51 protein-coding genes and 4 pseudogenes (2 of these 55 cut by a window edge) are annotated in these 56,976 nt (G+C 73.7%); 26 read left to right on the forward strand and 29 right to left on the reverse strand.

Going from position 1 to position 56,976, the window contains the following annotated elements; translation table 11 throughout:
• The 3 genes in view from GA0070617_RS17065 to GA0070617_RS17075 are tightly spaced (at most 17 nt apart) and all read right to left on the reverse strand, a layout consistent with a single transcriptional unit that may run on beyond the window.
• Positions 1–1,068 carry the 5' portion of a sulfatase-like hydrolase/transferase gene (locus GA0070617_RS17065; protein WP_091439010.1) on the reverse strand. 1,008 nt of this gene lie to the left of the window's left edge, so 1,068 of the gene's 2,076 nt are visible here — the first part of the coding sequence; the start codon lies at positions 1,066–1,068; the stop codon falls past the left edge of the window.
• Positions 1,061–2,485 carry a methyltransferase domain-containing protein gene (locus tag GA0070617_RS17070; RefSeq protein WP_091439013.1) on the reverse strand — a complete coding sequence of 475 codons (1,425 nt, stop codon included), beginning with the start codon at positions 2,483–2,485 and terminating at the stop codon, positions 1,061–1,063. The genes GA0070617_RS17065 and GA0070617_RS17070 overlap by 8 nt, the downstream gene beginning before the upstream one ends.
• 17 nt (positions 2,486–2,502) lie before the next feature.
• Complete coding sequence (locus GA0070617_RS17075) at positions 2,503–2,739, reverse strand: hypothetical protein (protein WP_139135688.1); 237 nt, start codon at positions 2,737–2,739, stop codon at positions 2,503–2,505.
• Positions 2,740–2,851: 112 nt separating this feature from the next.
• Between GA0070617_RS17075 and GA0070617_RS17080 the strand changes: the two genes are divergently transcribed.
• Positions 2,852–3,241: a VOC family protein gene (locus GA0070617_RS17080; RefSeq protein WP_091439018.1), complete on the forward strand. Its 390-nt coding sequence runs from the start codon at positions 2,852–2,854 to the stop codon at positions 3,239–3,241.
• Between the two features lie 66 nt (positions 3,242–3,307).
• Here the strand turns inward: GA0070617_RS17080 and GA0070617_RS17085 are convergent.
• The 3 genes and pseudogenes from GA0070617_RS17085 to GA0070617_RS17100 form a co-directional block, all read right to left on the reverse strand.
• Positions 3,308–3,589, reverse strand: a pseudogene (locus GA0070617_RS17085) (helix-turn-helix domain-containing protein); the annotation flags it as partial.
• Between the two features lie 52 nt (positions 3,590–3,641).
• Positions 3,642–5,030 (reverse strand): sensor histidine kinase, encoded by a 1,389-nt coding sequence (locus GA0070617_RS17090; protein ID WP_091446560.1) that lies wholly within the window; start codon positions 5,028–5,030, stop codon positions 3,642–3,644.
• A gap of 184 nt (positions 5,031–5,214) precedes the next feature.
• A complete protein-coding gene (locus GA0070617_RS17100; protein ID WP_091439021.1) occupies positions 5,215–5,961 on the reverse strand; it encodes a response regulator transcription factor in 747 nt (248 codons plus the stop codon).
• 163 nt (positions 5,962–6,124) lie between these two features.
• On the opposite strand from GA0070617_RS17100, the gene GA0070617_RS17105 reads away from it, so the two are divergent.
• The 3 genes from GA0070617_RS17105 to GA0070617_RS17115 all read left to right on the forward strand — a co-directional run bounded on the left by GA0070617_RS17105 (position 6,125) and on the right by GA0070617_RS17115 (position 8,716).
• Positions 6,125–7,060 (forward strand): serine/threonine-protein kinase, encoded by a 936-nt coding sequence (locus tag GA0070617_RS17105; RefSeq protein WP_091439024.1) that lies wholly within the window; start codon positions 6,125–6,127, stop codon positions 7,058–7,060.
• Between the two features lie 70 nt (positions 7,061–7,130).
• Entirely contained in the window at positions 7,131–7,556 is a 426-nt protein-coding gene (locus GA0070617_RS17110) for an OsmC family protein (RefSeq protein WP_091439027.1), read from the forward strand.
• Positions 7,557–7,831: 275 nt separating this feature from the next.
• Positions 7,832–8,716 carry a hypothetical protein gene (locus tag GA0070617_RS17115; RefSeq protein ID WP_229688645.1) on the forward strand — a complete coding sequence of 295 codons (885 nt, stop codon included), beginning with the start codon at positions 7,832–7,834 and terminating at the stop codon, positions 8,714–8,716.
• Positions 8,717–8,729: 13 nt separating this feature from the next.
• On the opposite strand, the gene GA0070617_RS17120 is transcribed toward GA0070617_RS17115, so the two are convergent.
• The 5 genes from GA0070617_RS17120 to GA0070617_RS17140 all read right to left on the reverse strand — a co-directional run bounded on the left by GA0070617_RS17120 (position 8,730) and on the right by GA0070617_RS17140 (position 13,148).
• Entirely contained in the window at positions 8,730–9,251 is a 522-nt protein-coding gene (locus tag GA0070617_RS17120) for an ATPase (protein ID WP_091439030.1), read from the reverse strand.
• A gap of 137 nt (positions 9,252–9,388) precedes the next feature.
• A complete protein-coding gene (locus GA0070617_RS17125) occupies positions 9,389–9,835 on the reverse strand; it encodes a response regulator (protein ID WP_091439033.1) in 447 nt (148 codons plus the stop codon).
• 69 nt (positions 9,836–9,904) lie between these two features.
• Positions 9,905–10,252, reverse strand: a complete 348-nt coding sequence (locus GA0070617_RS17130) for an STAS domain-containing protein (RefSeq protein ID WP_091446564.1) — start codon at positions 10,250–10,252, stop codon at positions 9,905–9,907.
• 86 nt (positions 10,253–10,338) lie between these two features.
• Entirely contained in the window at positions 10,339–11,388 is a 1,050-nt protein-coding gene (locus tag GA0070617_RS17135; RefSeq protein WP_091439036.1) for a cobalamin B12-binding domain-containing protein, read from the reverse strand.
• A gap of 2 nt (positions 11,389–11,390) precedes the next feature.
• Complete coding sequence (locus GA0070617_RS17140; RefSeq protein ID WP_091446566.1) at positions 11,391–13,148, reverse strand: PP2C family protein-serine/threonine phosphatase; 1,758 nt, start codon at positions 13,146–13,148, stop codon at positions 11,391–11,393.
• Positions 13,149–13,329: 181 nt separating this feature from the next.
• Between GA0070617_RS17140 and GA0070617_RS17145 the strand changes: the two genes are divergently transcribed.
• The 3 genes from GA0070617_RS17145 to GA0070617_RS17155 are packed head-to-tail and all read left to right on the forward strand — an operon-like array spanning position 13,330 to position 15,356.
• Positions 13,330–13,746, forward strand: a complete 417-nt coding sequence (locus GA0070617_RS17145) for an STAS domain-containing protein (RefSeq protein WP_091439039.1) — start codon at positions 13,330–13,332, stop codon at positions 13,744–13,746.
• Positions 13,747–13,794: 48 nt separating this feature from the next.
• Positions 13,795–14,157, forward strand: coding sequence for an STAS domain-containing protein (locus tag GA0070617_RS17150; RefSeq protein WP_091439042.1), 363 nt, complete (start codon positions 13,795–13,797; stop codon positions 14,155–14,157).
• Positions 14,158–14,210: 53 nt separating this feature from the next.
• Positions 14,211–15,356: an AI-2E family transporter gene (locus GA0070617_RS17155; protein ID WP_091439045.1), complete on the forward strand. Its 1,146-nt coding sequence runs from the start codon at positions 14,211–14,213 to the stop codon at positions 15,354–15,356.
• On the opposite strand, the gene GA0070617_RS17160 is transcribed toward GA0070617_RS17155, so the two are convergent.
• The 6 genes from GA0070617_RS17160 to GA0070617_RS17185 form a co-directional block, all read right to left on the reverse strand.
• Positions 15,327–16,628: an NAD(P)/FAD-dependent oxidoreductase gene (locus GA0070617_RS17160; RefSeq protein ID WP_091439048.1), complete on the reverse strand. Its 1,302-nt coding sequence runs from the start codon at positions 16,626–16,628 to the stop codon at positions 15,327–15,329. The genes GA0070617_RS17155 and GA0070617_RS17160 overlap by 30 nt on opposite strands.
• 140 nt (positions 16,629–16,768) lie before the next feature.
• Positions 16,769–17,788: a TerC/Alx family metal homeostasis membrane protein gene (locus GA0070617_RS17165; RefSeq protein ID WP_091439051.1), complete on the reverse strand. Its 1,020-nt coding sequence runs from the start codon at positions 17,786–17,788 to the stop codon at positions 16,769–16,771.
• A gap of 285 nt (positions 17,789–18,073) precedes the next feature.
• Positions 18,074–18,484: a DUF2267 domain-containing protein gene (locus GA0070617_RS17170; RefSeq protein WP_091439053.1), complete on the reverse strand. Its 411-nt coding sequence runs from the start codon at positions 18,482–18,484 to the stop codon at positions 18,074–18,076.
• Positions 18,485–18,860: 376 nt separating this feature from the next.
• Positions 18,861–19,835 (reverse strand): pirin family protein, encoded by a 975-nt coding sequence (locus GA0070617_RS17175; protein ID WP_091439056.1) that lies wholly within the window; start codon positions 19,833–19,835, stop codon positions 18,861–18,863.
• A gap of 16 nt (positions 19,836–19,851) precedes the next feature.
• The gene (locus GA0070617_RS31575) at positions 19,852–21,414 is read right to left on the reverse strand and encodes a hypothetical protein (RefSeq protein WP_229688644.1); all 1,563 of its coding nucleotides are present in this window, start codon (positions 21,412–21,414) and stop codon (positions 19,852–19,854) included.
• A gap of 187 nt (positions 21,415–21,601) precedes the next feature.
• Positions 21,602–22,192: a hypothetical protein gene (locus tag GA0070617_RS17185; RefSeq protein WP_091439060.1), complete on the reverse strand. Its 591-nt coding sequence runs from the start codon at positions 22,190–22,192 to the stop codon at positions 21,602–21,604.
• Between the two features lie 735 nt (positions 22,193–22,927).
• On the opposite strand from GA0070617_RS17185, the gene GA0070617_RS17190 reads away from it, so the two are divergent.
• Complete coding sequence (locus tag GA0070617_RS17190; protein WP_091435527.1) at positions 22,928–24,190, forward strand: IS256 family transposase; 1,263 nt, start codon at positions 22,928–22,930, stop codon at positions 24,188–24,190.
• A gap of 74 nt (positions 24,191–24,264) precedes the next feature.
• On the opposite strand, the gene GA0070617_RS17195 is transcribed toward GA0070617_RS17190, so the two are convergent.
• From GA0070617_RS17195 to GA0070617_RS17210, 4 genes are all read right to left on the reverse strand, one after another.
• Complete coding sequence (locus GA0070617_RS17195) at positions 24,265–24,972, reverse strand: hypothetical protein (protein ID WP_091439064.1); 708 nt, start codon at positions 24,970–24,972, stop codon at positions 24,265–24,267.
• Positions 24,973–25,406: 434 nt separating this feature from the next.
• Entirely contained in the window at positions 25,407–26,036 is a 630-nt protein-coding gene (locus tag GA0070617_RS17200) for an MBL fold metallo-hydrolase (RefSeq protein ID WP_091439067.1), read from the reverse strand.
• Positions 26,036–27,121, reverse strand: a complete 1,086-nt coding sequence (locus tag GA0070617_RS17205) for an S-(hydroxymethyl)mycothiol dehydrogenase (RefSeq protein WP_091439071.1) — start codon at positions 27,119–27,121, stop codon at positions 26,036–26,038. The genes GA0070617_RS17200 and GA0070617_RS17205 overlap by 1 nt, the downstream gene beginning before the upstream one ends.
• Before the next feature lie 73 nt (positions 27,122–27,194).
• Positions 27,195–28,547 carry an MFS transporter gene (locus GA0070617_RS17210; RefSeq protein ID WP_229688588.1) on the reverse strand — a complete coding sequence of 451 codons (1,353 nt, stop codon included), beginning with the start codon at positions 28,545–28,547 and terminating at the stop codon, positions 27,195–27,197.
• 95 nt (positions 28,548–28,642) lie between these two features.
• Between GA0070617_RS17210 and GA0070617_RS17215 the strand changes: the two genes are divergently transcribed.
• Positions 28,643–30,091: a cryptochrome/photolyase family protein gene (locus tag GA0070617_RS17215; protein ID WP_091439073.1), complete on the forward strand. Its 1,449-nt coding sequence runs from the start codon at positions 28,643–28,645 to the stop codon at positions 30,089–30,091.
• A 49-nt stretch (positions 30,092–30,140) separates the two neighbouring features.
• On the opposite strand, the gene GA0070617_RS30630 is transcribed toward GA0070617_RS17215, so the two are convergent.
• The gene (locus GA0070617_RS30630; protein ID WP_175440779.1) at positions 30,141–31,049 is read right to left on the reverse strand and encodes an SDR family NAD(P)-dependent oxidoreductase; all 909 of its coding nucleotides are present in this window, start codon (positions 31,047–31,049) and stop codon (positions 30,141–30,143) included.
• 6 nt (positions 31,050–31,055) lie between these two features.
• Positions 31,056–32,534, reverse strand: a pseudogene (locus GA0070617_RS30635) (flavin-containing monooxygenase); the annotation flags it as partial.
• A 183-nt stretch (positions 32,535–32,717) separates the two neighbouring features.
• Between GA0070617_RS30635 and GA0070617_RS30640 the strand changes: the two are divergent.
• From GA0070617_RS30640 to GA0070617_RS17245, 5 genes are all read left to right on the forward strand, one after another.
• Positions 32,718–33,347, forward strand: coding sequence for an ATP-binding cassette domain-containing protein (locus GA0070617_RS30640; protein ID WP_175440566.1), 630 nt, complete (start codon positions 32,718–32,720; stop codon positions 33,345–33,347).
• Positions 33,344–34,648 (forward strand): extracellular solute-binding protein, encoded by a 1,305-nt coding sequence (locus tag GA0070617_RS17230; RefSeq protein ID WP_091439083.1) that lies wholly within the window; start codon positions 33,344–33,346, stop codon positions 34,646–34,648. Before GA0070617_RS30640 ends, GA0070617_RS17230 begins: the two co-directional genes overlap by 4 nt.
• 38 nt (positions 34,649–34,686) lie before the next feature.
• Positions 34,687–36,438 carry an ABC transporter permease gene (locus GA0070617_RS17235; protein WP_091439086.1) on the forward strand — a complete coding sequence of 584 codons (1,752 nt, stop codon included), beginning with the start codon at positions 34,687–34,689 and terminating at the stop codon, positions 36,436–36,438.
• Complete coding sequence (locus tag GA0070617_RS17240) at positions 36,435–38,792, forward strand: tetratricopeptide repeat protein (protein ID WP_091439092.1); 2,358 nt, start codon at positions 36,435–36,437, stop codon at positions 38,790–38,792. The genes GA0070617_RS17235 and GA0070617_RS17240 overlap by 4 nt, the downstream gene beginning before the upstream one ends.
• A 98-nt stretch (positions 38,793–38,890) precedes the next feature.
• Positions 38,891–39,727 carry a pentapeptide repeat-containing protein gene (locus GA0070617_RS17245; protein ID WP_091439096.1) on the forward strand — a complete coding sequence of 279 codons (837 nt, stop codon included), beginning with the start codon at positions 38,891–38,893 and terminating at the stop codon, positions 39,725–39,727.
• 175 nt (positions 39,728–39,902) lie between these two features.
• Here GA0070617_RS17245 and GA0070617_RS17255 read toward each other — a convergent pair whose 3' ends face one another.
• Positions 39,903–40,130, reverse strand: coding sequence for a ferredoxin (locus GA0070617_RS17255; RefSeq protein ID WP_229688587.1), 228 nt, complete (start codon positions 40,128–40,130; stop codon positions 39,903–39,905).
• On the reverse strand, positions 40,127–41,353 hold the full coding sequence (locus GA0070617_RS17260; protein WP_091439102.1) for a cytochrome P450: 1,227 nt from the start codon (positions 41,351–41,353) through the stop codon (positions 40,127–40,129). Before GA0070617_RS17260 ends, GA0070617_RS17255 begins: the two co-directional genes overlap by 4 nt.
• A 307-nt stretch (positions 41,354–41,660) precedes the next feature.
• On the opposite strand from GA0070617_RS17260, the gene GA0070617_RS17265 reads away from it, so the two are divergent.
• The 3 genes from GA0070617_RS17265 to GA0070617_RS17275 are packed head-to-tail and all read left to right on the forward strand — an operon-like array spanning position 41,661 to position 43,731.
• Entirely contained in the window at positions 41,661–42,488 is an 828-nt protein-coding gene (locus GA0070617_RS17265) for a hypothetical protein (RefSeq protein ID WP_229688592.1), read from the forward strand.
• The gene (locus tag GA0070617_RS17270) at positions 42,485–43,141 is read left to right on the forward strand and encodes a hypothetical protein (protein ID WP_091439106.1); all 657 of its coding nucleotides are present in this window, start codon (positions 42,485–42,487) and stop codon (positions 43,139–43,141) included. Before GA0070617_RS17265 ends, GA0070617_RS17270 begins: the two co-directional genes overlap by 4 nt.
• A complete protein-coding gene (locus GA0070617_RS17275) occupies positions 43,078–43,731 on the forward strand; it encodes a TetR/AcrR family transcriptional regulator (protein WP_091439109.1) in 654 nt (217 codons plus the stop codon). The genes GA0070617_RS17270 and GA0070617_RS17275 overlap by 64 nt, the downstream gene beginning before the upstream one ends.
• A gap of 164 nt (positions 43,732–43,895) precedes the next feature.
• Here GA0070617_RS17275 and GA0070617_RS17280 read toward each other — a convergent pair.
• Positions 43,896–45,069, reverse strand: a pseudogene (locus tag GA0070617_RS17280) (lycopene cyclase family protein); the annotation flags it as partial.
• 211 nt (positions 45,070–45,280) lie between these two features.
• Between GA0070617_RS17280 and GA0070617_RS17285 the strand changes: the two are divergent.
• From GA0070617_RS17285 to GA0070617_RS17325, 9 genes are all read left to right on the forward strand, one after another.
• Positions 45,281–45,763 (forward strand): hypothetical protein, encoded by a 483-nt coding sequence (locus tag GA0070617_RS17285; RefSeq protein ID WP_091439114.1) that lies wholly within the window; start codon positions 45,281–45,283, stop codon positions 45,761–45,763.
• 217 nt (positions 45,764–45,980) lie between these two features.
• The gene (locus GA0070617_RS17290) at positions 45,981–46,583 is read left to right on the forward strand and encodes a class F sortase (RefSeq protein ID WP_091446578.1); all 603 of its coding nucleotides are present in this window, start codon (positions 45,981–45,983) and stop codon (positions 46,581–46,583) included.
• A 156-nt stretch (positions 46,584–46,739) separates the two neighbouring features.
• The gene (locus GA0070617_RS17295; protein ID WP_229688585.1) at positions 46,740–47,159 is read left to right on the forward strand and encodes a YchJ family protein; all 420 of its coding nucleotides are present in this window, start codon (positions 46,740–46,742) and stop codon (positions 47,157–47,159) included.
• Positions 47,160–47,395: 236 nt separating this feature from the next.
• Positions 47,396–50,014 carry a class III lanthionine synthetase LanKC gene (gene lanKC, locus GA0070617_RS17300; RefSeq protein WP_091439117.1) on the forward strand — a complete coding sequence of 873 codons (2,619 nt, stop codon included), beginning with the start codon at positions 47,396–47,398 and terminating at the stop codon, positions 50,012–50,014.
• Positions 50,015–50,020: 6 nt separating this feature from the next.
• The gene (locus tag GA0070617_RS17305) at positions 50,021–50,140 is read left to right on the forward strand and encodes a SapB/AmfS family lanthipeptide (protein ID WP_091439120.1); all 120 of its coding nucleotides are present in this window, start codon (positions 50,021–50,023) and stop codon (positions 50,138–50,140) included.
• A 50-nt stretch (positions 50,141–50,190) separates the two neighbouring features.
• On the forward strand, positions 50,191–50,310 hold the full coding sequence (locus GA0070617_RS17310) for a SapB/AmfS family lanthipeptide (RefSeq protein WP_091439122.1): 120 nt from the start codon (positions 50,191–50,193) through the stop codon (positions 50,308–50,310).
• Positions 50,311–50,366: 56 nt separating this feature from the next.
• The gene (locus GA0070617_RS17315) at positions 50,367–50,486 is read left to right on the forward strand and encodes a SapB/AmfS family lanthipeptide (protein WP_091439122.1); all 120 of its coding nucleotides are present in this window, start codon (positions 50,367–50,369) and stop codon (positions 50,484–50,486) included.
• 69 nt (positions 50,487–50,555) lie between these two features.
• A complete protein-coding gene (locus tag GA0070617_RS17320) occupies positions 50,556–52,406 on the forward strand; it encodes an ABC transporter ATP-binding protein (RefSeq protein ID WP_091439126.1) in 1,851 nt (616 codons plus the stop codon).
• Complete coding sequence (locus GA0070617_RS17325) at positions 52,403–54,277, forward strand: ATP-binding cassette domain-containing protein (protein WP_229688584.1); 1,875 nt, start codon at positions 52,403–52,405, stop codon at positions 54,275–54,277. The genes GA0070617_RS17320 and GA0070617_RS17325 overlap by 4 nt, the downstream gene beginning before the upstream one ends.
• A 17-nt stretch (positions 54,278–54,294) precedes the next feature.
• On the opposite strand, the gene GA0070617_RS17330 is transcribed toward GA0070617_RS17325, so the two are convergent.
• From GA0070617_RS17330 to GA0070617_RS32190, 3 genes and pseudogenes are all read right to left on the reverse strand, one after another.
• Positions 54,295–54,879, reverse strand: coding sequence for a response regulator transcription factor (locus GA0070617_RS17330; RefSeq protein ID WP_091446584.1), 585 nt, complete (start codon positions 54,877–54,879; stop codon positions 54,295–54,297).
• A 148-nt stretch (positions 54,880–55,027) separates the two neighbouring features.
• The gene (locus GA0070617_RS17335; protein ID WP_091439130.1) at positions 55,028–55,639 is read right to left on the reverse strand and encodes a response regulator transcription factor; all 612 of its coding nucleotides are present in this window, start codon (positions 55,637–55,639) and stop codon (positions 55,028–55,030) included.
• An 860-nt stretch (positions 55,640–56,499) separates the two neighbouring features.
• Positions 56,500–56,976: pseudogene (locus GA0070617_RS32190) on the reverse strand (membrane protein) (its annotated part continues 288 nt past the right edge of the window); the annotation flags it as partial.

Genomic DNA, 56,976 nt, shown 5'->3' on the forward strand with positions numbered 1-56,976 from the left:
CGCCGGCACCGCCTCGGCCGCGTCCAGGTCGACCGCGGCCCGGGTCGGCTCCCGGTACGAGTCCTCCGGGTCGACCCGGCTCTCCACCGGGGAGGCGATCCGGCCGAGCAGCCCGACGCTCTCCCGGACCAGCACCCCGAGCCCCTGCTCCGGACGGACCGGCTGCTCACACCGGCTGGGCGGGCAGAGCCGGGTGATGCTCTCCTGGGCGCGGATGTCGTAGAAGTCGCCGAGGGCGGTGAAGAGGTTGTCCGGGTACTGCGAGTAGTGCGGCGCGACCGGCTCGGCCGGGTACCGCCCGGTGAGCATCGCCGGCAGCGCGTACGGCGTCCAGCCGCTGACCCCGCTGGCCGCGCGGTACCAGGTCGAGCCCTGGGCCAGCTCGGCGAAGTGCGGATACCGGGCGGCGTCGATCCGCCCGTCCGGGCCGAGCAGCGACACCAGCGGGAACTCGTCCAGGACCAGCAGCACCACCGGTGGCCGGGGTCCGGTGCCGTGACCCACCCCGGCCGCCCCGCCGGGGCCGCGCGGCAGCAGCACCGCCGAGGTGGGCGAGACGAGCGCGAAGAGCGTGACGAAGACCAGCGGCCCGACCGCGGCCACCCGCAGCACCCGACCCGGTGCGGCGAAGCGGCGGTGGACGTACCCGCAAAGGATGCCCACGCCGACCGCGGCGGCCAGCAGCGGTACGCCCCGCAGCCCGGTGAGGTGCCGGCCGACCTGGACGGCCAGCGCGGCCACCAGCAGGGCGACCAGCAGGGTGTGCACCGCCGCGCGGACCCGCCGGCCGGCCAGCCGGCTCACCCCGCCCAGCACTGCCACCGCGACGGTCGGCAGCAGGGCGATCAGGGCCACCAGGGCCGCCACGTCGGCGGCGGTGGCCCCGTGGAAGAGGAAGAAGTCCGGGCTGCGCCCCAGCACGTCCAGCAGCGGCTGGGTGACCACCAGCCCGACCAGGGCCACCACCTCCAGCAGGCGACGCAGCTCGGCCCGCCACCGGGCCGGTGCGGGCGCCGACGCGGGTGCGTCGACCGCTGACGGCTCAGCCGCGACGACCGGCTCAGCCACCCACGGCCACCTGGTACAGGGTCCGGGTGCCCGAGGGCAGGTCGAGCTGCCGTTCGAGGCGGAAACGGCTGGTCAGCAGCGCCTCGAAGGTTTCCCGTCGGTAGTCGGGGAAGAGCCCGTCGGGTTTGTTGGCAAGCAACCGACGGGCCATCGGGTCACCGGGGTGGACGAACTCCACCACCAGCCGACCACCCGGGGCGCAACAGTCGGCGAGCCAGTCGAGCACCGCCGGCAGCGGGACGTTGCGCCCGAGCGCCAGGTGGTGCACCACGGCCAGGGCGAGCACGACGTTCGCGGCGGCCCGCGCGGCGAAGCCGGCCCGTTCCACGCCCCGCCAGCCGCCGCCGGGCGAGGGGTCGGCCAGGTCCATCACCAGCGGCAGGATCCGCCGCTCGTCGTCGGCGCGCAGCGCCCGGTAGAGGGTGTCGACGACCTCGGGGTCCTGCTCGACGGCGACCACGTAGTCGGCGTGCCGGGCGGCGACCCGGGCGTACCGGCCGTCGTTGGCGCCCAGGTCGAGCACCAGCCGGGGCCGGCCGGCGGCGGTCAGCGCCGTCTCGACGAAGCGTTCCTTGCCGGCCCGGTCGGCGTCGGTGTAGCCGCAGGTGCGCTGGTAGTGCGCCCAGTGGCTGGCCGTCGGCGGGCGGTCGAGCCGGCGGACCAGTCGCTGCAGGCCGCGCACGGTGGCCAGCGCCAGGTCCCGGGAGTAGCCGGCGGCGCGCAGCTGGGCCCGGACGTCGCTGGTGCTCGACGCGGCGTTGCGGGCCTGCATCGCGCCGTGCAGGTGCACGTGGGTCGGCACGCCCGGCAGCAGCCGACGGGTGCCGGTGAACAGCCGACGCATCTGCTCCGGCTCGACGCCGTCGACCTGGGCGCGCAGCAGGGGCCGGAAGTCCCACCCGAGGTGGGCGGTGAGCAGCAGCGGGTAGAGCAGGGTCTGGCAGAACTGCCGGTACCCGGCCCAGGGCTCACCGTCGCGGACCGGCTCGAAGGAGCCGACGTCGATGAAGACCGGCCCGGCCCCCTGGAACTGGAGGTTGTAGGCCGAGCCGTCCTTGGTGGTGAAACCCGCCGGCAGCGCGCGTAGCAGGATCTCCAGGTGCAGCAGCGCGGCGTCGCGCAGCATGGCCGACGACCACTCGTACGGGTGGGAGACGAACGGGATGCGCTCGTGCCTCAGCACCGCCGCCCACCGGTGGCCGTCCGGCACCCGGGTCGGGTCGACGGCCTCGGTGCCGCAGACCTTGCCCTCGGCCAGCAGGGTCGGGAAGAAGTCGGTGGCGGCCAGCGCGTGCCAGTGCCGCGCCGACTGGGCGTCCAGCCCACGCAGCACCTGAGCGCCGGCGTGGAAGACCTGGTTGCCGGGGTCACGGAAGGACGCGGGCTCTATGCGGGCCAGGGGTTCGGAGATCGCCATCGGCGGTGCCGCCCGGCTCAGTTCTGGTCGGTGCGCTGCCGGCGGAACCGGGCGACCAGTCGTCGCCAGTAGAGCTTGGTCGCCACCGCCACACCGGCGGCCCCACCAACCACCGCCTGCACGATCAGGCTGCCGGAACCCGCATCCAGGTAGGCCAGGTCGATCACCGGCCGCTCCCTTCCCTCGCCGTTGCGTCGCGCCGACGCCCGCCACTCCACCAACGTGAGCAAATTTTCCGTTTTGGTGAAGGTCATGTCTCTTTGACACCGTACGCGAAGGTTCGGCCGCCGGGGGCGACACCGCTGACCTGACCCCGGTCCGTTTCGTTCAAGACCACCGGCGACCCGGGCACCTAGCCTCGAAGCCATGACGCCTCGACTCGACCTGGTCGGCACGGTGGCCACCGACATGGCCCGCACTCTGGACTTCTACCGGCGCCTCGGCCTGGACATCCCGGCCGGCGCGGAGACCGAACCGCACGTGGAGGTCACCCTGGCCAACGGCCTGCGACTGGCCTGGGACACGCCGGAGGTAATCCGGTCGTTCGATCCCGACTGGTCCCCGGGCGGCGGGGCCAGCCTGGCCTTCCGCTGCGACAGCCCGGCCGAGGTGGACCGGTGGTACGCCGAGCTGACCGCCGCCGGCTACGACGGGCACCTGCCGCCCTGGGACGCCCACTGGGGCCAGCGCTACGCCGTCCTGCGCGACCCCACCGGCACCCCGGTCGACCTCTTCGCTGCCCTGCCCACCCCCTGACCTCCACCCGACTCTGGGGAGATCTGTGGTCGCCAGGACGACAACAGATCTCCCCACACCGCGCTGTCAGGTGTTGAGCAGGGCCTGGGGTGGCAGGCCGGCAAGGTCGCGCACGTCGCGGGTCAGGTGGGCCTGGTCGGCGTACCCGCTGCGGGCCGCCACCTCGGCCAACGGGGTGCCGCACCGGGCCAGGGCCAGGGCCCGGCGCATCCGCAGGATCCGGGCGAGGGTCTTCGGGCCGTACCCGAACCACGCCTGACACCGGCGGCGCAGGAGTCGCGGACCGAGCCCCACCTCGGCGGCGGTCGCGGTCACGCTGGCACCCCTGGCCAGCCGGGCGGACCCCGCTGAGCCACGGACCACCCTCGGCACACGCGCTGCCGGTCCGGCCGCACCGCCGCTACGCGGTGGCGGTGGGCTCGGGCAGACGTACCCGGAACTCGGTGTGACCCGGCCGGCTGGTCACCTCGACCGTGCCGTGGTGGGCCTCCACCACCGCGGCCACGATAGCCAGGCCGAGGCCGGTGCTGCCATGGGCCCGGGAGCGGGAGCTGTCGCCCCGGGCGAACCGCTCGAAGACCTCGGGCTGCAGCTCCGGCGGGACACCCGGCCCGTCGTCGGTGACGCTGAGCCACACCGCACCGGGCGCCGGGTGGAGCCGGGTGACGACCGTGGTGCCGGGCGGGGTGTGCACCCGGGCGTTGGCGAGCAGGTTCGCCACCACCTGGTGCAGCCGGGCGGCGTCGCCGCGCACCGTCACCGCCTCGTCGGGCAGGTCGAGCTGCCAGCGGTGCCCGCCGCCGGCGACGTGCGCGTCGCTGACCGCGTCGACGACCAGGGCGCTCAGGTCGACCGGCTCGGTCGCCAGCGGGCGGCCGGAGTCGAGCCGGGCCAGCAGCAGCAGGTCGTCGACGAGACGGGTCATCCGGGTGCTTTCCGACTCGACCCGGCGCAGCGCGTGCGCCACGTCGGGCGGCACCTGGTCCCGGCCCCGTCGGGCCAGTTCCGCGTACCCGCGGATCGCCGCGAGGGGGGTACGCAGCTCGTGGCTGGCGTCGGCGACGAACTGGCGTACCCGGGTCTCGCTGGCCTGCCGGGCGGCGAGCGCGGCGGCGACGTGTCCGAGCATCCGGTTGAGCGCGGCACCTACCTGGCCGACCTCGGTGCGCGCATCGGTGTCGGCCGCCGGTACCCGCACCGACAGCGCCACCTCCCCCCGGTCCAACGGCAGCTCGGTGACGCGGCTCGCGGTGGCCGCCACCCGGCGCAGCGGACGCAGGGTGGCCCGCACGATCAACGCCCCGACGCTGCCGGCGATCAACAGCCCCAGGCAGACCAGCCCGACCTGGGCGACCACGATCGACCTGACGGTCTCCTGCATCCCGGCCAGGGGCACCCCGAAGGCGCGTACGTCGCCGTCGGGCAGCGGGCGGGCGACCACCCGGTAGTCACCCAGCTCGCCCAGGTGCCGGCTGCGGGGGCGCCCGTCGGTCGGCAGGTCGACCAGAGCGGACAGCTCGGCGACCGGCACCGCCTGCTCGGTACGGTCCCGGTCGAGCGTGGCCGCCCCCACCACCCGGTCGGCCGAGACGTGGACCACCACGGTGCCGGGCGGGAATCCGGGCGGGATCCGCAGCTGGTCCCACCGCCAGCCGGGCGGCTGGGGTTCCCGACCGGCCGGCCACCGCCCTTCCGGCGCCAGTTGTTCGTCGATCTGAGCGATCAGCACCTGCCGCAGCGCCACCGTGGTGATCGCCCCGATACCGACGCTCACCAGCGCCAGCAGCATCACCACGGTGGCCACCAACCGAGCCCGCAACGACACCGTGGAAAGGAAGGGCCCCCTGTTAACGCCTTTGGTAGAGAGGGGTACCCCGCTCACCGGCGGATCCGCTGGGGGCCCCACCGAGGGCTCGGTGGGGGGCCCAGCCGAGGGCTCGGTGGGGGGCCCAGCCGGCGGATCGGTGGGGGGCTCAGTCGGCGGGCTTGAGGACATACCCGGCGCCGCGCAACGTGTGGATCATCGGTTTGCGGCCCGCGTCGATCTTCTTGCGCAGGTACGAGATGTAGAGCTCGACCACGTTGGCCTGGCCGCCGAAGTCGTAGTTCCACACCCGGTCGAGGATCTGCGCCTTGCTCAGCACCCGGCGCGGGTTGCGCATCAGGTAGCGCAGCAGCTCGAACTCGGTGGCGGTGAGGGTGACCAACTGGCCGCTGCGGCGTACCTCGTGGCTGTCCTCGTCCAGGCTGAGGTCGCCGACGGTCAGCACCGCGTCGGGCCGGGCGGCGACGGCGAGGCCGGAGCGGCGCAGCAACGCCCGGAGCCGGGCGATCACCTCCTCCAGACTGAACGGCTTGGTGACGTAGTCGTCGCCTCCGACGGTCAGCCCGGCGATGCGTTCCTCCACCGCGTCGCGGGCGGTCAGGAAGAGCACCGGCACCGTCGGGGTCTGTGCCCGCAGCCGGCGCAGCACCTGGAAGCCGTCCAGGTCGGGCAGCATCACGTCGAGCACCACCACGTCGGGCTGGAACTGGCGGGCGGCGCTCAACGCCGTCGTGCCGTCACCCGCGCTGCGCACCTGCCAGCCCTCGTAGCGCAACGCCATCGACAGCAGGTCGGTCAGGGTCGACTCGTCGTCGACCACCAACACCCGCACCGGCGTACCGTCCGGGCGGCTCAACTCGATCCGGCCCTGCTCGACCTGCCAGTTCATGACCATGTGCCTCATCGTGGGCGAAGTGACTGTGTCGGACCTCTGCTCTTCCTGTGTACCAGCTGTGCGGTACCGGCTGGGGGCGGTTTGCCCTGCTGGCGGCCCGGGTACCGCGTCCGGTGGTACCGGGTCGCCCCTCGACGCGGTAACGGGACGAGGAGGAACGTCGATGAGGACGCTGGACGGGCGGTACCGCCTCGATCAGCGCATCGGCATCGGTGGCATGTCGGAGGTGTGGCAGGCCCACGACACCGTGCTGGACCGACCGGTCGCGGTGAAGCTGATGTCGCCGGCCAGGGCCGACGACGGCCGGCAGGTGGAGCAGATCCGCACCGAGGCGCGCTCGGCGGCCCGGTTGGTCCACCCCAACGTGGCCAGCGTGCACGACTTCGGGATGTCCTCGACGCTGGGCGGGCGCACCGTGCCGTACATCGTCATGGAACTGGCCGAGGGTGAGACGCTCGCCGCGCACCTGCGTGCCGGGCCGCTGGACTGGCGGATCGCGGTACGGGTCTGCGCCGAGGTGTGCGCGGCGCTGGCCGCCGCGCACGCGCACGGCATCGTGCACCGCGACGTCAAGCCGGCCAACGTGATGCTCACCCCGGCCGGGGTGAAGGTGCTCGACTTCGGCATCGCCACCGCCGTCGGCAAACCCGACGCCAGCCCGGAGGGGATGGTCGTGGGCACTCCGGCCTACCTCGCCCCGGAGCAGTTCGACAGGTGCCCGGTCACCCCGGCCGCCGACATGTACGGCGTGGGGGTGCTGCTCTACTACAGCCTCACCGGACGGCTGCCGTACGCTGCCGCCACCGCCACCCAGTTGATCGGCGAGCGCCGCCGGCACCCACCGGAGCCGCTGCCGGAGATCGCCGGGCTGCCGCCGGAGGTGGCCGCGCTGTGCCAGGACTGCCTGGCCGACGATCCGGCCACCCGACCGACCAGCCTGATGGCCGCGTTGCTGCTGGCCGAGGCGGTCGACGCCCGGGTGTACGTGCCGATGCTGCAGCTGACACCACCGGCGCCGCGGATGTCGCCGTGGACCGAACGGGCCGCCACCGAGGCCACCCAGGCGGCCGTGCTCACCGACCCGACGCACCAGCACTGACCAGCCCCTCCTGCGGAGTTTCAGCAGGTGGGGGGCGGGTAGCCGGCGCGGGAGGGACGGGAGGAGCGCGATGCCGGAGCCGAGTTCCTGGTTGCACACCGCCACCGCCACCGCCGAGGGCGGGCACGTACGCACCGACGACGGCGAACTGTCGACCGCGCTGGCGTCCCCGTTGGCGCCGCACTGCACCGGGCTGACCCCGGAGCAACTACTGGCCGCCGCCTTCGCCTCCTGCCTGCACCACGCGGCGGTGGAGGCGGCCGGCGGGATCACCGACGAGGCCCACACCGTCCAGGTACGGGCCGAGGCGCGGCTCGGCCGCGACGACGACGGCCGGTACCGGGCCGACGTGCACGCCACCATCGCCTCGACCGGGTTGAGCCCGCAGCAGCTGGCCGAATTGGTGGAACACGCCGACCGGCTCTGGCCGTTCTCCAGTGCCGACGGCAGCCGGCACCGGCTCAGGGTTTCCCGGGCCGAGAACGGACGCCGCTGAGCCGCTCCCGACCGACGGGCTCCTGGGGGCCCGTCCGGACCGGTCGTCCTCCTCCGAACGGTGGAGTCCGCCGGACACCCGTGGACCCGCCACCCCCTACCGGCCTTTCGCGGCGTTGATCCCTCCAATTCGGGTTTATCCGACATAGGTGACATCGGATTGAGATCCGTTTTGCGGCTATCTGCCGGCAATCGAGCACGAGATCCGGCCAAATTGTGGCGCATGCCACCAACCTGGCCGATGGCAATCGGTGCCAGGCTTTCTAGCCTCGGCGGGTGCACCCCATTGATCCCTTCGAGCAGAACCAGGCCGGGTCGCGGTCCAGTGACCATTCGACCGAAAGCTTATTAACCGAAAGGACGATCGGCCGGCATCGTACGCCGGCACGCCGCTGGCGCGGTGCCGCGCTGGTCACCTCGGCCCCGTTCCGGGTCGCCCTCGCCACCGGTGTGTGCTGCTGCCTCGGCGTCACCGCCTTCGCGGTCAGCCGGCCCGACGCCGAGGGCACCGACCGGGCGGTCCGCGAGGCGCTCGTCGACCGGGCCGCCGAGGTTGACCGACGCGCCTCGCGGGACCTGGAACGCAGCGCCCTGCCCGACCCGCTCTCACCCAGCCCGACCCTCTCCCCCAGCCCGACCGTCTCCACGGTGCCGAGCCCGACGAAACCGGCCGCGAAGCCGAAGCCCAAGGCGACCCCGAAGCCGAAGCCGACCACGCCGCCGCGTCCCCGCCCGGTCGCCGGACTGTCCCAGCGGCAGATGGACAACGCCAAGGTGATCGTCGACGTCGGCGCCGACCTGAAGATGCCGCGCCGGGCGATGGTCGTGGCGGTGGCCACCGCCATGCAGGAGAGCAATCTGCACAACCTGGCCAGCGACGTACTCCCCGAGTCACACAGCTACACCAACCAGGGCAGCGGCTCGGACCACGACTCGGTGGGCCTCTTCCAGCAGCGGCCCAGCAGCGGCTGGGGCACCGTCCGCGAGCTGATGCAGCCGGCGCACGCCGCCCGGCTGTTCTACGAGGCGCTGCGCGAGGTTCCCGGCTGGGAGAACCTGAGCATCACCGGGGCGGCCCAGGCCGTCCAGATCTCGGCCTACCCGGACGCCTACGCCCAGCACGAGCAGCGGGCCACCACGGTGGTCAGCGCGCTTACCTGACCCGGCCGGCCGGTCACCGCACCCGGGCGTCCTGTGGTCCGGGCGGCGGTTCCACCGCGCCTGCGGCGGCCCGGGTGGCCGGCACGCCACCGGTCGCAGCGGTGGGCGGGTCGACCGGCACCGCCTCCACCGTCACGTCGCTGAGGAGTTCGTCCACCTGGTCGGCACGTCGACGCCGGGCCTGTAGGGCCGCCTCGAACTCGCGGCGGGCCCGTACCGCCTCGGCGTACGCCCGTTCCCGTAGCTGGCGGGCCTCCTCGCGGGCCGCGTCCAGCTCGATGCGGGCCTGGGCGAAGACCTCGGCGGCCCGGCGCTCCAGGTCCGCCGGCTCCCGACCGGGCCGGCCGGCCGCCGCCACCCGCCGATCCACCAGGGTACGGAGCCGGACCGCCTCCTGTCGGATCTGGTCGGCGTCCCGGCCGGGTACGACGCCCTCGGCCCGCGCCGCCAGCCGGGTCAACCCCACGCTCAGCTCGGTCAGACAGGAATCCACCTGACCCTGGTCGTAGCCGTTCGCAACGACGGAGAACCTCATTCTGTCGCCCCCCAGGCAGCTGGTGTCTCTTCCCCCACCTGCCGATCCTCGACGCACCGCCGCCGGAGCCGGGGGCGTTCGGGAAAAATGCTCAGCATTCGAGCGGGGGCCGGGGACGAACCGGCACGAACCCCGGATCAGACGCGCTTGGGCAGCACCACGACCCGGCCGAAGAACTCGTCGATACGCCGCACCACGTCGTTGAAGTCGTCAAGGTCGATCGGCTTGGTGACGTACGCGTTGGCCTGCAGGGTGTAACTGCCGACGATGTCGGTGTCGGCGTTGGAGGTGGTGAGCACGACGATCGGAATGGTCCGCAGGTCCTCGTCCTGCTTCACCTCGCCGAGCACCTGCCGCCCGTCCATCCGGGGCATGTTGAGGTCGAGCAGGATGACGTCCGGCCGGGCGGCACCGCTGTGCCGGCCCTCGCGACGCAGGAACTCCATCGCCTCCTGCCCGTCGCTGACCACGTCGATGACCTTGTCGACGTCGGAGTCGGCGAGGGCCTCCTCGATCATCAGAACGTCGCCGGGGTCGTCGTCCACCACCAGGATGCGAACCGGGCTCGGGGTACCTACGCCCATGACTACCTGCCTCATCTCGGCGGAAACGGGGACCGGACGGTCACCACGCTGGCGGGGAAATGTAGCCCATCAGGAAGCGGCCTGTGACATCGGGTCGACCCGCTCCGGGTCGTACCGCAGGACCTCCCACAGGCCGGTCACCCGCAGGACCCGTTCCACCCGGCCGGAGGCACCGGTCAGCCGCAACCAGCCCCCGTCGCGCTCCGCCCGGTTGTCCCCCCGGACGAAGGCCGCCATCCCGGTGGAGTCACAGAAGACCAGGTCGGTGAGGTCCACGAGGAAGTGACGCGCCCCGTCGTCGAGCAGCCGGTCAAGTACGGTGTGGAGTTGGCCGACCGTGCTCAGGTCAAGTTCGCCGCCCAGGCGCAGCCGCATCGCGCCGGGCGCCCAGGGCGCGTACGTGACGGTGAACGTCAACGTGGTCCCCTTCACTCCACCACAGGCTGATGCTTGCAGTGGAGCAAGTATAAGCAGGCCGCCGCGCCAACCCGACCGGCCGGGCGTCAGCGACGCCGCGCGTCGAGCCCGCCGGGCACCCGCGCCGCCGCGGCACCGAGATAACCCGCGGCCCGCGGGAAGTCCCGCAACTGTTGTCCATAATGATCCACGGTGAGCCCCAGCGCCGCGGGTGGCACGCCCCGGCTGGTCAGGATCACCAGCAGCCAGTCGATGAAATCGGTGAACAGCGACCCGTCGTCCACATAGACCGCCGCGGCCAGGAAGTCCACGATGTAACCGAGGTCGCTGACGGTGGAGTCGAGCTGGGTGGGGCTGTAGTCCCGGGTCCGCGGCGCCCGCTCGTACAGGTCGGCCAACCCGCTGTCGATCAACTCACCCCGGCGTCTGACCAGGCTGGCGTACTCGTCGTCGGCAAGGTGGGGCAGCTCGGCGGTGAGCATCCGACGTAACGCCCGCTCGTCGGCCACCAGTTCGGCGGCGGCAGGGGCGTCCGGGGCCCAGTTCACCCCGAGCCGGCCGGCCCAGCGGCCGTCCACGCCGAACCCCCGACCGCCGACCACCACCGGCACGTCCGAGCGGCGGCACGCCTCGATCATGCGGTGGGCGTACGGCAGCCGCATCGGCAACGCGCAGGCCAGCGCGACCGCGTGTGCGTCGTGGCGGTGCAGGTACGACACCAGGTGCGCGGCCGGGACGCTGGCACCCAGGAAGGTGACCTGCCACCCCCGCAGCCGCAGCACCTCGGCGACCAGCCGGGGCGGCAGCGCGTGCCACTCCCCGTCCATGCACGCCACCACGATCCGTTCCCGGGTCGGCCGGGGATCGGCGTACGCCACCACGGCGGCGACCACCCGCTCGCTGATGTGGGTGGCGGCGTGCTCCTCGGCGACGCTCCACTGGTTGCGGGCCCACCGCTCGCCCACCTCGACCTGTGCCGGTGCCACCAGGTCAAGCAACACCCGCTCGGCGGGCACCCCGGACTCCAGCAGGGCCAGCGCCACGTCGGTCGCGGCGTACTCGTCGGCCTCGGCGAGACAGTCCAGGTATTCCGGGTAGGCCGCGGCCGGGCCGGCGTGGGTCACGGGGGCGACCATGCTCAGCGCCCCCTCGCCTCGGGGTGGGGCCCGGCGGTGGGCACGGCGTGCAGATGACGGGCCGGTCGGGAGGTCGGCCCGACCGCGCGCAGGGCAAGCACCGCGATGTCGTCGTGGTCGCCCTGGGCGAGCCAGTCGCAGGTCACCTGCTCGAGCCGCTCAGCCAGTGCCGGCGCCGGCATCCGTTGACACCCCAGGAGCGCGTTGAGCAGCCGGTCGGTGCCGAACTGCTCGTCGCCACGGCGACCGCCCCGCGCCTCGGTCACCCCGTCGCTGTAGAGCAGGCAGGTCTCGCCGGGGGCCAGCCGGACCGTCACCTCGCCGAGGCGGGGATCGGGCACCACACCGATCAGCATCCCGCTGAGCTTCACGACCTCGACGGCGCCCGCGTTGCGCAGCACCAGGGGCGGCAGATGGCCTCCACCGGCCATGGTCAGGATCAGGCTGCCGTCGCGCTGCGGCCGGGCCACCCCGAGGATCATGGTGGCGAACCGGCCCTGACCGTGCGCCTGGGTGGTCTCCAGCAACGCGTCGTTGAGCAGACCCAGCAGCCGCGCCGGCTGGGACTCGACCCGGTGCAGGGCCTGGAGGCACTGCCGCAGCTGACCGGTGAAGACCGCCGCCTCCACCCCCTTGCCGGAGACGTCACCGAGGAAGAACACCGAACCGCCGTCGGCCAGCCGGTGCGAGCCGTAGAAGTCGCCGCCGATCCGCAGGCCCGCCTGGGCCGGTCGGTAGGCCGTTCCCCACTGCACGCCGCTTGTCTCCGCCGGCTCCACCGGCACCAGGCTGGCCTGCAGGGTGTCGGCCACCTCGGCCTGCTCGCGGTAGAGCACCGCGGTGGTCAGGGTCGCGCCGGCGCGGGCGGCGAAGGCCCGCACCAACTCCAGGTCGGCGTCGTCGTACCACCGGCTCGCGCGTCGGGCCACCAGCAGCACTCCCGCCGGGGCCTCCCGGCCGGGCAGCGACACCACCCGGGCGCTGGTCTGCGCCGCGCTCAGGCCCGGCAGCCAACCCGCCTCCACGGCCTGCTCGACGAGCCAGTCCACCGAGTGCGGCTCGGTGCCGGCGAGGCCGGCCGCGATCGCCGGCGGCAGGTCGACGACGGTCAGTACCCCGGTGTCGACCGCCGGCGCCTCGTCGTCGACCCGCGAGGCCCGCCACCAACGGCTCCGGCCGGAACGTGGGGCGAGCACCAACACGGCGACCTCGGCCAGGGTGGGCACGGCGAGGCGGACCACCGCCGCCGCCGCCCGGTCCGGATGCAACGGGTTGCCGAGCTTCTCCCCCACCACCGCCAGGAAGGCCGACCGGGCCCGCTCGGCCAGCAACGCGTCGGCCCGGCTGACGCTCTCGGTCACGTCCTCGACGTACCAGCAGCAGCGGGCGGCGGACAGCGCGACCCGGCGGACCCGCAGCCGACGACCGTGGTGGGTGACGTCGCCGGTGGTCGAGTCCGGGGCCAGCCCGTCCAGGCCCGCCGCGGTGAGCGGCGCACCGACGACGACCTCGGGAAGCAGTCGCTCGGCTACCGGGCTGAGGTGACGCACCACACCCTCGGCGTCGCAGACGATCAGGCCCTCGCGGAAGTGCTCGACGACCTCGGACCAGTCGGGCGCGGCGTGACTGCGGTCGGGTGCCAGGGGGGCCAACGCAGAGCGGATCCCGGCGTCGACGGGCCTCGCCGAGGCCCGTGCGGCGCTCGGCGGGGTACTCCGTCCGTCGCCGGGAACTCCACCCCGAACGTCGGCGCCAGCCACCAGCTTGAGCCTCACTCCTTGTCGACACCCCGCACCCCGCCGGCGGCGGGTGTGATCCAGTCCTTCCTCGTCACCCTACGCCGGTCTGCCGACACCGCCACCCGGGTACGCCGTCCCGGTCATAATCTGCGGATCCACCGCGTGATTGTTACGATTCCGGCAGCCACCCCCGCGGAAAGGCGTGATCTTGGTACTCCCTGGGCGGAAGCCGGAGGCGACACCCCTGGGTCTCGTTGTCGACCGGACGGATCCGAACGCACCCCTGATCCGGGTCAGCGGCGACCTCGCGTTCGCCACGGCCGGGCCGCTGCGGGTCGAGATCGACCGGATGCTCGTCGACCACCCACCCGCCATCGTGCTGGACTTCGGCGAGCTGCTCTTCATCGACAGCACCGGCCTGTCGGTGATCGTGCACGCCTGGCGGGAGGGCCAGCAGGGTGGCACCGCCATCCAGCTGCGTTCCACGCCCCGGTTCCTGACCACGATCCTGGACATGACCGGCGTCACCGGCCTACTCGCCCGCCCCCTGGCCGCCTCCGGCGGGTACCGGTCGCCGACGGCCGGCCGGGCACCGTCACCACCGGCTGCCTCCGCGTAGGCACCCCCTCGGGGTGCCCCCGTCGCGAACGGCTGCCAGACTGGGGGCATGCCGCCGCAACTGCTGTCCATCGAGGTGACCCGGCTGGACGCCGGGCGCGCCCGGCTGCGGCTGGCCGGAGAGCTGGATTTCGACACCGCGCCGGAGCTCATCGCCGTCGGTGCCGAGCTGCGCCGGGAGGGTCACCAGGAGCTGCTGGTCGACCTGACCGGGGTCACTCTCTGCGATTCCTCCGGGTTGAGTGCCTTCCTGGTGATGCACCGTGGCGGCTCCGGCGCGATCCGGCTGACCGGGATGAGCCCGCAGCTCCAGCAACTGCTGGACCGCACCGGTCTGGCCGAGCTGCTGGCCGTGCAGCACAGCGACGTGACACACCACGGCATCACCGACGGGGACCGCGCGGTCGGCTGAGCGCCCCGGCCCGATCCGGGTTTCCGGTCGGCCCGCCCGGGTAGCCGCGCGGGATGAGCGAGACCGACGGTCGACGCACCGCCCACCGGGCGATGATCGTCATCGGGCTGGTGCTGGCCACCCTGCTCAGCCTGGCGCTGCTCTGGATCACCCGACGGGTGCTGGGCTGGCTGGTGCTCGCCGCGTTCTTCGCGACCGCCCTCAAACCGCTGGTCGACCGCCTGGAGCGCCGACTCGTCCGACGCCGCGCGCTGGCGACGCTGCTGGTCTTCGTGGCCACCTTCACCGTGTTCACCGCGCTGGCAGCGGTGATCGTCGTGCCGCTGTTGGACGAGATCACCCATGCCGTCGACCGGGCCCCGACGCTGCTCGCCCAGGCTCGCGAGGGGCAGGGCCCGGTCGGGGCGGTGCTGGACCGGCTGAATCTGAGCCGGTACGTGGCCACCCACTCCGGCCAGATCGACCAGTACGCCGACCAACTGCGCCGACCCGCCCTGGACCTGCTGCGCGGCGCGGCGGAGACGGTGATCGCCATGATCAGCGTGACGGTGCTGGCGTACCTGATGGTGTTGGAGGCGCCGCGGCTGATCCGCTGCACCCTCGACCTGGTCGGCCCCGGCCCGGGTGAGCGGCTACGACGGGTCGGGCGAGCGGTCTCGCGTACCGTGACCGGCTACCTCACCGGCAACCTGCTGATCAGCGTGATCTGCGGCGGGCTGACCTTTGTCGTCCTGGTCCTGATGGGGGTGCCGTTCGCCGCGGTGATCGCGCTGCTGGTGGCGATCGCCGACCTCATCCCGCTGGTCGGGGCGACCCTCGGCGCCCTGATCGCGGCGGGCGCCGGGTTCGTCCACTCGCCCACCGCCGGCATCGTGGTGCTGGTCTTCTTCGTGGTCTACCAACAGGTGGAGAACCACCTGCTGCAACCGGTGATCATGTCCCGGGCGGTCCGGCTGAACCCGCTGACCGTGCTGGTGAGCGTCTTCCTGGCCGCCGATCTGGCCGGGGTACTCGGCGCGCTGCTGGCCATCCCGGCCGCCGGGATCGTCCAGATCCTGCTCCGCGAGTTCGCCCCGGCCCGGCCCTGGCTGCGGTCCGGCCGCACCGGGAAGCCCGTTGGCAGGTCCGGGCGCACCGGGAAGCCCGCGTCCGGGCCGGTCGGCGACGACTCAGCGGCGACGGGCGGGCACCTCGGGTGAGGAACTCTCCAGCGGTACGGCGTTGGCCGGCACCAGACCGAGTTGCACCGCCGGCCGGGGCAGGGCCGCGTCGAGCACCCAGTCGGCGCCGATCCGGGCCCGGTTGCCGGGCATCGCCAGCAGGTGGTAGCCCCGGGTGACGGCCTTGGCGGGCAGCCCGGACAGGGAGATCTTCAACGGGTTCGCCGCCGCGTCCCGGCCACCCAGATCGACCACCCAGCCCAGGTCGTGGTGCTTGTACGGCCGACGTCGCCCCTGCCCGTAGGAGGCGGCGATGTTGTGCGCCACGAGCTTGCCCTGCCGCTGGGCGTGCTGGGCGGTCATCGTGCAGATCTCGCCGGGGCGGGTCAGGTCGGGCACCGCGGCGGCGTCCCCGCAGGCGTAGACCTCCGGGAACCCGGGGACGTTGAGGTACTCGTCGACGACGAGCCGGCCCCGCTCGGTACGCAGTCCCAGGTCGGCGACGAACGGATCGGGGCGTACCCCGACGCACCAGACCAGCGAGCAGGTCGAGACGTACCCGCCGTCGGTCAGCCGCACGCCGTCGGCGGTGGCCTCGGCGACCGAGGTGCCCATCCGCACGTCGACGCCCCGACGCCGCAGCACCCGGTCGGCGGTGTCCGACATCCGCCGGTCCAGCTCCGGCAGGACCCGGGGGGCCACATCCAGCAGCATCCACCGGGGGCGGATCGACAGCCGGGGTCGTTGGGCGGCCAACTGGTCGGTGAACAACTGACCGTGGGCGGCCACCTCGGTACCGGTGTAACCCGCGCCGACCACCACGAACGTCGCCCGAGCCTGCTGCTCGGCCGGATCCTGCGCCTGCTCGGCCAGCTCGATCTGCCGGACCACGTGGTCGTGCAGGTACAGCGCCTCGGGCAGGCCCCGGAAGCCGTGGGCGTACTCGGTGACCCCCGGGATGGGCAGCAGCTTGTTCACGCTGCCGACGGCGAGCACCAACCGGTCGTACGCCAGCCGGCCCCGGTCGCCCTCGGGCTGGGTGAACCCGACCCAGCGGTTCTGCAGGTCGACCCGGTCGGCCTCACCGACGACCACGCGCACCCCGTCGAGGGTCCCGCTCAACGGCACCGAGACCCGACTCGGTTCCACCACCCCGGCGGCCACCTCGGGCAGCAACGGCAGGTAGAGGAAGTAGTCGGTCGAGTTCAGCAGCACGATCTCGGCCCGGTCGCGGGCCAGCCGGCTGAGGGTCTTCGCCGCGTGGTATCCGGCGAAACCGGCCCCCACGATCACCACACGAGGTTTCGTCATACCTGGTGCCGTTCCCGCCGACCCGCCGGACAAACCTCACCCGACGGACCGACCGGCGACCGACCGGGCCCGCTCCGGACGTGGCGAGGCCCCCGGCGCGGAGTCGATCCGCGCGCGGGGGCCTGGTCGTCGCGGCCGGCTCAGAGCCGCTCCTTGATGACCTCCGTCGGGCCGGGCTCGGCGTTGCGGGTGGCCCGCAGGCTGGTGATGGTGACGATGGTCAGCACCCCGACGATGACCCCGAGCGAGACCAGGGTGGGGATCTCCGGCAGCCCGGGCCAGATCCCGTGCGCCCAGTGCAGGCCCAGCTTGATGCCGATGAACGCCAGGATGACCGCCAGGCCGTAGCTGAGGTGCACCAACCGGCTCAGCGCGGCGTGCAGGACGAAGTAGAGCGCCCGCAGTCCGAGCAGCGCGAAGGCGTTGGTCGCGAAGACCAGGTACGGATCCTCGGTGATGCCGTAGACGGCGGGCACCGAGTCGACGGCGAAGACGATGTCGGTGGCGAAGACCGCGACCACGACCAGCGCCAGGGGGGTCAGCGTCCGCCGGCCGCCGAGCTTCACGATCATCCGGGTGCCGTGGTACTCGTTGGTGACCGGCATGATCCGGCGCAGCAACCGGACCGAGCGCATCTTCGAGATGTCGACTTCCTGCTCGTGCCCGGAGAGGGCGTCGCGCAGCAGCTTGACCGCGGTGAGGATCAGGATGATCGAGAAGAGCAGGAAGGCGAAGTCGAGCGTCTGCAGGGCGGCGGCGCCGAGGGCGATGAAGATCGCGCGCAGCACCAGCGCCCCGGTGATGCCGAAGAGCAGCACCCGCTGGGCGAGCGCGGCCGGCACCGCGAAGGCGGCCAGCAGCAGCATGAAGACGAAAAGGTTGTCGACGGAGAGTGACTTCTCCACCAGGTAGCCGGTGAGATACTCCACACCCTGCTGCGAGCCGAACTCGTACCAGACCCAGGCGCCGAAGGCCAACGGCAGCGCGATGTAGAACGTCGACCAGCCGAGGGCCTCCCGCATCGACACCTCGTGCGGGCGCCGGGTGACCAGGAAGTCCAGGCACAGCAGGGCGATCACGCCGGCGATGGTGACGGCCCACAGGGTGGGGGTACCGACCGACGTCAGCTCACCGGCGGACAGATAAGAGATTTCGGGCATGAGGTCTCCTCGAACACCATTCCATGTTCGAGGTCTCCTTCACCCAGCATTCGCTGGGCAACCACCCGAGGTGCACGCCAGTGCACCGTACTGACCGGTATGGTTCGTGGGAAGTACTCCCCTCGTGCGACAAAGATTAGGCCAGCCGGGCCGGCTTACCAAGTCCAACGGCCCAACCCGCCCGCGCGCGCCGCCGGCGAAGCCTGTCGTCCCCAATTTCGTCACGCTGGGTGATCTCCCCGGTCGACACCACTCGCCTGCGGGCCTGCCGGTCGGCCGCGCCGGTCAGGCCCGGCGCAGGGCGGTACCGGGGGCCAACGCCGGCTCGACGATTTCCCGGTAGTCGCGCGGCAGCTGGGTCACCACGTCGTCGAACTCACCGCCGGAGATCGCCTCCCGCAGGGTGGTGAAGACGGCCTGGACGGCGTACCGGGCGGCGGACTCGTCGAGCCCGGCCCGCAGGCTCACCCGGGCCACGAACTCGGCCGCACCGAACCTGTCGGCGGCCTCGGTGCCCGGGCTCGGCCTGAGGACCAACCGCAGTGGCTTGGGCAACTGCGCGGCCAGGTCCAGCACCTCGCCGCCGGTGAGCCGCTCGGCGAGGGTCTCCAGGGTTGCCCGGGTCAACTCGACCGCCCGCTCGCCGGACGTGCGGGCACGCCGGGCCACCTGGTCGATGAAGGTGTCGTAGTCCATGCCCGTACTCCCTCGGCTCGTCGGGGCGGCACGGGTACCCGCGGCTGCGGCGGGGAAACGGGGCGCGGCGCCCGGGCCTCGACCGGGCCGAAAGCCCACCGGGCCGGAACAGAGCGGGCCGAAAGCCCACCGGGCCGAAACAGGCGGTGCCCCGGACCGCGAACCGCGACCGGGGCACCACAGAACCTGACTCCGCCAGCCGGACCCGAACCGGGTCACGGCCGCGAGGCGGATGTACGCCCGAACCGGGCGGGCATCACTGCCGCCGTAAGCATACGTGCGCCATCGTCCTAACGGATGATTTTCAGCAGAACTGTGGCCCATCGCACGTTCTTGATCACCTTGGCGGGTACGTGCGGAGCGGGCCGACGCCGGCTCAACCGCGGGTGCCGCCGTGCCGGTCCCGCACCTTCAGCCGGGTGGTGGGCAGTGCCGGGGCGGGCAGGGGCGGCGCCGGATCGTCGGCCACGGCACCGAACCGGTCGCTGCCGGCCGCCCAGTCCTGCCGGGCGGCGGCGACCTCCTCGTGGGAGCGGCCGACGAAGTTCCACCACATCACCAACGGCTCCTCGAACGGGACGCCGCCCAGCAGCAGCAACCGGCTGCCGGGCTCGGCCCGCAGGGTCAACTCCGTCCGACCGGCCCCCAGGTAGAGCAGCACGCCGACCTCCAGCGTCATCCCGTCGACCTCGGCGGAGCCGGACATGGCAAGCAGTCCGTACTCGAAGTCGTGGCGCAGCGGCACGGTGGCCGGTCGGGGGCCGCCGACAGCGAGGTCCACCCCGACCAGCGGCGTGTGCACCACGGCCGGGGACCGGGCGTCGCCCAACTCGCCGACCAGGACCGTACCGACCAGGTCACCGCCCTGCCAGGTCGGCAGGTCGGCGTGGTGGGCGAAGTCGGCCGCGCCGGCCCGCGCCGGGTCGGGTAGGGCCACCCAGAGCTGCACGCCATGCATGACCGGTGGGCGCGTCGCGGGCGAGCGTTCGGAGTGGGCGATGCCGTACCCGGAGGTCATCACGTTGAGCTGGCCGGGCCGGATGGGCTGGACGTTGCCGAGGCTGTCCCGGTGGATGATCTCCCCGTCCAGCAGCCAGGTGACGGTCTGCAGCCCGGTGTGCGGGTGCGGCGGTACGGTCATCCCCGGCCGTTCGGCGACGTCGTCCGGGCCGAAGTGGTCCACGAAGCACCACGCGCCGACCATCCGGCGCTGCCGCTGCGGTAGCAGCCGGCGCACCGTGGTCCAACGCCCCAGCGGCACGTCGTGGCCGGGCAACAGGACGCTGCCCGGATCGGTCGCGGCCGTGCCGGCTGGCCGGGTCAGCGCCGGCATCGTTTCGGTACGCTCCACCGAGCTGACTCTACGCTCAGCTGCGCCCGACGGTCACCAGGTTGGCCCCGGCGACCAGGTCCACCCAGATGCGGTCGGTGGCGTTGTCCCACTGCGGGCTGTCGACCACCTGCCCGGCGGCGATGCCGGCCTGCCGCTGGTCGTACACCCGGATCGTGCCGGCGCCGGAAGCGGCCCGGACCCGCGCCGGAGGGTCCCCGGCCGACCGGATCAGCAGCTCGTTCAGGCCGCCGGACATCCGCACCGACAGGGTGCCGGTGACCTGCGGCAACCGTAGGTCGACCCGGGTCGCTCCGCCGATCAGCTCCACCCCGGCCAGCCGGCCCCGGCTCAGGTCGAGCACCTGCTCGTCGACCCCGCCCACGATCTTCAACTGCCAGGTGACCCGCGAGTTCAGCACCACGTCGACGACTCCGGGGCCGGGTCGACCGGTCTGCTCGACGTACAGCCGGACCTTGTCCCCGCGCAGCTGCGGTTCCGGTCTGACACCGCCGGCCGGGGCACCGATCCGGTACAGGTCGTCACCGAGGTCGTCGGCGCGCAGCGCCAGGGTGGTGAGTCCGTCGAGGAGCTCGAAGGTGGCCGCACGCCGACCGTCCAGCGCCGCGGTCAACGCACCGTCGGGAGCCGGCTCCGCCGGCACGGCGGTCTCACCCGTGGGTGGTCGACCGTCACCGTCCCCGGAGAACGCCACCCCCAGCGGATTGGGGGCGGCGAGCGTGGCGGCCACGGCGGCGGCGCCGAGGGCGAGCACCACCACGACAGCGGCGGTCAACCACCTGGTACCTCGCGACCAGCGGCGCCGGGGCGGCGGCGAACCGTCCGCCGGCGTGCCGTCGACGTCGATCAGCAGCCCGTCGTCCGGTGGTCCGACCGGCGGCCAGGGCGACATGCCGAGACGGTGGTCGTCGGGTCCCGGCCCGACGTCGCCGACCAACGGCTCCCACGGGTCGTGCTGGTAGCCGCCGTCGACCCGGCCCAGGGCGCCGGCCACCCAACCCGGGGCGGGATCGGCCGGCACGGCGGCGGACTCGACACTGTGCGGGGCCGCGTCGGCGGGCTTGACGGCAGCCTCGTCCGGACTCGGGCCGGCGTCGACAGGGCGCGGGCCGGCGTCTGCCGGTGGCGCGCCCGCCTCGACGCGACGCGGAGCCGCCTCGGCAGGCACGGCGGCAGGTTCGACGCGACCGGGCACCGGGTCGAAGATGGACGGCGCGGTGCCGGCGGAGGCCGAGACCGACGCGGTGTCGGCGGGGGCCGACGCGGGGTCAGCCGGGGCCCAGCCCGATGCGGCGCTAGCGGACGCGGCGGCGGGGGCCGACGCGGGGTCGGCCGGAGCCCAGCCCGATGCGGCGTCGGCGGTGGTCGGCGCGTTGTCGGCTGGTGCGACGCGGACGGGGTCGTCGGCCGGCGCACGGTCGGCGCGCGTCGGACCGTTGGCCGGCCGGTGCGGTGGTGTGGGCGGAGCGCCCCCGGTCGCTACATCCGGCCAGAACTCCTCCGTGGTCGGCACGGTGGCCGGTGCGAGTCCCACGATCTCGATCGTGGGCTCGTCGGCATCCGGGACAGGTCTCGTCACCGGACGTCGGTACATCTCGTGGTCCGACACGACCTTCCCCTTTCGCGGTCCCCCGCCAGGAGATACGTGCCCGGACCGCTTTCGGATCAACCCGGCGCAGGTCACGCTGCCGGGTGTGGAGACGCCGCTGGCCGGTACCCCCGGATGGGGGGTACCGGCCAACGGCCTTGAACCTGTATCGCGGGGGTCAGCTGTTCCAGTGCTCGGCGACCAGGTCAGCGGCCTGCTTCTCCCACTGCGCGTAGTGGTCCGGGAACGCCGACACCTGCACCGTCTGCGCGGCCCTGGTCAACGACATGTCCTCCCAGCCATCGACCTGCTTCAGACCCTTCAGGAACGCCGTGGTCGCATACTGCGGATCGGTGATCTGCTCCACCGTCCCCCAACCACTGGACGGACGCTGCTGGAACAAGCCCTGCGAGTCATGATCGTTACGGTCACCCAGATGACCCAGGTTCTCCAACTTCGACTCCTGCAAACTGGTAGCGATCGCCACCACCGCGGCCCGCTCGTCCATCCCGGCCTTCTTCGTCGCCGCGATGATCTCCTTCGTGTTGGTCACCTGCTCGTCGTTCAACTCGATACGCGACTGACCCGACGGCTCACCATGCGGCAGCAGAGCCGCCGTGTCCGGCTTCGACTCCTGCACCGCAGCCACCGGAGCCAGACCCGACGTCACCGGGGTGGCATCCTGATGATTCAGCGGACCCGCCGCCAGACCACCGGCAACCGCCAGACCCGCAATACCCAACACACTCCTACGAATGATCGTCGTCATGAGAAAGCTCCAACCTGGGGGTCGACACCCACACCACAAGGGGAAAAACACCGGTGCGGATGCGAGCACCACGAGGCGCCCACCAACAAGAAAAGGGGAAAGATCCCGCCGACCGGGAGCAGAGAAGAACCCCTGCTCACCGCGCCGGGTCCAGATGTAACGACCGACCACCCACCGTCATTCCCCGGCGGGCCCACCCGGCCCGGCCCGCAGGCCGAACCGCCGAGCTACTCGGTCGTACGCAGGGTGTAACGACCCCCGGCCCGCACCCATTCCACCCCGACCCCGCCCAGAGAACCGGACAAAACCCCCGACGCGCCTCAACTCGCCCCCAACAAGGGACAGGCGTTCACCTCAGACCCCCCGAAGAGACAAAGCGGACATAAGGCCTGGTCGGCTGCGTTCACGGCCGCACTGTCCACGGGCCGACGAGCGACCCAATCACCCACCCGCACCCAGGCGGTAGATCTTGGACATTTACCGTTCTATGTGAACGGTAAATGTCCAAGATCTACCCGACACCCGCGATCCACGTCGGGGCACCGTACACGGGCATCCGGTACGCCCTGGAGCACACCGCGCCCGGACCCCCGCCCGCCCACGTGTAAGGAAGGGCCCCTTTTACATCAGAAAGCGATAACAGGGGGCCCTTCCCGGGACTGCGTAGATTTCCGTGTTTGACCTGGGTGTGGTCCGTTGGACAGGACGTCGATCCTGTCCAGGAAGGACCACGTCATGGCAGACAAGAAGAATCCGGTTCAGCTTCCGGGGCCGTCGGTGGCGGAGCGGGAGTTCGCCCAGCAGTTGGTCGAGCGGGCCAAGGCCGACGGAGTCTCGTTGGTCGGATCGGGTGGGCTCCTCGCCGGGATTACCCGCACCGTCCTGGAATCAGCGCTCGACGCCGAGTTGGACGCCCACCTCGACGACGCCGGTGTTGACGAGGAGACCGGTCGGCGGGTCAACATCCGTAACGGTCACGGGGTGAAGACGGTGCAGACCGAGGTCGGGCCGGTGCGGATCCAGGTCCCTCGGGACCGGGCCGGGTCGTTCACCCCGCGGATCGTGCCGAAACACGCCCGCCGCCTTGACGGCTTCAACGAGGCGATCCTGTCGTTGTACGCGAAAGGGTTGACGACCGGGGAGATCTCCGCGCATCTCGCCGATGTGTATGACGCCGAGGTGTCCCGGGAGTTGATCAGCCGGGTCACCGACAGTGTCCTGGCCGACATGGAAGCGTGGCGGCAACGCCCCCTGGACCGGATCTATCCGGTGGTGTTCATCGACGCCCTGGTGATGAAGATCCGCCAGGGGCAGGTCGCGAACCGACCCGTCTACGTCGTCGTGGGGATCAGCCTCGACGGGGAACGCGACGTGCTCGGCATGTGGGCCGGCACCGGCGGTGAGGGCGCCAAGCAGTGGGCCGCCTACCTCACCGAACTGCGTAACCGGGGCGTCGAGGACGTGTTCATGGTCTGCTCCGACGGACTCAAGGGCATGACCGACGCGATCGAACAGGTGTGGCCGCTCGCGGTGCATCAGCAGTGCGTCGTCCACCTCGTCAGAGCCAGCCTGCGCTACACCAACCGCAAGGACTGGCAGAAGATCACCCCCGCGTTGCGGGAGATCTACACCGCGCCCACGGTGGCCGCCGCCGAGACCCGGTTCGAGGCGTTCGCCGCCGAGTTCGGCGACCGCTACCCGGCCGTCATCAAGCTGTGGCGCCAGTCCTGGCCCCAGTTCGTGCCGTTCCTGGACTACAACCACGAGGTCCGCAAAGTCCTCTACACCACCAACATCATCGAGTCCCTGAACGCCCGGTTCCGGCAGGCCGCCCGCCGCCGCGGGCATTTCCCGACCGAGCAGGCCGCGATGAAGGTCCTCTACCTCGTCGTCCAGCAGAAACGCCGGGGCGGCGGGAGTATCACCGGCCGGGTCTACGGTTGGGCCAAGGCCCTCAACGCCCTGATCCTGGCCTACAGCGACCGGATCACCATCTAACAACCTCGATCACACCACAGGCCCAAACACGGAAATCGCCACACTCCCGGCCCTTCCTTACCGGTAAATGGGGGTTACCAGAGTTCGTGGACGATGTCGGCTGCCTGCTGCTCCCATTGGGCGTAGGCGTACGGGTAGGCCGAGACCTGGACGGTCTGGGCGGCGGCGGTCAGCGGCAGCTCCTGCCAGCCGCCGACGTTCTTGAGTGCCTCGAAGAACGCGGTGGCGGCGTACTCGGGGTCGGTGATCTGGTCGGGCGTGCCCCAACCGGACGACGGACGCTGCTGGAACAGGCCCTGCGAGTCGTGGTCGTTGTACATGCCCAGGTGGCCGAGGTTGTAGAGCTTCGACTCCTGTAGCGAGGTGGCCACGCCGATGACCGCGCCACGCTCCCCCACGCCGGTCTGCTTGGCGGTCGCGATGATGGCCCGGGCGTTGGAGACCTGGGCGTCGTCCAGGGGGATGCGGGACTGGGCGCCCTCGACGCCGTGCGGGATCAGTTCGTCCCGGGTCGGCTTGGCCGTCTCGGTCCGGGCGCCGCCGGCCTGCCAGGCTCCGGTGGTCAGCCCGGACTCGACCGGGTCGGCCGCTCGGCTCTTACCGGTGGCCAGGTCGATGGCGGCCACCGCGCCGGCGTGCGGGGTGCTGGTGATCGGTGCGGCGACGGCGGTGGGCCCGAAGGCCAGGCCGCCGATGACGGCCACCCCGACGACGGAGAGGGTGGCCTGACGGGAGGGGGTCTTGGCGATGGCGGGGAGCCATCGGGTGAAGGGGGACTTCACGATGGTTGCCCTTTCGATCGTTACGACGCGCTGCGACGGTGAGCGCCTCTTCGGGACAGGGGCTGCCGACGCGGGTGTGCTGGTCGGCGCTTTGGGGATGCCAACCACCCCGCCGTGTCCGTCATTCCGGACATGCGGCTATCGGCGCGGGCTGTGGTCCGGGTCACGCCCGGGAATCGGACGGGCCACCCCCGACCCGTCACAACCCAACGAGCGGACCGGATGCCCGCACCGTCCCGGACCGGGAGCGGCCGGAAACGCCGAGGTGCGCCCGGCGATCGGACGCCCGCGCCGTCCCCGGCCCACGACCGACCGGGAAACGAACGGGGTGCGCCCGGCGATCGGACGCCCGCGCCGTCCCCGGCCCACGACCGACCGGGAAACGAACGGGGTGCGCCCGGCACCCGCCGGACGCACCCCGTTCTCCGACTCGGTCAGTGGCCCCGGGCCAGCCACTGCTCCAACTGGGGTGCCTCGGCGCCGATGGTGGTGCTGTCGCCGTGCCCGGTGTGCACCACGGTCTCCGGCGGCAGGGTGAGCAGCCGGGTCCGGATCGAGGCGATGATGGTGTCGAAGTCGCTGTACGAGCGCCCGGTGGCACCCGGACCGCCGGCGAAGAGCGTGTCGCCGGTGAAGACGACCCCCAGCTCCGGCGCGTGGAAGCTGCACGCGCCCGGGCTGTGCCCCGGCGTGTGCAGCACCCGCAGGCTGGTCCCGGCCACCTCGATCGTCTCGTCGTCGACGAGTTCACCGGCGGGTGGGACGTCGGGGTGGACCATGTCCCACAGCACCCGGTCGGCGGGGTGCAGCAGCACCGGCGCGTCGACGGCCCGGGCCAGGGCCGGGGCGAACAGGACGTGGTCGTCGTGACCGTGGGTGGCCAGGACGGCCCGGACCCGCCGACCGGCAACCACCGCCAGGATCGCGTTGACGTCGTGCGGGGCGTCGAAGACGACGCACTCGGTGTCGTCGCCGAGCACCCACACGTTGTTGTCGACGTCGAAGGTCTGCCCGTCGAGGGAGAACGTGCCGGAGGTGACCGCGTGGTCGATACGGGCCGCCATCAGAACACCACCACCGAGCGCAGGACGTCACCGTGGTGCATCCGGGTGAACGCCTCCTCCACCTGGTCCAGCCCGATCTCCTCGGTGACGAACGCGTCGAGGTCGAGGCGGCCCTGCAGGTACAGCTCGGTCAACAGCGGGAAGTCCCGGCTGGGCAGGCAGTCGCCGTACCAGCTGGACTTGAGCGACCCGCCGCGGCCGAAGACATCGAGCAGCGGCAGCTCGACGGTCATCTCCGGGGTCGGCACGCCTACCAGCACGACCGTGCCGGCGAGGTCGCGGGCGTAGAAGGCCTGCTTCCAGGTCTCCGGCCGACCGACGGCGTCGATGACCACGTCGGCGCCGAAGCCACCGGTGGCCGCCTGGATCGCCGCGACCGGGTCGTCCTCGGAGGCGTTGACGGTGTGGGTGGCACCGAACCTGCGGGCCCAGTCGAGCTTGCGGGAGTCGGTGTCCACCGCGATGATCGTCGTCGCCCCGGCCAGGACCGCGCCGGCGACGGCCGCGTCACCGACGCCACCACAGCCGATCACGGCCACCGAGTCGCCCCGGGTCACCTGCCCGGTGTTCATCGCCGCGCCGAGCCCGGCCATCACCCCACAGCCGAGCAGGCCGACCGCCGCCGGTCGGGCCGCCGGCGCCACCTTGGTGCACTGGCCGGCGTGCACCAGCGTCTTCTCGGCGAAGGCGCCGATGCCCAGGGCCGGGGTCAGCTCGGTGCCGTCGGTGAGGGTCATCTTCCGGGTGGCATTGTGGGTGGCGAAGCAGTACCAGGGGCGGCCGCGCCGGCAGGCCCGGCAGGTGCCGCAGACGGCCCGCCAGTTCAGCACCACGAAGTCGCCCGGCGCCACGTCGGTGACGCCCTCGCCCACCTGCTCCACGGTCCCGGCGGCCTCGTGGCCGAGCAGGAACGGGTAGTCGTCGTTGATGCCGCCCTCGCGGTAGTGCAGGTCGGTGTGGCAGACCCCGCAGGACTGCACCCGCACCACCGCCTCACCCGGCCCCGGATCGGGTACCACGATCGTGGTGACCTCGACCGGAGCACCCTTGCTCCGCGACACGACTCCCCGGACCTGCTGACTCACGTTGCCTCCCTGTTCCGGTTCCCAGGGCGAACCTACCGCCGATCACCCCGGCCGGCTCACCGACCGGCCTGGGTCACCCGGCGGCGAGCTGCCGCCGGGTGACCCTGCGGTACCGCAGCACCTGCACCACACCGAGCGCCCAGAGCAGGTACTGCACGGCGAAGGCCCACCGGAAGGACGACAGCGCCGGGTTCGCCGCACCGGCGGGGGTGGTCAGGTCGAGCACGAAGCCGATCGCCAGGATCAGGACGATCGAGGCGACGAAGCCACCGACGTTGACGATTCCGGTGGCGCTGCCGAGGCGGTGCGCCGGGTTGAAGGTCCGGGCGTAGTCGAAGCCGATCGCCGAGCCGGGGCCGCTGACCGCCAGCACCACCACCAGCACGACCAGCAGCCACCCCGGTGCCCGACCGGGCCAGGCGAGCACCACCGTCCACATCAGGGCGGTGCCGCCGACCAGGGCCAGGACCAGCGACGAGCGGTGGTACGGGTGCCGCGCGCAGAGCTGCGCGATGACCGGCGCGAGCAGCAGCCCGACGACGGTCATGACGGTCAGCGTCGCGGCGGCGGTGGTGGGGGCGAACCCCTGCCCCTGTACGAGGAAGGGGTAGCCCCAGAGCAGCGCGAAGACCGTGCCGGGGAACTGGACGACGAAGTGCGTCCAGAGGCCGAGCCGGGTCCCCGGCTGCGCCCAGGCGTCGGCCAGTCGCTGGCGGACGACGGCCAACCCGGGCGGCGCGACGGTGGCGGTCTCCCGGTGCGGGGTGTCCCGGACCGCGACGGCCACCATCATCGTGACGCTCGCGCCCACCGCGGCGGCGATCAGGAACGCGGTGCTCCAACCGGTGGCATGTAGCAGCGCCACCAACGGCACCGCGCCGAGAATCGCACCGAACTGACCGAGGGTCACGGTCAACTGCACCATCATCGGGTTGCGCCGGCCGGGAAACCAGGAGGCCACCAGCCGCAGCACGCTGATGAACGTCATCGCGTCACCGAAGCCGACCAGGACCCGTCCGGTCACCGCCAGCGGCACGTCCGTGGCGAGGGCGAAGCAGAGCTGGCCGGCGACCAGCAGGGCACCGCCGACGAGCAGCAGCCGGCGGGAGCCGTACCGGTCGAGCAGCACCCCGACCGGTACCTGCATCACGGCGTACACCGCGAGTTGGGCGACGGAGAAGGTGGCCAGCGCGGAGGCGTTGATGCCGAACCGGTCGGTGGCGTCCACCCCGGTCACCGCCAGCGAGCTGCGGTGGAACACCGCCGCCGCGTACGCGCTGAGGGCCACCGCCCAGACCATCCCGGCCCGGGCAGGGGCCGCCTCGACGGCGCGGATCCGGTCGAGCACGGTGGCAGGCATGATCTCCATCATCACCGCCGGCTCCCGGCCGGTCACCGCGCCCCGGTCGGGCGTGGTCCGGGACACGTGGGGCGGGCGGTAAGGCGGAGCCGATCGGACCATATTGCGGACACCGGGCCCGCCAGCCGGCGCGACAGTGGCGCACTGGGCAGAATCGACGCATGTCTCCTCACCGGTGGCTGCTCGCCGACCAACTCGGGCCGCACTTCCTCGACGACCCCGGTCAGCCGGTGCTGCTCGTCGAGGCACGGGAGGTGTTCCGCCGTCGGCCGATGCACCGGCAGAAGGCGCACCTGATCCTCTCCGCGCTGCGCCACCGGGCCGCCGAGCTGGGTGACCGGGCGGTCCTGCTGCGCACCGGCACCTTCCGGGAGGCGCTCGGGCAGCTCGGCGGGGCGGTCGAGGTGTGCCATCCGCACTCCCGGGCCGCCCTGGCATTCGCCCGGTCGGTCGACGGACTGACGGTCCTGCCGCCGCGTGGCTTCATCACCAGCCAGGCGGACTTCGCCGCCTGGGCCGACCGCAGCCGGCGGGCACCGCTGCGGATGTGGGACTTCTACCGGGAGAACAAGCGTCGGTACGGGGTGTTGACCGAGCCGGCGGGTGGTGCGCGGGCCCGTACCCCGGCTCGCCGTGACCCGCTCGACGTGCCCCCGCCGCCGGCGGTCGAGGAGGACGACATCGACGCACAGGTGCGTCGTGACCTCGACCGGTGGGCCGCCGAGGGGGTCCGGTTCGTCGGCCGGGACTCCCCCCGCCGCTACCCGGTCACCCATGCCGAGGCCGAGGCCCGGCTGGCGCACTTCCTGCGGCACCGGCTGGCCGAGTACGGCCGGTTCGGTGCGGTGATGAGCGCCCACGACCCGACCCTGGCGCACAGTGTGCTCTCCTCCTCGTTCAACCTGGGGCTGCTCGATCCGGAGCCGGCGGTACGCCGAGCCGAACAGGCCTGGCGCGACGGGTGGGCCCCACGCTCGGCGGTCGAGCCGTTCATCCAGCAGCTGCTCGGTTGGCGCGAGTTCCTCTGGCAGCTGTACTGGTACGTGGAGCCGTCGTTCCGGGGTGGCCGGTGGCTGCCCGCCACCGAGCCGCTGCCGGACTGGTTCCGCGACCTCGACGCCGACGCCGTGGAGGCCCGGTGCCTGGCCGACGTGCTCGCCGGGGTACGGGACCGGGGCTGGGCCCACCACGCCCAGCGGTTGCTGGTGTTGGGCAACTACGGGCTGCAGCGGGGTTGGCGGCCGGCGGAGCTGGTCGAGTGGTTCCGGCAGTCGTTCGTCGACGGCACCGACTGGGTGATGAACGCGACGGTAATCGGCATGAGCCACTACGCCGACCTGGGTCGCGTCGACACCCGGCCGTACGCGGTCGACGGGGCGTACATCGACGAGATCAGCGACTACTGTGCCGGCTGCCGGTACGTTCCGGAACGCGCCCTCGGCGACCTGGCCTGCCCGTACACCGGGGGTTTCGAGAGTTTCCTGCACCGCAACGGGGCCCGACTGGCCGACGATCCGCGGTTGACCGCGGAGCTGGCGGCCCGGGACGATCCCGAGCACCGGGAGGCGGTGCTGGCCCAGGAGGAGAAGCGCGGCGACAACCCGCCGTGACGTCGGCGGGCGGCGACACCGGACCCGACGGACGGCCCGGCGGCGTGGGTCAACCCGGCGGGGTGGCCGGATCCGGCGCCGGTGCGCGGGTCGGGGCGGACCGGGCGGCGGCCCGGCGGGCCAGGGCGTGGGTGAGCAGGCGCTGACCGACGTCCAGGAACCGGCCGTAGGACACCGGCGCGACCCGGCCCAGCAGGTCGGGCAGCTTCGCCGACCAGCCGATGAGCACCCGTGGTCGGCGGCGACGCACCCCGGTCAGGATGATCTCGGCGGCGCGGGCCGGGTCGATGGTGAGCAGTCCCTCGAAGCGGCGCAGGTCGGCGGCGAAGTCCTCGGCGGGCACCCCGCTGCCCATCCGGGCGTTGCGCGCGATCGAGGTCCGGATGCCGCCGGGGTGCACCGAGGTGACCCCGACGCCGTCGGCCCGCAGTTCGTGCCGCAGCGCCTCGGTGAAGCCCCGGACGGCGAACTTGCTGGCCGCGTAGGCGGTCTGCCCGGCCGGGGCGATCAGGCCGAAGAGGCTGGAGACGCAGACCAGGTGGGCGCCCGGCTCGGCCTTGAGCGCCGGCAGCAGGACGTGGGTCAGCTGCACCACCGACCGGAAGTTGACGTCCATCACCCAGCCGAACTCGTCCAGGCTGATCTGGTCGAACCGGCCGCCCAGGGCCACGCCGGCGTTGTTCACCAGCAGCCGGATCCGCGGGTGCCGGTCCCGGATCTGCTCGGCGACCTCGGCGGTGCGGGTCGCGTCGGCGAGGTCGACGACGTGGCCGGTGACCTGCTGGTCGGGGTACCGGGTCCGGAGTGCGGTCAGCACCGTGGCCAGCCGCTGGGCGTCGCGGTCCAGCAGCACCAGGTCGCTGCCGCGGCGGGCCAGACCGTGGGCCAACGCCTCGCCGATGCCGCTGGCGGCACCGGTGACCACGGCGGTGCCGCCGGTGAAGTCGAAGGTACGCATCGGTCTCCTCGCTGCGGGCGCTGTCGGGGTGACCGGACCGGAGAACCGGACGCCCTCGTCGTCGAGTCGACCGTGCCGCATCAGCAGCAGGTCGCGGGGGTAGTTCTGGTGCAGCCGCCAGGGGGTGCGGGCACCCTGGCGGGGCAGCTGGTCGACGCTGCGCAGCACGTACCCGGAGCGCAGGTCGATAAGCGGCACCCGGTCGCCGTCGGGTGGCGGCAGCGGCGTGACGACCCGCTGGCCGGTGCGGTCGAGGTGGCGCAGCAGGCGGCAGACGTACCCGGCGACCAGGTCCGCCTTGAGGGTCCAGGAGGCGTTGGTGTAGCCGATGGTCAGCGCGAAGTTGGGCACCCCGGAGAGCATCATGCCCTTGTACGCGACCGTCGTGGCCAGGTCGACGTCGGTGCCGTCGACGGCGAGGGTCAGGCCGCCCAGGGCGAGCAGGTTCAGCCCGGTGGCGGTGACCACCACGTCGGCGGACAGTTCCGCGCCGGAGGCCAGGCGGATTCCGGTTTCGGTGAGGGTGTCGATCCGGTCGGTCACCACCGAGGCGCGGCCGGCGCCGATCGCGGTGAACAGGTCACCGTCGGGGACCACGCAGAGCCGCTGGTCCCAGGGGTCGTAACGGGGCGCGAAGTGCCTGTCGACGGGGTAGCCGGCGGGTAGCTGACGGCGGACGGCCCGGCGCAGCAGCCGCCGGGCCACTCCGGGGGCGCGTCGGCTGAGCTGGTAGCTGACCGTGGAGAACAGCACGTTCCTGCCCCGGACCAGCCGGTGGCCGACGCGTGCGGGCAGCCAGCGCCGCAGCGTGTCGGCGAGGGCGTCCCGCGAGGGCAGGGCGACCACGTAGCCGGGTGAGCGCTGCAGCATGGTGACGTGGGCGGCCCGCTCGGCCAACGCCGGGACCAGGGTCACCGCCGTGGCACCGCTGCCGACCACCACCACCCGCCGGCCGGTGTGGTCGAGGTCGGCCGGCCAGTGCTGCGGGTGGACCAGCCGTCCGGTGTACCGGTCGAGGCCGGGCAGCGTCGGGGTGTAGCCGGCGTCGTACCGGTAGTAGCCGGTGCAGGTGAAGAGGAACGAGCAGGTGAGCACCACCGGCTCGGCGGTGTCGCCCCGCTCGGCGTGCACCGTCCAGCGGGCGGTGGCGCTGTCGAACTCGGCGCGTACCACCCGGTGCCGGAAGCGGATGTGCCGCTCGACGTCGTACTCCCGGGCGGTGTCGCGGACGTAGTCGCGGATGGCGTCGCCGTCGGCGATGGCCCGCGGGTCGGTCCAGGGGCGGAACGCGTACCCGAGGGTGTGCATGTCGGAGTCCGAGCGCACCCCGGGGTAGCGGAACAGGTCCCAGGTGCCGCCGATGGCGTCGCGCGCCTCCAGCACCGCCCAGGTCTTGTCCGGGCAGTCGCGTCTCAGGTGGCAGGCGGCACCGATGCCGGAGAGGCCGGCGCCGACGATCAGCACGTCGACGTGGTCGCTGGCCATGGCTGTTCTCCCGGTGCCGAGGGGCGGTCCGGTGCGGACCGTATCCAGCGCGGTGACGACGCGTCAACGCGGGCGGGTCGGTCGGGTTACCGGCGTGAGGTTGCAGACGACTTCCGGACATCGACGATTGCCGGCGTGTGCCACCCTGGTTGCCGACGGTGCCGACCTGGGGAGGTGGCGGCCATGTTGCAGCTGTGCGAGCTCGTCGCCGTGCCCGACACCGGCCCGCTGAGCCTGGACGTGGCCGCCGGTGAGATCGCCGCCGTGACCGCCCCCGGCTGGGCGGGCACCGCGCTGGCCCGGGTGGTGACCGGCCTGGCCGCGCCGTGTGCCGGCCGGATCCGGGTCGGCGACCGGGACGTCACCGACCTGCCGCCGGCCCGCCGGCAGATCGGGTACGTCCCCGCCGGTGGCGCCCTGTTGCCGCAGCTCACCGTGCGCCGCAACATCGAGTACGGCCAACGCCGGCGGGAGCGGGTGCACGCGGTGGCCGACGACTGGGTGCGTACCGTCGTCGAGCGGCTGGAGCTCTCCCCGACGTTGGACCTGCGACCACACCTGCTCTCCGACGCCCAGCGGTTCCGGGTCGCCCTGGCCCGCGCGGCGGCCTGCCTGCCGGAGGTGCTGGTCATCGACCTGCCCACTGGCGACGACGGCATCGGACGCCTCACCGACGTGCTGCCCCGGCTCGCCCCGCCGGGAGCGGCCGGCAGTGCCGTGCTGGTCTGCTCCGGCGACCCGAGCGTGCTCGCCGGGATCGGCCGCCTGGTCTCGGTCGGACCGGTCGACCGGCCCGGGGTGACCGGCCGGTGAACCGGGCCGGGCGGGTGCGCCGCCGCACGCTGCTGCGCGCCGCCACGGCGGCCTCGGTCCCGACCGCCGTCGGGTTCACCGGCTGCCGGGGCGGGGCCCGGCCGGTCCGGGTGGCCGTGGTGTGGAGCGCCGACGAGCTGGCCCGGTTCCAGTCGGTGCTGGCCGACTACACCACCGCCACCGGGCTGCCGACCCAGGTGACCAGCGCCGGCGACGACATCGACGCGTTTCTCAATGCCCGCTATCTCGCCGGCACCAGCCCGGACGTGGCGATCCTGCCCCGCCCGGGCCTGGTCACCGAGTACGCCCGGCGCGGCTGGCTGGCCGAGGTGACCCCGGACGTCGGGTACCGGGCCCCGCGCGGGCTGACCGATCTGCTCTCCCCCGACGGCCGGCGCTACGGGGTCTGGGTGAAGGCGGCCCACAAGTCGCTGTTCTGGCACTACCCGTCGGTGCTGGCCAGCGAACCCCCGACCACCTGGGACGCGTTGGTCGCCCGCAGCCGGCAACTGGGGACGCTGGCCAGGTCGGGCACGGGTCCCGCGCCGTTGGCCGTCGGCGCCGCCGACGGTTGGGTGCTCACCGACTGGTTCGAGAACGTCCTGGCCGACGTGACCGCCCCCCGGGAGTACGACGCCCTGGCCCGGGGCGAGGCCGACTGGGCCGGCCCGCCGGTACGGGACGCGTTGGACCGGCTCGCCGAGATCTGGAGCATCCCCGGTGCCTTCCCCGGCGGCGGACGGCGGGCCCTGCTCACCCAGTTCCAGGAGTCGGTGATCGAGGTGGTGCACCGACGCAGCGCGGTGCTGGTCTACGGCGCGGACTTCGCCGGCGGCGTGGCGCAGCGGTTCCGCCGCGGCACCGAGGAGCCAGCGACGTTCCGGTTCCCCGGCGCCTGGGCCCTCGCCGCGCCGTTGCTGGTCGGCGGGGACGTCGCCGTCGCTTTCACCGGCTCCGGCCCCGGGGCCGACCTGGTGCGCTGGTTCACCCGACGGTCGTCGTTCCAGCGCTGGCGCAGTGCCGGCGGCTACCTGTCCCCGGACGTCAACGTGCCGACACAGGACTACCCCGACCAGAAGACGCAGCTGCTCGCCGAGCAGCTGCGGACGGCGACCAGCCCGCGCTTCGACCTGTCCGACCAGCTGCCGGGCCCGTTCACCGGTTCCGACGGCGTCGGCATCTGGCGGATCATGCAGGACTTCTTCGCCGACGTCACCACCGGGATCCGCGCCGACGAGGCGATCCGCCGGGCCACCGGCCAGCTCGCCGTGGCGGCCCGCGCGACGGGGCCAGCGCGGTGACACCCGGCAGGCCAGCCGCGCCGGGAATCCGTCCCCCGGTGCTCGGGGAGATCGCCGTCCTCGACGACGTGGGTCCCCCACGCCGTGGCCGGGCGTACCCGGCGGCGGGCGCCACCTCGGCGCTGTTGCTGCCGGCGGGGCTGCTGCTGGGTGGGCTGCTGCTCTGGCCGGTGCTGCGGACGTTGCACGCCAGCGTCACCACCGACGGCCGGTGGGTCGGCGCCGACCACTTCCGGACGGCCTGGGCCGGGCCGGGCACTCCGGCGGTGGTGGGTCGCACGTTGCTCTGGGCCCTGGTGGTGCCCGCCGTGGTGACGGCGCTGGGTTACCTGCTGGCCACCGCGACCGGCCGTTCCGCCTCAGGTCGACTGGTCCGGCTCATCCTGGTGCTGCCGATCGGTGTCCCGCTGGTGGTCACCGGGGTGACGTTCCGGCTGATGTACGACCCGGACCCGACCCGGGGACTGGCCACCTCGCTCGCCGCGCGACTGACCGGGGCGTCGGTGGAGACGACGCCGCTGCTGCTCGGTCCCCGCCTGGTGACGGTGGCCCTGATGTCGGCGTTCGTCTGGGCCTGGGTGGGCCTGGCGGTGGTGGTGTTCCGGGCCGCGCTGGACGCGGTGCCGCCCAGTCTGGCCGACGCCGTCCGGGCCTACGGCGGCAGCCGGCGCGACGTGTTCTGGGACGCGCAGTGGCGGCCGTTGCTGCTGCGTACCGTGGCGGTGGTCTTCGCCCTGGTGGCGCTCGGCACCAGCCGCACCTTCGACCTGATCCTGATCATGGTGCCCGGATCGGTGCGCGACGACGCCGCGGTGCTCGCGGTGCGGGTCTGGCAGACCTCCGGCGGCACCACCACCGGCGAGGGAGCCGCGCTCGGGGTGATCTGGCTGGCGGCCGTGGCCGTCGGGATGCTGGTGGCCGCGCTCTTCGTCCGGCAGGCCTGGCCCCCGCCCCGGCACGTCGACCCGCCGCCGGACGATCCGCCGCCGGCACCGGCGCGCCGGTTACCCCGCCTGGTCGCCGCGGGCGCCGCGATCGTCTGGTTGGTGCCGTTGGCGACGCTGGTCGTGACGTCCCTGCACGCCCCGGTCGACGCCGCGGCGGGATGGTGGTCCGCCCCGCCGAGCGTGGACTCCTACGCCACCGTGCTGTCCGGCGCGGAACTGTGGCACAGCCTGCTGTTCACCCTGGCCCTCGCGACCGTGGTGACCGCGACGGTGCTCGGGGTGGCGCTGCTGGCGGCGTACCCGTTGGCCTGGTTGACCGGGCCGGCCGCCCAGTTCACCGGGTTGCTGCTGATGGCCGCGGTGGTGGTCCCGGTGCAGGTGGTCGCCGGCCCGGTCAACGAGGTCCTCGGCGCGGTCCTCTCCTCCGGCACCGCCCGAGGCCTGGCCCTGGTGCACATCGCGTTGGGTCTGCCCTTCGCGGTGTTGGTGCTGCGCAACGCCTTCGCCGACCTGCCGGCCGACCAGGTCCGCGACGCCCGGCTCGGTGGTCGGCACTGGTGGGGCACGGTGGCGCGGTTGGCCCGGCACAACCGGCCGGCGGTGGTCGCGGTCTGTGTGCTGGAGTTCGTCCAGGTGTGGAACGACCTGGTGGTCGGGTTGCTGTTCAGCGGCGCCGACGCCGCACCGCTGGGGTTGTTCCTGCACGGCCAGACCCGGCACTTCGTGGCCAACAGCGGCGTGTTGACGGCCGGCTCGGTGCTCGCCTCGATCCTGCCGGTGGTGCTGGTCGTGCTGGCCCGTCGGCAGCTCGTCGTGGGCCTGGTCGCCGGTGGTGTGCGGTGACCGGTCCCCGGACGCCCCGCTGGCCGGCCGCGGTGGCGGTCCTCACCCTGGTCGGCGGGGTGCTGGGCAACGTGGCCAGCAACCTGCTCGCCGGGCTGGCCGACACGATGCTCGGGCCGGCCAGCATCGTGCTGGCGGTGGTCGGTGCGGTCGCCTCCGTGGTGGTCGAGATCCGCCGGCGGCGGGTCGAGCGGGAGCCGGCCGCCGAGCCGACGGACCTGGTCACGCCGGCCACCGGCGCGCCCTCCCTGCCCTATCCGGCCGGCTTCACCGGCCGGGCCGAGCAGACCGGGGCCATCGTGGCGGCACTGCTACGCGAGCACGCGGTGGCCGTGGTCGGGCGGCGGGCGGCGGGTACCTCGTCCTGCGCCGTGCAGGCGGCCAACCTGTGCCGGGACCGGTTCCCCGACGGCCACTACTACGTGGACCTGCGCCGGGGCGGGCGGCCCCGCTCGGCCCGGGAGGTGCTCACCGCGCTGGCCCGCATCCTGGGCACCACGCCACCGGCGTCGGGTCGGGCCGACGATCTGGACGAGGCCGCCGACGAGTTGCGCCGGCAGCTCGACGGCCGGCAGATCCTGCTGGTACTGGACAACGTGGACCGGGCGGCGCAGGTACGCCCGCTGCTTCCCCCGGCCGCCAGGACGTGTCGGCTGCTGCTCGCCGGTGGTCCGGCGCTGGCCTCGCTGGAGGGGCTGGTGGCGTACTGGCTCGCCGAGCCGGACACCGCCGACGCGGTGGAGCTGTTCGCCGCCGCCGGTGGCACCGCGCCGACGCCCCGGGTCCACCGGCCCGACCCGCGCACCGACCCGGCGGTACGCGAGATCGTCGAGGTGTGCGGGCGGCAACCGCGCACCGTCCGGGCCCTGGGCTACCGGACCGCCCAGCACGGTTGGCGCTACTCCGACGTGCGGGACACCCTGCGCCGGGCGGTCGAGACCGCGCCGCACCAGCGGGTACCGGTCTCCCCGGCGGCCCGGTTGGTCACCGACCGGGACACCGCCTACCACGCGCTGTCGGCGCGGGCCCGGCGACTGTACCGGCTGATGTCGCTCAGCCCGGTGCCGTTGGACCGGCCGACGCTCGCGGCCCTGGCCGGACGACGCTGGACCGACGTGGCCACGCTCCTCGACGAGCTGGCCGCGGCGGCGTTCGTGGTCGGTGCCGCCGGTGACCGGTACGAGGTGCGTCCGCTGCTGGCCCCGTACGCCCGACTGCACCTGCGCGAGGCCGAGCCGGTCGCCGCGCGGGTCGCCGCGCAGGCCCGGCTGACCCGGCACCTGGCCCGACGGGCCGAACGGCACGCGGCGAACCTGGCGGTCACCGTCTCGTTGCTGAACCGGGGGCGGTCGCTGCCCCTGGAGGACGATCCGGCGGGCTGGTTCGACCTGCACCAGGACCTGCTGCTCGCGGTGGTCAAGGTGCCGGCCGGAGCGGCCGAGACGCTGCCCCGACGGATCCGCCGGTGGTGGTTCCGGCTGGCGGTGGCGCTCTGCGGCTGGCTGGCCCACGCCGACCGGCTCGACGAGTGGGCCGAGGTGTGCCGGATCGTGCTGGACATGCCGACCGCCGGCGACCGGCCGGAGATCGCCGGCTGGGCGCACAACGAGCTGGGGGTGCTCCGGCGCCGGCGGCACGACCCGCAGGGTGCGGCGGCGGCGCTCACCCTGGCGGTCGCCGAACGTGGTCGGCGGGGCACCGCGCAGGCCCGGATGAACCTCGGTCTGGCCCTGCTGGACCTCGGGCAGGTCGACGACGCGGTGGAGCACCTGGAGTTGTCCCGCCGGCACCGCTCCGCCGCCGACCGGGCCGGGATCGCCCTGACCGACCTGGGGCTGGGCGCGGCCCGGCTGGCCCGGGGCGAGCTGGAGACCGCCCACCGGCACCTGGTCCGGGCGGCCAACACGTTCAGGCTGCTCGGCGACGCCCGGGGCTACGCGGCGGCCCTGACCAACCTGGTGCTGGTGCACGCCGGTCTCGGTGAGCACCTCGACGCCGCGCAGGCCGGGCAGGCGGCGCTGCGGGAGTACGAGTCGGTGGCCGACCCCGCCACCCGCGCCACCGCGCTGCTCAACGCCGGCGCGACCCTGCTGACCAGCGTCCCCGGGCAGGCGCGGGAGGCGTACGAGCTGCTGGCCGAGAGCCACCGGCTGCGGGACTCGCGACGCCCGACGGCGGGGCTGGGGCGTACCCTGCTCTATCTGGGCGACGCGGCGGCGGCGCTGGGCGACCACACCGAGGCCCGCCGGCGGTGGACCGACGCGGCGGACCTCGGCGAGGAGGTCGGTGACCCGGCCGGCCAGGCGGCGGCCGACGCCCGGTTGATCGGCGAGGGTGGCCCCGCGTCCCGCTGAGGGAGCCGACCCGGCTGAGGGATCGGCCCTGAGTGCGGGAGCCGCCCCGGCAGGGGCACCCGCCCCGGACCCCGACGAGCACGAGGAGGCCGTCCCACGTGTCGGAGACCCCCCGCCAGTTGCGGGCGGACTGTTTCCGGTGCTTCGCGCTCTGCTGCGTCGCACCGGCCTTCGCCGCCTCGGCCGACTTCGCCCTGGACAAACCCGCCGGGCGGCCCTGTGCCCACCTGGCCGGTGACTTCCGGTGCGGCATCCACGGGCAGCTGCGTGACCGGGGCTTCGCCGGGTGCACGGTCTTCGACTGCTTCGGCGCCGGCCAGCAGGTCTCCCAGGTCACCTACGGTGGGCGGAGCTGGCGCGACCAGCCGCGGTCGGCGGCGCAGATGTTCGACACCTTCGCCGTGCAGCGGCACCTGCACGAGCTGCTGTGGTACCTGACCGAGGCGGTGGCGCTGGGCCCGACCGAGCCGCTACGCGGCCAACTGCGGCGCGCGGTGGCGGAGACCCTCCGGCACACCGACGCGAGCCCGGCGGAGCTGCTGGCGCTGGACGTCGACGCCCACCGGGCCACGGTCAACGTGCTGCTGTCGCGCGCCAGCGAACTGCTGCGTGGTCGCGGCGGGGCCGACCGGCGCGGCGCGCAGCTGGTCGGGGTCGACCTGCGCCGGGTACGCCTGGTCGGGGCCAACCTGCGGGGCGCGGTGCTGGTCGGGGCGGACCTGCGCGGCGTTGACCTCACCCGGGCCGACGTCACCGGGGCCGACCTGCGCGGCGCCGACCTGCGCGGGGCGGACCTGCGGCGCACGCTCTTCCTGCACCGCGCCCAGCTCGACGCGGCCCGGGGTGACCTGCGCACCCGGCTGCCGGCGTCGCTGTCCCGGCCCGCACACTGGTCAGCGCTGCCGCTCACCCCGACCCGCCGCGCCACCCGGTGACGACTTCGCCGACCTGCCGGCCGAGCAGGCCCGGCCCACGCGGGAGACCAGCCGGGCCGGATACGACGTGGCGGCGGTCTCCGGCACCGAGGACCCGATGCTGGAGGAACAGACCTGACGCCCGGCGTCCCGCCGGTCCGTGGCCCCGATCGGGTGGCACCACGGACCGGCGGACTCAGTCCAGGTGGATCGCGCCGGCCGGGCAGAGGTCGACGGCGCGACGGACCCGCTCGACGCTCTGCGGTGCCGGCTCGGCCACCCGCAGCAGCACCAGACCGTCGGTGTCGTCCTGTTCGAAGACCTCCGGGGCGGTGAGCACGCAGTTGCCGGAGCCGCAGCAGACGTCCCGGTCCACCCGCAGGCGCACCGTCGTCTCCGGCGGGGCCGGCCGGTCGGCGCTCACCAGCTGACCGGAAGCACGTCGAGGCCGAAAACCACCGCGTTGTCCCGGATCGGCAGTTGTTCCGGCTCGGCGGTCACCCGCAGGTCGGGGAAGCGCCGGGCCAGCCCCACCAGGGCCAGCCGCAGCTCGGCGCGGGCCAGCGGCTGACCGATGCACTGGTGCACACCGAAGCCGAAGGCCAGGTGCTGGTGTGCCTGGCGGTACGGGTCGAACCCCTCGGCGTCGTCGAAGACCTCGGTGTCCCGGTTGGCCAGGGCGATCAACACGATGACCCCCTCACCGGCTCGGATCAGCTGCCCGCCGATCTCCACATCCTCGGTGGCCACCCGGGCCAGTCCGGTGCGCACGATGCTGAGGTAGCGCAGCAGCTCCTCGACCAGATCGGCGACGCGTTCGGGCTCGTCGCGCAGCAGGGCGAACTGGTCGGGTCGCCGGGTCAGCAGCAGGACGCTCAACCCGAGCATGTTGGCGGTCGTCTCGTGGCCGGCGATGAGCAGCAGCAGCGCCATGCCGACCAGCTCGTCGAGCTCCAACTCCCCCGGCTCGACCCGTTCCCGGACCAGGCGGCTGAGCAGGTCGTCGGCGGCGGCGTCGGGGTGGGCCAACCGCTCCTGGGCCAACTGCCGCAGGTAGCTCTGCAGCTCCCGGACGGCGGCCTGCACCCGCTCCATCGGCTCGTTGCGGCTGAGCAGGGTGCGGCTGTGGGCCTGGAAGAAGTCGTGGTCGGCGTAGGGCACGCCGAGCAGGTGGCAGATCACCATCGACGGCAGCGGCAGGGCGAACGTCGACACCAGGTCGGCCGGTGGACCGACGGCGGCGAGGTCGTCCAGGCAACGGTCGACGGTCTGCGTGATCAGCGGCTCGATCCGCCGGACATTCTTGATCATGAACTCGGCGGTGAGCATCCGCCTCAGTCGACTGTGCTCGGCGCCGTCCATCCGGATGAACGAGCCCTTGCCGTCCTCGGCGGTCTGCGGCGGCAGGGGACGCAGCAGGGGGAAGCCGGGCCGGGTGAGGTCGGAACTGAAGGCCGGGTGGCGCAGCAGGCGACGCACGTCGGCGTGCCGGCTGACCAGCCAGGCAGTGGCCCCGGTGGGCAGCCGGACCCGGGTCACCGGGGCGGCGTAGCGCTCCTGCTCGTCCTCGGCCAGCAGGGCGAAGGGGCCGCGGGCGGCGTTCACCGGCGGCCACACGGGCAATTCAGCCTCGACGGAACGGGTCATCGGGGGCACCTCCCGCAGCGACTCCTCGTATTCATGTCGTTGCGAAACGTTACCCATCGGCACACATCTACACAAGACCCGACCACTTGAGCGATCGCTCAAAAGCGACTACGCTCCGATTTGAGCATCCGCTCAACCCAGGGAGGCCGCAGTGGACGGTAGCCACGGAGACGATCTCACCTCGAATTCCGACGACGCCCCGAAAGACCTGGACTGGGCCTTGTTCGCCCCGGGCCCGGCGGCCGACACCGACGGCTCCCGGCCACCCCGGACGGCCGCCAACTGGATCCTGGCCGGTCTCATCGGCATGGTCGGCGTGCTCTCGTTCTTCGTCACCGTCCACACCGGACGGGCCGACAGCGCCGTGCTCTTCGTCGGCCTGCCGGTGACCCTCGCGGTGGCGCTGGCGCTCGTGCCCGGTCGGACCGGGCACGGTCGGGTCTTCGGGCTGACCACGGTCGCCCTGCTGCTCGCCGCGGTGCTGCTGCACGAGGGCGCGATCTGCGTACTGCTCGCCGCCCCGCTGGTGTATCTGGTGGTGCACGGCACGACCGCTCTGATCCACGCCGTCCGGCGCCACTCATCGGCCCACGTGCTGGTGCTGCTGCCGCTGCTGCTGGTCACCGCGACCGAGGGCACCGGTACGGGTTGGCGGGTCACCCCCGATCAGCGGGTCGAGGTGGTGCGGGTGGTCGCGTTGCCGGCCGACGAGGTCGCCGCCCGGCTGGCCGCCGGTCCCCGTCCGGTGCCGGTCCGGTCACTGCCACTGCGGCTGCTGCGGGTGCCCATGCCGCAGCAGGTCTCCGGGGACGGGCTGGCCGACGGCGACCGCTGGCTGTTCGCGTACCACGGCTCGGCGCACGGCCCCGGCGGACACCTGCTGGCCGAGGTCGACCGGAGCGGGCCGGGCCGGGTCGGCTTGCGGTTCGTGACCAACAGCTCGATCACCGGGCGCTGGCTCGACTGGCAGCGGGCCGACCTGAGCTGGCGGGCCGTCGACCCGGCACAGACCGAGGTCCGCGTGACCGTCGCCTACCGGCGCGGACTCGACCCGTCGTGGTACTTCGGGCCGCTCCAGGACGCCCTGATGCACCGGGGCGTCGGCCACCTGCTGGACATGCTGGCCCTGCCGTGATCCTGCTCCGCTACCTCTGCCTGGTGGTGCCGGTGCTGCTCGCCGCGGCGCGGGCGGACTCCTCCCGCGCCGGACGCGCCGGGGCGCTGCTCGCGGTGACCGGCAGTTGGGCGTTGGCCGCGGCGGCGGTGCTGGCCGTGGCGGTCGGCGCGGCGGTCGCCGACCCGCACGAGCACGATCACCTCGACCGTCGGTACGGGACGTCGTGGCGCGCCTACCGGCGGGCGGTGCGCCCCTGGTGGCCCCGGTGGCGGCCGTACCCGGGTAACCCGCCGGCCCGGCTCTGGCTGGACGCCGGCTGCGGGCCGTGCGCCCGGACCGGCCGGTTCCTGCTTTGCCGGCGACCTACCGGCCTGCGCCTGCGGCCGGCGGCCCGGCACCGGCAGGTGCTGTGGCGGGCGGAGTACGTGGGCGGCGACGGCCACATCGGACGGGGGGTGGTCGCCGTCGCCCACGGACTCGACCATCTCCAGCGGGGCTGGGCCTACCTCGGCTGGCTGCTGCGGCCGCCCGGCCCGGCCTGGCTGGCGCAGCTGGTGACCGATGCGATGATCGCACCGCCCCATCCGGCGCGCGTCCGAGGAGACCCATGTCCGACACCAAGCAGCGACTGCTCGACGGCACCCTCACCGCGCTGCGCGAACACGGGATAGCCGGCATCTCCGCCCGGACCATCGCCGCGGCGGCCGGGGTGAACCAGGCGCTGGTCTTCTACCACTTCGGCACCGTCGACGAGCTGCTCGGCGCGGCCTGCCGGGCCGGCACCGCGCAGCGGGTGGCCCGGTACGCGCAGCGGTTCACCGAGGTGGGCTCGCTGCGTGAGCTGCTGGCGGTCGGGCAGGCCCTGCACGTGGCGGAACGCGAGCTGGGCAACGTCTCGGTGCTGGCCCAACTGCTCGCCGGGGCGCAGAGCGAGCCCCGGCTGGCCGCGCCCACCGCCGAGGCCCTGCAACTGTGGGTGGACGAGATCGAGCCGGTGCTGGTCCGGCTGCTGGCCGGCTCACCGTTGGCCGAGGTGGCCGACATCCCCGGGCTGGCCCGCGCGGTCGCCGCCGGCTTCGTCGGCCTGGAGCTCTACGAGGGGGTCGACGCCGTCGGCGCGACCCGGGCGGTCGGGGCCCTGGAGCAGCTGGCCGTGCTGGTCGAGGCCGTCGACGACCTCGGCCCGGTGGCCCGCCGGGCGGTGCGCGCCCGGATCAGCCGCACCGCGCGCCGGAGTGGCCCGGCCCGGCCCGTCCGGTGAACCGGGCCGTGCGTCTGGGCCGGGCCGTGCGTCTGAGCGCGGCCGTACGTCTGGGCCGGGCCGTACGTCTGGGCCGGGCCGTACGTCTGGGCCGGGCCGTACGTCGGGTGCCACGCCGGCGGTGACCGCCGCGGGCACCGGCGCCGCCGGCACGGCCGGGCGCAGCCGGGCCGTCAGGCGGGCGGCGGCGTCACCGGCCGTCGCGGTGACCATCGGCAACAGCCTGGTCGTGCTCATCACCGCCAGTTCCTCGGCGGGGGTGCTGGTGCCGTCGAGGAACCGCAGCACCCGCTCGGCCGGGTTACGGGCGAAGAGCCGGGCGAAGAAGTCCGGCCCGCCGACCGTCCCGGCGTCCAGGGCCCGCAGCGCGACCGCGTCCATCCACCGGTGCCGACGCGGGTACGCGGGCGCGGGCACCGGTGGACCGCCGGCGGCCACGGCCCGGGCGACCTGCTCGGCCTGGCGGTGCATGGCGGAGAAGGTGAAACCGGTGGAGCCCCGGGTGGCGCCACCGGCGGTGCCGAGGCGGACCACCCGGGGTGAGGGGCGGGCCACGAAGGGGCCGTCGGTCATCGGGATCACCCCGTTCTCCACCTCCCGCACCCGCAGCGTCGCCGGGTCGAGCCCGAGCAGGTCGCGGTACCCGGCCAGCGCCCGGTCGTAGGCCTCGGAGGTGAGCAGGCCCGGGGTGAACTCGGTGTACTCGATCAGGGCGTACCGGCTGTCGACCGGCAGCACGTAGCCGAAGGAGACACCCCGGGCCGGTTGCCGGGTGCGGAAGTCCATCAGGACCGCCCGGTCGGGGTCGAAGACCGGCGTGGCGGCCTCCACCCACCAGCCCCGGAAGTGCTGCAGCCAGGTGGTCCGGCCGGCGCGCTCCGGTGGGCGGGGACGGGAGTCCAGCACCCACCGGGCCCGCAGCAGCGGCTGCCCGTCGGGGGCGTTCACCCGTACCCGCTGCCCGTCGTCGTCGAGCCGGCCGACGGCCGCGCCGATCCGGATGGCCGCCAGCCGCCGCTCGGCCTCGGCGGCGCGGGCGTAGAGCGGGGCGGAGCGCAGCATCGCGTACCGCAGCGGGGTGAGGTAGAGCAGCCGGCGGCCGGCCGGGGTGGTCACCTCGACCCGGTCCCAGCTCGCGCTGAGCAGTGGGTCCAGGTCGTCGTCGGGTGTGCCCCAGAAGGCCCAGGTGCGGTCCTGGCCACGCTTGTGCACCGGGTCGACCACGGCCACCCGCAGGCCGCGGACCCGGTGGCGGTCCAGGGCGGCCAGCACGAGCGACGCCGCACCGCCCCCGCCCACCAGGGCGAGGTCGACGTCCGGGACAGAGGTGACGCTCACCTTCCTGAGGCTGCCACACCGCCCGCCCGATGCCGGCGGCGGCGTACCGGGACGTGCCGGGGTGAACACGGGACGGCAACGAAGATTTCTCATTTTCACCGGATGGAGGACCCAACCGCCCTAGTGTTGGGCACACCGGTGCTCGTCACGGAGTTGGCCACCCGAACGACGTCCCACGCAGTCAGCGGACGAAAAGTGAGGGAACACGCGTATGAAGACGAAGACACTACCCGTAGCGGCGGCGCTCGGCGTGGGACTCGGCACGGTGCTCCTCCCGGCCGCCGCGCTCGCCGACACCACCGTGTCACCGGCGACCACACCGGTAGGCGGGACGGTCGTGCTGACCAGCTCCTGCAATCCCAAGAGCGGCGACGCGATCTTCCGGGTCACCGGCCCGGACCGGGACCAGAACGTCCGCTCCACCACGGCCGCCGCCGGCGGCGGCCTGAGCGCGGAACTCTTCACCGCCGGCTTCACCCTGGGCAGCTACACGGTCACCTCCACCTGCGGCGACGGCAGCGACGCAGGCAGCGCGACCTTCACCGTCACCCCGATCGGGGGCGCCCCGGCCGGAGACGGTGGCGGTGGCGGCGCGCCGGAGCTGATCGCGGCGGGCGGGGTGCTGGTGGCGGCGGCGACCGGCGGCACGGTGCTGCTGGTCCGCCGCCGGCGGCAGCGCACCACACCGGCCTGAGCCCCGCATCCGGGCCGACCTGAGCCCGGGCAGTCCGACCCATCCCTGACGCGGGTGCCCGTCCCGGTTCGCCGGGGCGGGCACCCGTCGACGCGTACGGAGGTGAGCCGTGAGCGGCTGCGCTCCCCCGCCCGGGGCCCGGCCTCCGGAACCGACCGGGTCGGCCGACCGCACCGGGACCAGCCGGCGCCCGGGGCAGCCGGTCGACTGGGGACCGCTGGCGCTCGGGCTGGCCGGGGTGCTCGGCGTGGCACTGCTCGTCGCCGGCCTGACCCTGGCACCGGCCCGACCACCCGGGCCGTCCGAGGCGGCCCGCCCGGCGGGTCCGGCCCTCGACCGGCCGGGACCGGCCGTGCCGGCACTGCCCCGGGCCGCCCCGGTCCGGGTGACCATCCCGGCGATCGGGGTACGCGCACAGGTGGTTCCGGTGGCCGCCGACGCCGCCGGGCAACTGGAGGTACCCCCGCTGGACCGGCCGACGGTGGCCGGCTGGTACCGGCTCGGGGTGAGTCCCGGCGAGCCGGGCAACGCGGTGCTGGTCGGTCACGTCGACTCCCGACAGACCGGCCCGGCGGTCTTCTTCCGACTCGGTCAGCTCCGGCCGGGCGACACCGTCGAGGTGGCCCGTGCCGACGGGCGCAGCGCCCGCTTCACCGTGGACGGTGTCGCGTCGTACCCGAAGGAGCAGTTTCCCAGCGCGCTGGTCTACGGCGGCGACGGCACCGCCCGGCTGCGGCTGCTCACCTGCGGCGGCCGCTTCGACGACGCCCGCCGCGCCTACCTGGACAACACCGTCGTCTTCGCCACCCGGATCGGCTGAACCCACCGGCCGGGACCGCCGACTGCGGGCGCGGCCACCGCGCGGCCCGGACCGCCGACTGCGGCCCGGGTCACCGGCGGGTCGCGCCGAGCGCGGGTGGGGTCGGTCGGTGCACCCCCGGTGGGGTGGGCGTTCACCGGTGGGGACAATGGTCAGGTGGCGAAACGGGGGGCCCACCGGGCGGTGGGTGGCGAGTCGGTCCGGCCCTGCGCGTGCGGCTCCGGCACGACGTACGGCCGGTGCTGTCGACCGTTGCACCGGGGTGAGGCGCACGCCGCCACCGCCGAGCAACTGATGCGCTCCCGGTTCAGTGCCTTCGCCGTCGGCCACCGGGACCACCTGCTGCGCAGCTGGCACTCCTCGACCCGCCCGACCGGGCTGAGCCTCGACCCCGCCCAACGGTGGTTGCGGCTGGAGGTGCTGGACCGCGAGCGCGGCGGCCTGCTGGACAGCACCGGCACGGTCGAGTTCCGGGCCCACTACCGCACGGCCGGCCGCACCGGCACGCTGCACGAGCGCAGCCGGTTCGTCCGGGAGGACGGACGCTGGGTGTATCTCGACGCGTCGACCGGCTGAGCCGTCCGCCTCCGCCGACCAGACCCCGGCGACTGACCGACCGCCTGCGCCAGGCTGACCGACCGCACCGCGACAGGTGGCCGATCGCGCGGTCCAAACGTTACATCTGTCACGAACTAGCGTGCGGCACGCACCCGCTTGTCATGACTAACCGCACTGGAGGTGGTCGGTCCCATTGACGAGACTTTCCTTCGCCGGGACGACAGGCCGGCGGCTCAGCGAAGGGGAGGTGCCAGGTGGACGAGCGCTACGACAGCTACTGCGCCGCAGACCCGCTGTTCTACGACTCGCTCGGCAGCGTGACGACCCAGCCCGGCTTCCCCACCGCCGCCCGGCCGCTGCCCGAGGGCTGGCAGAGCGAGCCGACCGGCGACTGGCTGATCTACGCCCCGGTCGACGGCACGCTGCCCGAGCAGGGCTGGAAGATCCACGTGTCGGCCACCCTGACCAACGCCGACGAGGTGCTCGCGGCGGTCTGGGACTACTGCGTCCCCCGGGGCCTGGCGTTCAAGTTCCTACGTGGACCGCGCACCCTGCTGATGCGCAACTCCAAGTACGCCGCCCGGGGCGCCAGCGGCAAGTTCGTCACCGTCTACCCACGCGACGAGGCGGAGCTGGAGCTGACCTGCAAGGAGCTCGACGAGCTGCTCGCCGGCCAGGACGGCCCGTACATCCTCAGCGACCTGCGCTACCACGCCGGTCCGGTGTACGTGCGCTACGGCGGCTTCGCCGCCCGGTACTGCCAGTCCGACGAGGGTCAGGTGGTGCCCGCGATCGCCGACGACAGCGGCACCCTGGTCCCGGACCGCCGGGACCCGGTGTTCCACGTGCCGTCCTGGGTGACGCTGCCCGACTTCCTCGCGCCGCACCTGGCCGCCCGCAACGGCTCCCGTACCGACGAGCTGCCGTACCGGATCGAGAAGGTCATCCACTTCTCCAACGGTGGCGGCCTCTACGTCGGCCGGGACCTGCGCAGCGACACCCAGGTGGTGCTCAAGGAGGCCCGTCCGCACGCCGGGCTGGACGCCGACGGCGCCGACGCGGTGGCCCGGCTGCACCGCGAGGCGGACAACCTGCGTCGCCTGGCCGACCTGCCGCAGGTGCCCCGGGTGCACGACGAGTTCGTCTTCAGCGACCACCACTTCCTGGCCCTGGAGTTCATCGAGGGCCGGGCGTTGAACAAGGAGATCGTCGAGCGGTACCCGCTCATCGACGCGGACGCCACCGACGCGGACCGGGCCACCTACGCCGACTGGGCCCGCAGCGTCCACGCCCAGGTCGAGACGGTGATCGAGGAGATCCACGCCCGCGGGTTGGTCTACGGCGACCTGCACCTGTTCAACGTGATGATCCGGCCGGACGACACCGTCGCGCTCGTCGACTTCGAGGTGGCCGCCCCGATCGACGGCCACCGCCGGCCGGGCCTGCGCAACCAGGGCTTCGCCGCCCCCCGGGACCGCACCGGGCCGGCCGTCGACCGGTACGCCCTGGCCTGCCTGCGGCTGGCGTTGTTCCTGCCGCTGACCCAGCTCGTGCGGCTGGAGACGACCAAGGCCGCGCAGTTGGCCGATGTGATCGCCGAGGCCTTCCCGGTGTCCCGGGACTGGCTCACCCCGGCGGTCCAGGAGATCACCGGCAGCCCGGCGACCTCGGAGGCCGCGCCGGTGACCGGGATGACCGCGCCGGACTACCGCCCACACCGGTGGGACGCGCTGCGGGCTTGCCTGGCCTCGGCGCTCCTGACCAGCGCCACCCCGCAACGCGACGAGCGACTCTTCCCCGGCGACATCGAGCAGTTCCGCAGCGGTGGCCTCAACCTCGCCCACGGTGCCGCCGGGGTGCTGCACGCCCTGGCCGTCAGTGGTGCCGGGCAGTGGCCGGAGCACGAGCAGTGGCTGCTGCGGCGGGCCACGTCGCCGGTCTCCGGCACCCGGTGCGGCTTCTACGACGGGCTGCACGGGGTCGCCTACGCCCTGGACGGGTTGGGGCGTCGGCAGGGCGCACTGGACGTGCTGGACATCTGCCTGCGCCAACCCTGGCAGGACCTCGACCACAGCCTGCGCGGCGGGCTGGCCGGGATCGGACTGAACCTGCTGCACCTGGCCGAACGGACTGGCGAGACGCGGCTGCGTGAGGAGGCCTGGCGGGTCGCCGAGCGCCTCGTCGAACAGGTCGCCGTCGACCCGGGCGGCGAGATCAGCGGCGGCCGGAACCCGTACGCCGGGCTGCTGCGCGGCCGGACCGGGCCGGCCTTGCTGCTGCTGCGGCTCTACGAGGCCAGCGGAGACCGGACGCTGCTGGCACACGCGGCCACCGCGCTGCGCCAGGACCTGCGCCGCTGTGTGGTCCGCCCGGACGGGGCGCTGGAGGTCAACGAGGGCTGGCGCACCATGCCGTACCTCGCCGAGGGCAGCGTCGGGATCGGTCTGGTGCTCGAACGGTACCTACGGCACCAGGACGACGAGCAGTTCCGGACCGCCACGGTGGGCATCCGGCGGGCCGCCCGGTCGCCCTTCTACGCCCAGACCGGGCTCTTCGCCGGCCGGGCCGGCATCATCGCCTACCTGGCCGCGACCAGCACCGCCGGCGACGAGCCGGATGCGCTGCCGGCCCAGGTACGCCGGCTGGCCTGGCACGCGCTGCCGTACGCCGACGGGGTCGCGTTCCCCGGCGAGCAGCTGCTCCGGCTCTCGATGGACCTGGCCACCGGCACCGCCGGTGTGCTGCTCGCGGTGGCCGCCGCCCACGGCGAGGCCGCCGCCGGACTGCCCTTCCTCGCGCCCGCACCGGGCGCCCCACGACTCCCCCGGCGTTCCGGGGGCGACCAGACCGATCCGACGACCGAAGGGAGGTGACACGACATGGCGCTTCTCGACCTCCAGGGCCTGGAGATGGCCCCCGCCGACCGCACCGGCGACGGCAGCCGGGCCAGCCTGCTGCTCTGCGGCGACAGCTCGCTCTCCGTCACCACCTGCAACTGACCTCCGTTCCCCCGCACTTCTGCTCGACCTCTCGAAAGGACGTGACCACGATGGCGCTTCTCGACCTCCAGGGCATGGAGATGGCCCCCGCCGACCGCACCGGCGACGGCAGCAAGGCGAGCCTGCTGCTCTGCGGCGACAGCTCGCTCTCCGTCACCACCTGCAACTGACCTCTCGGCCCCAGCGCGGTGACCGTGACCTACCGATTCGAAAGGAGGTGACCAGAATGGCGCTCCTCGACCTCCAGGGCATGGAGATGGCCCCCGCCGACCGCACCGGCGACGGCAGCAAGGCGAGCCTGCTGCTCTGCGGCGACAGCTCCCTCTCCGTCACCACCTGCAACTGATCACGGCAGCACGGCGCCCCGGGCGGTGGACGCAACACCGCCCGGGGCCGCTGTGCGTGGGAGGACAGCATGGACGTACCCGCCGGAGCCGACCGGCTGCTGCGCTGGGCGGTACGCGCCGGCGGCGGCTGGACGTTCGGGCTGGCGGTGGTCGCCCTGGCCGGTGCGGTCGCCGAGTTGCTGCTGCCGCTCACCCTCGGCCGCGCCGTCGACGCCGCCCTGGGCGGCGACGGCGGCTGGTGGCCGGTGGCCGCCTGCGCCCTGGTGGCCCTCCTGATCGTCACCGACACCGTCGGCGACCTGGCCACCGGGTACGGGGCGGCGCGGGCCACCGAACGGGTCCGCGTCCGCCTGCTGCGCCACCTGTTCGCACTCGACGTCCGGCAGGTCCGCCGGTATCCGGTGGGTGACCTGGTGGGCCGGCTGGTGGCCCAGGCCGCCGACACCGGGCAGGCCGGCAACGCGGTGGTGCTGGGCGTCGTGTCGCTGCTGCCGCCGGTGGGCAGCGTGGTCGCGTTGACCCTGCTGGAGCCGGTGCTGGGGCTGACCCTGCTGGCCGGGCTCGTGGTGCTCGCGGTGCTGATGCGGGCCTTCGTCGCCGACGCCTCCGCCGCCGTCGGGGCGTACCAGCGGACCCTGGGCGCGATCGCCGGGCGGCTGCTGGAGGCCAGCGGCGGGGCGCGTACCGTCGCCGCCGCGGCCACCACCGACCGGGAGGTCGACCGGGTGCTGACCACCCTGCCCGAGCTGGCCCGGCACGGCCGGCACGGCTGGCAGGCGCTGGCCCGGGCCAGCGCCCGGACCGCCGCCGTCGCGCCCCTGCTCAGCCTGGCCGTGATCGCCGTCGGCGGGTACGCCCTCAGCGCCGGCTGGCTCACCCCGGGGGAACTCGTCGCCGCCGTCCGGTACGCCGCCCTCGGCGCCGGCCTGGGCGCGGTGGTGGCCACGCTCAACCGGCTGGTCCGCAGCCGGGCCGGGGCCGGCCGGGTCGCCGAGCTGCTGGCCCGACCGGCCACCCCGGACGGACACCGGCCGGTGCCGGCGGGTCGGGGTGCGTTGCGGCTGCACCGGGTGACCGTACGTGCCGACGACGGACGACCGATCCTCGACGGCGTCGAGCTGGACGTGCCGGCCGGCGCCACGCTGGCGGTGGTCGGGGCGTCCGGGGCCGGCAAGTCCACGCTCGCCGCGGTGGCCGGCCGACTGTACGACCCCGACGAGGGCGAGGTGCTGCTGGACGGGGTGCCGTTGGCCGAGTGGGACCACGCCGCGTTGCGCACCGCGGTGGGCTACGCCTTCGAGCGGCCGGTGCTGGTCGGGGCGACCATCCACGAGGCGGTCGGCCTGGCGCTGCCGCCCGGATCCGCCGCCCCACCCGCCGGTTCCGCGCCGGCCGGCGCGGCGGTGCTGCGGGCGACCCGGGACGCCGCCATCGCCGACTGTGTCGCCCGGCTGCCCGACGGCTTCCGGACCCGCACCGAGGCCGCGCCGCTGTCCGGCGGCGAGGCACAGCGGTTGGGGTTGGCCCGGGCGCTGGCCGCCGGGCGGCTGCTCATCCTCGACGACGCGACGTCCAGCCTGGACACCGCCACCGAGCACCGCATCGCCCGCGCGGTGGCCGGACGGGCCGGTGACCGTACCCGCCTGATCGTCACCCACCGGGTCGCCACCGCGGCGGCGGCGGACCTGGTCGCCTGGCTCGACGCGGGCCGGCTACGGGCGGTCGGCCCGCACCGACGGCTCTGGGCCGACCCGGCCTACCGCGCGGTCTTCACCCCCACCGACCCGGTCGCGACACCGCGTGGCCCGGCGGATGCGACCGCGGCGACACCGGGCGGGCCTCCCGCCCCACCCACCGGCCCGACGGCCGCTGCCGGCACCCCGGCGGGTACGCCGGCCGGGACCGGGGGGAAACGGTGAACGGCGCCCGGGTGGGTGCCGGGGTGGGCCGGGTCACCTGGCGGGCGCTGCGGGACCGACGGTCGGCGGTCGGCCGGCTGGCCGGCTGGTCGGTGCTGGAGTCGCTGCCGACCCTGCTGACCGGCTACCTGCTGGCCCGCGCGGTGGACCAGGGATTCCTCGCCGGACGGTTCGGTACCGGCCTGGCCTGGCTCGCGCTGCTCGCGACGGCCGTGCTGATCGCCGCGGCGGCCACCGGCCGGGTGTACCGGGGGCTCGGCGCGGTGGTGGAGCCGTTCCGCGACGACCTGGTGACCCGGGTGGTCACCGCGACCCTGCACGACGCCACCCGGGCCGCCGCACCGGCCACCGCCGACCCACCCGGCACGACGGTGATCCGGGAGCCGCGCAGCGCGGCGGTGATCCGGGAGCCACGCAGCGCGGCGGTGACCCGGGAGCCACGCAGCGCGGCGGTGACCCGGCTGACCCACCAGGTGGAGCTGGTCCGGGACACCTTCGGCGGCCTGCTGATGGTGGTACGCGGCTTCCTGTTCTCCGGCACCGCGGCCCTGCTCGGGCTGCTCGCCCTGGCCCCGGTGGTGGCTGCCCTGGTGGCGGTGCCGCTGGTGGTGGGTCTGGCGGTGTTCGCGGCGGCGTTGCCCGCGATGGCCCGCCACCAGGGCGGGTACGTGCGCGCCGGTGAGACGCTCGGCGAGGCGGCGGCCACCGCCCTGGCCGGGCACCGCGACGTCTGGGCCTGTGGCGCGCAGGACCGGGTGGTCGCCGAGGTCGACCGGCGGGTACGCGCACAGGCCACCGCCGAGCGGACCGTGGCCCGGATGACCGCGGTCCGCAGCATCAGTCTCGGGCTCGGCGGTTGGCTGCCCCTGGCGGTGCTGCTCTTCGCCGCGCCGTGGCTGGTCCGCCAGGGGTTGACCCCCGGGGAGGTGCTCGGCGCGCTGGTCTACGTCAGCACCGGCCTGCAGCCGGCCCTGCACGCCCTGGTGCAGGGGGTGGGCGGCGGCGGGCTGCGGTACGTGGTGACGTTGGACCGGATCCTGCGCACCAGCGTCCCGCCCACCGGTCCGACCTGGACCGGTCCCCCGGTCGGCGGCACACCGACGATGGCCCCCGGGCGGGTCGGTACCGGCCCGGACACGCCGGTGGCCGGGCGGCTGTGCCGGGTCACCTTCCGGCACGGGCCCCGGGCTCGGGCCGTACTCTCGGATTTCTCCCTCACCCTGCCGGCCGGCGACCACCTGGCCGTGGTCGGCCCCAGCGGGGTCGGCAAGTCCACCCTGGCCGCCCTGCTGGCCGGCCTGGTCACCCCGGAGGCCGGCACGGTCGAACTGGCCGGACGCCCGGTGCGGGGCACCCCACCGGAGGTGCTGGCCGGGCGGCGGGTGCTGGTGCCGCAGGAGGCGTACGTCTTCACCGGCACGCTCGCCGACAACCTGTGCTACCTCCGACCGACGGTGGACGCGGCGGCGCTGTGGGCCGCGCTCGACGCCGTCGGCGCCGGGGCCTTGGCCGACCGGCTCGGTGGGCTGGCCGCCCCGGTCGACCCGGCGCGGCTCTCCGCCGGTGAGCGGCAGCTGATCGCCGCCGCCCGGGCCTGGCTGGCCCCCGCCGCACTGGTGATCCTCGACGAGGCCACCTGCCACCTGGACCCGGCCGCCGAGGCACGGGTGGAGGAGGCATTCGCCGCCCGCGACGGCACGCTGCTGGTGGTGGCGCACCGGATCAGCTCCGCGCTACGGGCCCACCGGGTGCTGGTCCTCGACGGTGGCACACCACAGCTGGGTGGGCACCGGGAACTGCTGGACCACTCGGCGACCTACCGGGAACTGGTCGGCTACTGGGACGATCAGGCGGTACTACCGGCGCGGTGAGCGACGACCTCGGTCGATCAGATCCAACCCGCCTCCTGGGCCACCCGGACCGCCTCCACCCGGGTCCGCGCCCGGCACCGGCGGGTGATCCGGCTCAGGTTGTTGCGGACCGTGCCCGGCGACAGCCGCAGGTTCACGGCGATCTCGGCGACCGGCGACCCGGCCGCGGTCAGCCGCAGGATCTCGGTCTCCCGGTCGGTCAGCGGGCTCGTCCCGTCCAGCGCGGCGACGACGAGGTTCGCGTCGACCACCGGCTCGCCCCGGGCCAGCCGACGGACCCCGTCGACCACGCTCTGCGGCGCCACGTCGGTGCCGAGGATGCCGACGGTACGTCCCTCGGCGAGCATGTCGCACAGGTCGCGGGCGCGCCGGGGCTCGGCGAGCACCAGCACCGGGCACCGCCCCACCGCCGCGCCGACGTCCCCGTCGAGCAGCGCCAGGTCGACCACGGCGACGTCGGGACGGTGCTCCCGCAGCACCGAGGAGACCCGGTCGCCCCGGTCGAGTTCGGCCACCACGCTGATGTCGTGCTGGGCGTCGAGAACGAGCGCCAGAGCGCCCCGCACCAGGGCACCGTCGAGCGCGAGCAGAGTACGTATCACGGCGGCCTTTCCTCTCGCACCGGTAGGGAGCGACACGTGCGCCACCCGGCGACCGTCGGTGACCATTGCAACACGACGGACCCCGGACCGCCCGTCGAGCAGTGCGCAATCTCGCGGAAGCCGGCTCGCCTTCCGCGACCGGACTGGGTCACAACCAGCCGTCGCGCTGCGCCCGGCGGATCGCCTCCAACCGGTTGCGGCTGCCGGTCTTGTGCAGGATCGCGGAGAGATGGTTGCGTACGGTGCCGTGCGCGAGAAAGAGGCGTCTTGCGGTCTCCTTCAGCGGCAGCCCCTCGGCGACGGTCCGCAGCACCTCCAACTCCCGCCTGGTCAGCGGGCAGGCTGTGGGTTTCAGGGCGGCCACCGCCGCGGTCGGGTCGATCACCCGCTCCCCGGCGGCCATCGACCGGACCATCCGGACCAGTTCGTCGACCGGTCCGTCCTTACCGAGGAAACCACGCACCCCGACGGCCACGGCGGCCCGCAGCACGCTGGGGTTCCACCGGCCGCACATGGCCAACACGGCGGTGCCCGGGGCGACCCGTTCGACCTCGCCGATCGCCTCGAAGGTCTCCGGTGGCGCGTCCGAGGGCAGGTCGACCACGACCACGTCCGGCCGTTCACGTCGGACGACGGTGGGCAGGTCGGCCACCGCGGCGGCCTCGGCGGCCACGTCGATGTCCGGCTGCCCGGACAACGCGGCGCAGAGCGCCCCACGTAACAGGCCCATGCTCTCCACCACGACCACCCGGATCGTCACACGCTCTCCGATCTTGGGAAGAGCCGGACGGTGGCCGGACGGGCGCAGCGCGGGCCGGCCTGATCCGCCCGGTCAGGAGCCCGCACATCGTAGGCACGTAACATCGGCGTAGCACAGAGTAAACAACCCGACAGTGAACTTCCGCCGGTCGATCCGCCGGTGCGGCCGGGCGGGCAGTGCGGTGCGGTGGGGCGGCGCAGCGGTGGGGCGGCGCGGGGCGCGGACCCGATCAGCGGAGGGTCCCCTCGTCGGCCCGGACACGACAGCGGCCGGGGCCGCCGACTGGTGTCGACGGCCCCGGCCTGGGTACTTCCGCGCCGAACCGGGTGCGGTTCGCCGGGGCGGGCTCAGCGTTGTTCGTCGGCCCCGTCCGGGCGCCGGGTCGACTCGCCGTCGGTGCCGCCGCCCTGCCGGGGGATGAACCGGGTCGCGTCCACATCGCCGCGCGGCAACACCCCGGTCGCCTCCGGGTCGTCGCGCCGGATGACCCCCGTGGCCTCCGGGTCGTCGCGCGGGATGACCGTGGTGGCCTCCGGGTCGTCGCGCCGGATCACGCCGGTCGCCTCCGGGTCGTCCTGCGGGATCACGCCGGTGGCGTCGGGGTCGTCGCGCCGCATGATGGTGGTGGCCGCCAGGTCGGGCCGGGGAATGACGGTCGTGGCCTCGGGGTCGTCGCGCCGGATCACGCCGGTGGCCTCCGGGTCGTCCTGTGGGATCACACCGGTGGCGTCGGGGTCGAAGTCGCCCGGAGCAGCCGGGCCGGCCGCGGCGGCCCGAGCGGCCTCCTCGTCCCGCCGGGCCTGAGCGGCCTCCTCGTCCCGCCGAACCTGAGCGGCCTCCTCGTCCCGCCGGGCCTGAGCCGCCTCCTCGTCCCGTCGGACCTGAGCCGCCTCCTCATCCCGCCGAGCCTGAGCCGCCTCCTCATCCCGCCGGGCCTGGTAGGCGCGGGCGTGCGAGACGATGGTGCGGGATTCCTGCTCGGCACGGCTGAGCCAGCCCTCCCACCGGTACTGCATCGGCCGGACCAGCCCGCCGCCGACACCCACCACCAGGATGCCGCCGACGGTGGCGAGCACCGCGATCAGTACCGGCGTGGTGACCGTGGTGGCGATGCCGATCTGGTTGAGCGCGGCGATGACGCCCAGGCCGAGGATGAACCAGGACGCCACGTTGGCCAACATCCGCCCGTAGGACAGACCGCCCAGGGCGCTGCTGATGATGTCCTTGACCGCGTTGGCGATGGCCGCCGCCACGACGATGATGACGATGGCCACGAAGGCACGGGGCAACCAGCCGATGATGCCGGCGATCAGGTCGGAGATGGGGTTGGGTCCCCA

It is taken from the genome of Micromonospora yangpuensis, assembly GCF_900091615.1.
Lineage (GTDB): Bacteria > Actinomycetota > Actinomycetes > Mycobacteriales > Micromonosporaceae > Micromonospora > Micromonospora yangpuensis.

Coding starts and splice junctions, on each gene's coding strand:
- GA0070617_RS17070 (WP_091439013.1), bottom strand. CDS start 2,485: ATGGCGATCTCCGAACCCCTGGCCCGCATAGAGCCCGCGTCCTTCCGT.
- GA0070617_RS17100 (WP_091439021.1), bottom strand. CDS start 5,961: ATGGTCATGAACTGGCAGGTCGAGCAGGGCCGGATCGAGTTGAGCCGC.
- GA0070617_RS17105 (WP_091439024.1), top strand. CDS start 6,125: ATGAGGACGCTGGACGGGCGGTACCGCCTCGATCAGCGCATCGGCATC.
- GA0070617_RS17320 (WP_091439126.1), top strand. CDS start 50,556: ATGGACGTACCCGCCGGAGCCGACCGGCTGCTGCGCTGGGCGGTACGC.
- GA0070617_RS17265 (WP_229688592.1), top strand. CDS start 41,661: ATGGTCGGCGTGCTCTCGTTCTTCGTCACCGTCCACACCGGACGGGCC.
- GA0070617_RS17155 (WP_091439045.1), top strand. CDS start 14,211: ATGAGCGAGACCGACGGTCGACGCACCGCCCACCGGGCGATGATCGTC.
- GA0070617_RS17190 (WP_091435527.1), top strand. CDS start 22,928: ATGGCAGACAAGAAGAATCCGGTTCAGCTTCCGGGGCCGTCGGTGGCG.
- GA0070617_RS17160 (WP_091439048.1), bottom strand. CDS start 16,628: ATGACGAAACCTCGTGTGGTGATCGTGGGGGCCGGTTTCGCCGGATAC.
- GA0070617_RS17275 (WP_091439109.1), top strand. CDS start 43,078: ATGTCCGACACCAAGCAGCGACTGCTCGACGGCACCCTCACCGCGCTG.
- GA0070617_RS17125 (WP_091439033.1), bottom strand. CDS start 9,835: ATGGGCGTAGGTACCCCGAGCCCGGTTCGCATCCTGGTGGTGGACGAC.
- GA0070617_RS17170 (WP_091439053.1), bottom strand. CDS start 18,484: ATGGACTACGACACCTTCATCGACCAGGTGGCCCGGCGTGCCCGCACG.
- GA0070617_RS30630 (WP_175440779.1), bottom strand. CDS start 31,049: ATGCGTACCTTCGACTTCACCGGCGGCACCGCCGTGGTCACCGGTGCC.
- GA0070617_RS17315 (WP_091439122.1), top strand. CDS start 50,367: ATGGCGCTCCTCGACCTCCAGGGCATGGAGATGGCCCCCGCCGACCGC.
- GA0070617_RS17285 (WP_091439114.1), top strand. CDS start 45,281: ATGAAGACGAAGACACTACCCGTAGCGGCGGCGCTCGGCGTGGGACTC.
- GA0070617_RS17120 (WP_091439030.1), bottom strand. CDS start 9,251: ATGAGGTTCTCCGTCGTTGCGAACGGCTACGACCAGGGTCAGGTGGAT.
- GA0070617_RS17310 (WP_091439122.1), top strand. CDS start 50,191: ATGGCGCTTCTCGACCTCCAGGGCATGGAGATGGCCCCCGCCGACCGC.
- GA0070617_RS17215 (WP_091439073.1), top strand. CDS start 28,643: ATGTCTCCTCACCGGTGGCTGCTCGCCGACCAACTCGGGCCGCACTTC.
- GA0070617_RS17135 (WP_091439036.1), bottom strand. CDS start 11,388: ATGGTCGCCCCCGTGACCCACGCCGGCCCGGCCGCGGCCTACCCGGAA.
- GA0070617_RS17080 (WP_091439018.1), top strand. CDS start 2,852: ATGACGCCTCGACTCGACCTGGTCGGCACGGTGGCCACCGACATGGCC.
- GA0070617_RS17090 (WP_091446560.1), bottom strand. CDS start 5,030: ATGCTGCTGGCGCTGGTGAGCGTCGGTATCGGGGCGATCACCACGGTG.
- GA0070617_RS17200 (WP_091439067.1), bottom strand. CDS start 26,036: ATGGCGGCCCGTATCGACCACGCGGTCACCTCCGGCACGTTCTCCCTC.
- GA0070617_RS17075 (WP_139135688.1), bottom strand. CDS start 2,739: ATGACCTTCACCAAAACGGAAAATTTGCTCACGTTGGTGGAGTGGCGG.
- GA0070617_RS17185 (WP_091439060.1), bottom strand. CDS start 22,192: ATGACGACGATCATTCGTAGGAGTGTGTTGGGTATTGCGGGTCTGGCG.
- GA0070617_RS17110 (WP_091439027.1), top strand. CDS start 7,131: ATGCCGGAGCCGAGTTCCTGGTTGCACACCGCCACCGCCACCGCCGAG.
- GA0070617_RS17305 (WP_091439120.1), top strand. CDS start 50,021: ATGGCGCTTCTCGACCTCCAGGGCCTGGAGATGGCCCCCGCCGACCGC.
- GA0070617_RS17165 (WP_091439051.1), bottom strand. CDS start 17,788: ATGCCCGAAATCTCTTATCTGTCCGCCGGTGAGCTGACGTCGGTCGGT.
- GA0070617_RS17150 (WP_091439042.1), top strand. CDS start 13,795: ATGCCGCCGCAACTGCTGTCCATCGAGGTGACCCGGCTGGACGCCGGG.
- GA0070617_RS17260 (WP_091439102.1), bottom strand. CDS start 41,353: ATGACCCGTTCCGTCGAGGCTGAATTGCCCGTGTGGCCGCCGGTGAAC.
- GA0070617_RS30640 (WP_175440566.1), top strand. CDS start 32,718: ATGTTGCAGCTGTGCGAGCTCGTCGCCGTGCCCGACACCGGCCCGCTG.